This is a genomic window from Streptomyces spiralis (assembly GCF_014654675.1).
Taxonomy (GTDB): domain Bacteria; phylum Actinomycetota; class Actinomycetes; order Streptomycetales; family Streptomycetaceae; genus Streptomyces; species Streptomyces spiralis.
Map to the genome: position 1 here is coordinate 1 of NZ_BNBC01000041.1, position 57,671 is coordinate 57,671.

51 protein-coding genes and 1 riboswitch (1 of these 52 running past the window's edge) are annotated in these 57,671 nt (G+C 72.2%); of the genes, 17 read left to right on the top strand and 34 right to left on the bottom strand.

The window, feature by feature from the left end:
• Positions 1 to 79 precede the first annotated feature (79 nt).
• The 4 genes from IE318_RS32635 to IE318_RS32650 form a co-directional block, all read right to left on the bottom strand.
• Entirely contained in the window at positions 80 to 550 is a 471-nt protein-coding gene (locus IE318_RS32635; RefSeq protein ID WP_189906256.1) for a GNAT family N-acetyltransferase, read from the bottom strand.
• Between the two features lie 8 nt (positions 551 to 558).
• The gene (locus IE318_RS32640) at positions 559 to 1,503 is read right to left on the bottom strand and encodes an RluA family pseudouridine synthase (protein ID WP_030167727.1); all 945 of its coding nucleotides are present in this window, start codon (positions 1,501 to 1,503) and stop codon (positions 559 to 561) included.
• A 61-nt stretch (positions 1,504 to 1,564) separates the two neighbouring features.
• Positions 1,565 to 2,287 (bottom strand): signal peptidase II, encoded by a 723-nt coding sequence (lspA, locus tag IE318_RS32645; protein WP_189906159.1) that lies wholly within the window; start codon positions 2,285 to 2,287, stop codon positions 1,565 to 1,567.
• 61 nt (positions 2,288 to 2,348) lie between these two features.
• Positions 2,349 to 3,350 carry a TraR/DksA family transcriptional regulator gene (locus IE318_RS32650; RefSeq protein WP_189906161.1) on the bottom strand — a complete coding sequence of 334 codons (1,002 nt, stop codon included), beginning with the start codon at positions 3,348 to 3,350 and terminating at the stop codon, positions 2,349 to 2,351.
• A gap of 618 nt (positions 3,351 to 3,968) precedes the next feature.
• On the opposite strand from IE318_RS32650, the gene ileS reads away from it, so the two are divergent.
• The gene (ileS, locus tag IE318_RS32655; RefSeq protein WP_189906163.1) at positions 3,969 to 7,106 is read left to right on the top strand and encodes an isoleucine--tRNA ligase; all 3,138 of its coding nucleotides are present in this window, start codon (positions 3,969 to 3,971) and stop codon (positions 7,104 to 7,106) included.
• Between the two features lie 228 nt (positions 7,107 to 7,334).
• Here the strand turns inward: ileS and IE318_RS32660 are convergent, their stop codons facing one another.
• The 16 genes from IE318_RS32660 to rsmH all read right to left on the bottom strand — a co-directional run bounded on the left by IE318_RS32660 (position 7,335) and on the right by rsmH (position 25,452).
• Positions 7,335 to 8,516, bottom strand: a complete 1,182-nt coding sequence (locus IE318_RS32660) for a DivIVA domain-containing protein (protein ID WP_189906165.1) — start codon at positions 8,514 to 8,516, stop codon at positions 7,335 to 7,337.
• A gap of 52 nt (positions 8,517 to 8,568) precedes the next feature.
• Complete coding sequence (locus IE318_RS32665; RefSeq protein WP_030167740.1) at positions 8,569 to 8,859, bottom strand: YggT family protein; 291 nt, start codon at positions 8,857 to 8,859, stop codon at positions 8,569 to 8,571.
• Positions 8,860 to 8,909: 50 nt separating this feature from the next.
• Entirely contained in the window at positions 8,910 to 9,551 is a 642-nt protein-coding gene (locus IE318_RS32670; protein ID WP_189906167.1) for a cell division protein SepF, read from the bottom strand.
• A 127-nt stretch (positions 9,552 to 9,678) separates the two neighbouring features.
• Positions 9,679 to 10,398: a YggS family pyridoxal phosphate-dependent enzyme gene (locus IE318_RS32675; protein ID WP_189906168.1), complete on the bottom strand. Its 720-nt coding sequence runs from the start codon at positions 10,396 to 10,398 to the stop codon at positions 9,679 to 9,681.
• A gap of 6 nt (positions 10,399 to 10,404) precedes the next feature.
• The gene (pgeF, locus tag IE318_RS32680) at positions 10,405 to 11,136 is read right to left on the bottom strand and encodes a peptidoglycan editing factor PgeF (RefSeq protein ID WP_189906171.1); all 732 of its coding nucleotides are present in this window, start codon (positions 11,134 to 11,136) and stop codon (positions 10,405 to 10,407) included.
• The gene (gene ftsZ, locus IE318_RS32685) at positions 11,133 to 12,335 is read right to left on the bottom strand and encodes a cell division protein FtsZ (RefSeq protein WP_030167749.1); all 1,203 of its coding nucleotides are present in this window, start codon (positions 12,333 to 12,335) and stop codon (positions 11,133 to 11,135) included. Before ftsZ ends, pgeF begins: the two co-directional genes overlap by 4 nt.
• A gap of 287 nt (positions 12,336 to 12,622) precedes the next feature.
• Positions 12,623 to 13,417 carry a cell division protein FtsQ/DivIB gene (locus IE318_RS32690; protein WP_189906173.1) on the bottom strand — a complete coding sequence of 265 codons (795 nt, stop codon included), beginning with the start codon at positions 13,415 to 13,417 and terminating at the stop codon, positions 12,623 to 12,625.
• Between the two features lie 28 nt (positions 13,418 to 13,445).
• Positions 13,446 to 14,534 (bottom strand): undecaprenyldiphospho-muramoylpentapeptide beta-N-acetylglucosaminyltransferase, encoded by a 1,089-nt coding sequence (murG, locus tag IE318_RS32695; RefSeq protein ID WP_030167755.1) that lies wholly within the window; start codon positions 14,532 to 14,534, stop codon positions 13,446 to 13,448.
• A 6-nt stretch (positions 14,535 to 14,540) separates the two neighbouring features.
• The gene (gene ftsW / locus IE318_RS32700; protein ID WP_189906175.1) at positions 14,541 to 16,019 is read right to left on the bottom strand and encodes a putative lipid II flippase FtsW; all 1,479 of its coding nucleotides are present in this window, start codon (positions 16,017 to 16,019) and stop codon (positions 14,541 to 14,543) included.
• A gap of 120 nt (positions 16,020 to 16,139) precedes the next feature.
• Positions 16,140 to 17,576: a UDP-N-acetylmuramoyl-L-alanine--D-glutamate ligase gene (gene murD / locus IE318_RS32705; RefSeq protein WP_189906176.1), complete on the bottom strand. Its 1,437-nt coding sequence runs from the start codon at positions 17,574 to 17,576 to the stop codon at positions 16,140 to 16,142.
• A complete protein-coding gene (gene mraY / locus IE318_RS32710) occupies positions 17,558 to 18,628 on the bottom strand; it encodes a phospho-N-acetylmuramoyl-pentapeptide-transferase (RefSeq protein WP_107473262.1) in 1,071 nt (356 codons plus the stop codon). The genes murD and mraY overlap by 19 nt, the downstream gene beginning before the upstream one ends.
• Entirely contained in the window at positions 18,628 to 20,043 is a 1,416-nt protein-coding gene (locus IE318_RS32715; protein WP_189906178.1) for a UDP-N-acetylmuramoyl-tripeptide--D-alanyl-D-alanine ligase, read from the bottom strand. The genes mraY and IE318_RS32715 overlap by 1 nt, the downstream gene beginning before the upstream one ends.
• A 28-nt stretch (positions 20,044 to 20,071) precedes the next feature.
• Positions 20,072 to 21,727: a UDP-N-acetylmuramoyl-L-alanyl-D-glutamate--2,6-diaminopimelate ligase gene (locus tag IE318_RS32720; protein WP_189906180.1), complete on the bottom strand. Its 1,656-nt coding sequence runs from the start codon at positions 21,725 to 21,727 to the stop codon at positions 20,072 to 20,074.
• A gap of 167 nt (positions 21,728 to 21,894) precedes the next feature.
• A complete protein-coding gene (locus IE318_RS32725) occupies positions 21,895 to 23,886 on the bottom strand; it encodes a peptidoglycan D,D-transpeptidase FtsI family protein (protein ID WP_189906182.1) in 1,992 nt (663 codons plus the stop codon).
• Complete coding sequence (ftsL, locus tag IE318_RS32730; protein ID WP_189906184.1) at positions 23,883 to 24,467, bottom strand: cell division protein FtsL; 585 nt, start codon at positions 24,465 to 24,467, stop codon at positions 23,883 to 23,885. Before ftsL ends, IE318_RS32725 begins: the two co-directional genes overlap by 4 nt.
• A gap of 28 nt (positions 24,468 to 24,495) precedes the next feature.
• Positions 24,496 to 25,452, bottom strand: coding sequence for a 16S rRNA (cytosine(1402)-N(4))-methyltransferase RsmH (gene rsmH / locus IE318_RS32735; RefSeq protein WP_189906186.1), 957 nt, complete (start codon positions 25,450 to 25,452; stop codon positions 24,496 to 24,498).
• A gap of 395 nt (positions 25,453 to 25,847) precedes the next feature.
• Here rsmH and IE318_RS32740 point away from each other — a divergent pair, with 395 nt between their 5' ends.
• The 4 genes from IE318_RS32740 (at position 25,848) to IE318_RS32755 (ending at position 31,585) form a co-directional block, all read left to right on the top strand.
• Positions 25,848 to 26,417, top strand: a complete 570-nt coding sequence (locus IE318_RS32740) for a beta-class carbonic anhydrase (RefSeq protein WP_229903904.1) — start codon at positions 25,848 to 25,850, stop codon at positions 26,415 to 26,417.
• A gap of 263 nt (positions 26,418 to 26,680) precedes the next feature.
• Complete coding sequence (locus tag IE318_RS32745) at positions 26,681 to 27,718, top strand: AAA family ATPase (RefSeq protein ID WP_189906190.1); 1,038 nt, start codon at positions 26,681 to 26,683, stop codon at positions 27,716 to 27,718.
• Positions 27,718 to 29,142, top strand: a complete 1,425-nt coding sequence (locus tag IE318_RS32750) for a DUF58 domain-containing protein (protein WP_189906192.1) — start codon at positions 27,718 to 27,720, stop codon at positions 29,140 to 29,142. The genes IE318_RS32745 and IE318_RS32750 overlap by 1 nt, the downstream gene beginning before the upstream one ends.
• 55 nt (positions 29,143 to 29,197) lie before the next feature.
• Complete coding sequence (locus IE318_RS32755) at positions 29,198 to 31,585, top strand: transglutaminase TgpA family protein (protein ID WP_189906194.1); 2,388 nt, start codon at positions 29,198 to 29,200, stop codon at positions 31,583 to 31,585.
• Positions 31,586 to 31,795: 210 nt separating this feature from the next.
• On the opposite strand, the gene IE318_RS32760 is transcribed toward IE318_RS32755, so the two are convergent.
• From IE318_RS32760 to IE318_RS32770, 3 genes are all read right to left on the bottom strand, one after another.
• Positions 31,796 to 32,188 (bottom strand): SCO2097 family morphological protein, encoded by a 393-nt coding sequence (locus tag IE318_RS32760; RefSeq protein WP_189906196.1) that lies wholly within the window; start codon positions 32,186 to 32,188, stop codon positions 31,796 to 31,798.
• Between the two features lie 314 nt (positions 32,189 to 32,502).
• Positions 32,503 to 33,330 (bottom strand): methyltransferase, encoded by an 828-nt coding sequence (locus tag IE318_RS32765; protein ID WP_189906198.1) that lies wholly within the window; start codon positions 33,328 to 33,330, stop codon positions 32,503 to 32,505.
• Positions 33,331 to 33,582: 252 nt separating this feature from the next.
• On the bottom strand, positions 33,583 to 34,194 hold the full coding sequence (locus IE318_RS32770; RefSeq protein WP_030182148.1) for an SAV_6107 family HEPN domain-containing protein: 612 nt from the start codon (positions 34,192 to 34,194) through the stop codon (positions 33,583 to 33,585).
• Positions 34,195 to 34,356: 162 nt separating this feature from the next.
• Here IE318_RS32770 and IE318_RS32775 point away from each other — a divergent pair, with 162 nt between their 5' ends.
• The 4 genes from IE318_RS32775 (at position 34,357) to IE318_RS32790 (ending at position 39,998) form a co-directional block, all read left to right on the top strand.
• A complete protein-coding gene (locus IE318_RS32775) occupies positions 34,357 to 35,106 on the top strand; it encodes an ATP-binding cassette domain-containing protein (RefSeq protein ID WP_030182145.1) in 750 nt (249 codons plus the stop codon).
• A complete protein-coding gene (locus tag IE318_RS32780; protein WP_189906201.1) occupies positions 35,078 to 37,165 on the top strand; it encodes a YhgE/Pip domain-containing protein in 2,088 nt (695 codons plus the stop codon). Before IE318_RS32775 ends, IE318_RS32780 begins: the two co-directional genes overlap by 29 nt.
• A gap of 137 nt (positions 37,166 to 37,302) precedes the next feature.
• On the top strand, positions 37,303 to 37,932 hold the full coding sequence (locus tag IE318_RS32785; protein WP_189906203.1) for a TetR/AcrR family transcriptional regulator: 630 nt from the start codon (positions 37,303 to 37,305) through the stop codon (positions 37,930 to 37,932).
• A 548-nt stretch (positions 37,933 to 38,480) separates the two neighbouring features.
• Entirely contained in the window at positions 38,481 to 39,998 is a 1,518-nt protein-coding gene (locus IE318_RS32790) for a phytoene desaturase family protein (RefSeq protein WP_189906204.1), read from the top strand.
• 45 nt (positions 39,999 to 40,043) lie between these two features.
• Here IE318_RS32790 and IE318_RS32795 read toward each other — a convergent pair whose 3' ends face one another.
• The 6 genes from IE318_RS32795 to IE318_RS32820 all read right to left on the bottom strand — a co-directional run bounded on the left by IE318_RS32795 (position 40,044) and on the right by IE318_RS32820 (position 45,202).
• Entirely contained in the window at positions 40,044 to 41,054 is a 1,011-nt protein-coding gene (locus IE318_RS32795) for an SCO2102 family sporulation regulator (RefSeq protein ID WP_189906206.1), read from the bottom strand.
• 56 nt (positions 41,055 to 41,110) lie between these two features.
• A complete protein-coding gene (metF, locus tag IE318_RS32800; RefSeq protein WP_030182129.1) occupies positions 41,111 to 42,034 on the bottom strand; it encodes a methylenetetrahydrofolate reductase [NAD(P)H] in 924 nt (307 codons plus the stop codon).
• A 164-nt stretch (positions 42,035 to 42,198) separates the two neighbouring features.
• Positions 42,199 to 42,861, bottom strand: coding sequence for a thiamine phosphate synthase (gene thiE / locus IE318_RS32805; protein WP_189906258.1), 663 nt, complete (start codon positions 42,859 to 42,861; stop codon positions 42,199 to 42,201).
• A 154-nt stretch (positions 42,862 to 43,015) separates the two neighbouring features.
• A complete protein-coding gene (locus IE318_RS32810) occupies positions 43,016 to 43,381 on the bottom strand; it encodes an Rv2175c family DNA-binding protein (protein WP_030182121.1) in 366 nt (121 codons plus the stop codon).
• A 132-nt stretch (positions 43,382 to 43,513) separates the two neighbouring features.
• On the bottom strand, positions 43,514 to 44,743 hold the full coding sequence (locus IE318_RS32815; RefSeq protein WP_189906208.1) for an NAD(P)/FAD-dependent oxidoreductase: 1,230 nt from the start codon (positions 44,741 to 44,743) through the stop codon (positions 43,514 to 43,516).
• A 117-nt stretch (positions 44,744 to 44,860) separates the two neighbouring features.
• On the bottom strand, positions 44,861 to 45,202 hold the full coding sequence (locus tag IE318_RS32820; protein ID WP_030182116.1) for an avidin-fold protein: 342 nt from the start codon (positions 45,200 to 45,202) through the stop codon (positions 44,861 to 44,863).
• Between the two features lie 52 nt (positions 45,203 to 45,254).
• Positions 45,255 to 45,366: riboswitch (TPP riboswitch) on the top strand.
• Between IE318_RS32820 and thiO the strand changes: the two genes are divergently transcribed.
• The 5 genes from thiO to IE318_RS32845 all read left to right on the top strand — a co-directional run bounded on the left by thiO (position 45,364) and on the right by IE318_RS32845 (position 50,688).
• Positions 45,364 to 46,527: a glycine oxidase ThiO gene (thiO, locus tag IE318_RS32825; protein WP_189906210.1), complete on the top strand. Its 1,164-nt coding sequence runs from the start codon at positions 45,364 to 45,366 to the stop codon at positions 46,525 to 46,527. Its footprint overlaps the riboswitch before it by 3 nt.
• Positions 46,524 to 46,724, top strand: a complete 201-nt coding sequence (gene thiS, locus IE318_RS32830; protein ID WP_189906212.1) for a sulfur carrier protein ThiS — start codon at positions 46,524 to 46,526, stop codon at positions 46,722 to 46,724. Before thiO ends, thiS begins: the two co-directional genes overlap by 4 nt.
• Before the next feature lie 3 nt (positions 46,725 to 46,727).
• Positions 46,728 to 47,522, top strand: coding sequence for a thiazole synthase (locus IE318_RS32835; protein WP_030182107.1), 795 nt, complete (start codon positions 46,728 to 46,730; stop codon positions 47,520 to 47,522).
• Between the two features lie 239 nt (positions 47,523 to 47,761).
• The gene (pknB, locus tag IE318_RS32840) at positions 47,762 to 49,696 is read left to right on the top strand and encodes a Stk1 family PASTA domain-containing Ser/Thr kinase (RefSeq protein ID WP_189906214.1); all 1,935 of its coding nucleotides are present in this window, start codon (positions 47,762 to 47,764) and stop codon (positions 49,694 to 49,696) included.
• An 83-nt stretch (positions 49,697 to 49,779) separates the two neighbouring features.
• Positions 49,780 to 50,688, top strand: a complete 909-nt coding sequence (locus IE318_RS32845) for a deoxyribonuclease IV (RefSeq protein WP_189906216.1) — start codon at positions 49,780 to 49,782, stop codon at positions 50,686 to 50,688.
• 52 nt (positions 50,689 to 50,740) lie between these two features.
• Here IE318_RS32845 and IE318_RS32850 read toward each other — a convergent pair whose 3' ends face one another.
• Positions 50,741 to 51,421 (bottom strand): sulfite oxidase-like oxidoreductase, encoded by a 681-nt coding sequence (locus IE318_RS32850; RefSeq protein WP_030182097.1) that lies wholly within the window; start codon positions 51,419 to 51,421, stop codon positions 50,741 to 50,743.
• 153 nt (positions 51,422 to 51,574) lie between these two features.
• Here IE318_RS32850 and bfr point away from each other — a divergent pair, with 153 nt between their 5' ends.
• Complete coding sequence (gene bfr / locus IE318_RS32855) at positions 51,575 to 52,093, top strand: bacterioferritin (protein WP_030182095.1); 519 nt, start codon at positions 51,575 to 51,577, stop codon at positions 52,091 to 52,093.
• Between the two features lie 14 nt (positions 52,094 to 52,107).
• Here the strand turns inward: bfr and IE318_RS32860 are convergent, their stop codons facing one another.
• Together IE318_RS32860 and IE318_RS32865 are read right to left on the bottom strand one after the other, a co-directional pair.
• Positions 52,108 to 52,359: a (2Fe-2S)-binding protein gene (locus IE318_RS32860; RefSeq protein ID WP_030182091.1), complete on the bottom strand. Its 252-nt coding sequence runs from the start codon at positions 52,357 to 52,359 to the stop codon at positions 52,108 to 52,110.
• A 160-nt stretch (positions 52,360 to 52,519) separates the two neighbouring features.
• A complete protein-coding gene (locus IE318_RS32865; protein ID WP_189906218.1) occupies positions 52,520 to 53,872 on the bottom strand; it encodes a class II 3-deoxy-7-phosphoheptulonate synthase in 1,353 nt (450 codons plus the stop codon).
• A 100-nt stretch (positions 53,873 to 53,972) separates the two neighbouring features.
• On the opposite strand from IE318_RS32865, the gene IE318_RS46690 reads away from it, so the two are divergent.
• Positions 53,973 to 54,035, top strand: coding sequence for a trp operon leader peptide (locus tag IE318_RS46690; protein WP_358864531.1), 63 nt, complete (start codon positions 53,973 to 53,975; stop codon positions 54,033 to 54,035).
• 100 nt (positions 54,036 to 54,135) lie between these two features.
• Entirely contained in the window at positions 54,136 to 56,061 is a 1,926-nt protein-coding gene (locus IE318_RS32875) for an anthranilate synthase family protein (protein ID WP_189906222.1), read from the top strand.
• A 16-nt stretch (positions 56,062 to 56,077) separates the two neighbouring features.
• Here the strand turns inward: IE318_RS32875 and IE318_RS32880 are convergent, their stop codons facing one another.
• A complete protein-coding gene (locus tag IE318_RS32880) occupies positions 56,078 to 57,106 on the bottom strand; it encodes a 6-phosphofructokinase (RefSeq protein ID WP_189906223.1) in 1,029 nt (342 codons plus the stop codon).
• A 218-nt stretch (positions 57,107 to 57,324) separates the two neighbouring features.
• Positions 57,325 to 57,671, bottom strand: the 3' portion of a protein-coding gene (locus tag IE318_RS32885) for a response regulator (RefSeq protein ID WP_189906225.1). 337 nt of this gene lie beyond the right edge of the window; 347 of the gene's 684 nt are visible here — the last part of the coding sequence; its start codon lies beyond the right edge, outside the window; its stop codon occupies positions 57,325 to 57,327.

Sequence of the window (57,671 nt, forward strand, 5' to 3'; positions counted from 1 at the left end):
CAGTCAGCTCATGACGACGCACCACGAACCGACCAACGAGCAACCGACTTTGCGGACACCCCCTAGGGGGTGTCTCGCCCTAGAGCGCGCGCCGCATCGCCCGGTGCGGTATGCCGGCGTCCGGGAACTCCGGGCCGTACGCCTCGTACCCGAGCCGTTCGTAGAAGCCCAGGGCGTGGGTCTGCGCGTGCAGGTCCACCGCCGCGAGGCCGCGCGCGCGTGCCGCGTCCTCGATGGCGCGCACCAGGGCGGCGCCGACGCCCAGCCCGCGGGCCTGCTGGGTGACGGCGAGCCGCCCGAGGGAGCCGACGGTGGGGTCACCGCCCGTCCTGCCGGCGGCCGCCTCGCCGTGCAGCAGCCGTCCGGTGCCGAGCGGGGTCCCGTCCTCGCGGACGGCGAGCACATGGAGGGCCACGGCGTCGAGGGCGTCGTACTCGATGTCCTCGGGGACGCCCTGCTCGACGACGAAGACCTCCTTGCGCACCGCGAAGCAGGCCTCGCGGTCGGCGGGGTCCTCGGCGACGCGGGTCGTGTACGCCGTGCTGCTCAGCGGGCCGTTCATGCGTAGGTCTCCTCGCGGACCTGGTCGAGGGCCTTCTGCAGGTCCTCGGGGTAGTCGCTGGTGAACTCGGCCCACCGGCCGTCGCCGGGGTGCTCGAAGCCGAGGCGTACGGCGTGCAGCCACTGCCTGGTCAGCTTCAGCCGCCTGGCGAGCGTGGGGTCGGCGCCGTAGGTGAGGTCGCCGACGCAGGGGTGGCGGTGGGCGGCCATGTGGACGCGGATCTGGTGGGTGCGTCCGGTCTCCAGCTTCACGTCCAGCAGGGACGCCGCGCGGAAGGCCTCGATCAGGTCGTAGTGGGTGACGGACGGCTTGCCCTCGGCCGTGACCGCCCACTTGTAGTCGTGGTTCGGGTGCCGGCCGATGGGCGCGTCGATGGTGCCGCTGGTCGGGTCGGGGTGGCCCTGGACGAGGGTGTGGTAGCGCTTGTCGACCGTGCGCTCCTTGAACTGGCGCTTGAGCGACGTGTACGCGTACTCGGACTTGGCGACCACCATCAGGCCCGAGGTGCCGACGTCGAGGCGGTGCACGATGCCCTGGCGCTCGGCGGCGCCGGAGGTCGAGATGCGGAACCCGGCGGCGGCCAGCCCGCCGATGACCGTCGGACCGGTCCAGCCGGGGCTGGGGTGTGCGGCGACGCCGACCGGCTTGACGATCACGACCACGTCCTCGTCGTCGTGCACGATCTCCATGCCCTCGACCGGTTCGGCGACGACCTGCACGGGCGCGGGTGCCTGCGGCATCTCGACCTCGAGCCAGGCCCCGCCGCGCACCCGCTCGGACTTGCCGACCGCCGTGCCGTCGACCAGCACCTTGCCCGCGGCGGCCAGCTCGGCCGCCTTCGTGCGGGAGAAGCCGAACATGCGGGAGATGGCGGCGTCGACGCGCTCGCCCTCCAGGCCGTCGGGCACGGGCAGGGTACGGATCTCGGGAAGCGTGCTCACCCGTCGAGTATGCCGGACGGGGCCGGCACCCCGGACGGGAGCCTGTGGACAACCGGGTCGGTCAGTCCCTGTGGACGGTGCCGTCCGGGTCCAGACCGCGGAAGGACAGCAGCACGATCAGGATGCCGCCGCAGACGATCGCCGAGTCGGCGAGGTTGAAGACGGCGAAGTGCTTGGGCGCGATGAAGTCGACGACCGCGCCCTCGAAGACACCGGGCGCCCGGAAGATCCGGTCGGTGAGGTTGCCGAGCGCTCCGCCGAGCAGCAGGCCGAGGGCGATCGCCCAGGGCAGGCTGTAGAGCTTGCGGGCGAGCCGGGTGATCACCACGATCACGGCGGCGGCGATCACCGTGAAGATCACCGTGTAGGCCTCGCCGAAGCTGAAGGCGGCACCGGCGTTGCGGATCGCCTCCAGCCGCAGCCAGTCCCCGAGGATCCGCACCGGCGCGTGGTTCTCCAGCTTGGCGACGACGATCAGCTTGCTGATCAGGTCGAGGGCGTACGCGAACGCCGCGACCGAGAACAACACCGCGATCCGGCGCCTGCCCCGGGGCCGCTCGGCCGGGGCGGGGCTCTGGCCGGCGGCGCCCGCGGGCTCCGCGGGGCCGTCCGCCGCAGGGCCGTCGATGCCGGGCCCGCCGGCCGGGGCGGCCGGGCCGTCGGTGCCCGCGCTCCCGGCCTCGGAGCGCCGGCCCGGCGCCGTGTTCCCGCCGGGGCCTTCCTGCCCGGGCCGTGCCGCATCCGGGGTGTCCGGCGTACCGATGATGCGCTCCGCCTCTGCCACGTGAGTCCCTCAACCTAGGTACCTGACTGAGGACGAGAGTACGGCACGTCCCGTACCCGGTTCAGTACCGGCGTTCCTGCTTCTGCTTGCACTCCACGCACAGGGTGGCCCGTGGAAAGGCCTGCATACGGGCCTTGCCGATGGGGTTGCCGCAGTTCTCGCACAGACCGTAGGTGCCCGCGTCCAGCCGGTCCAGGGCGCGCTCGGTCTGGACGAGCATCTCGCGCGCGTTGGCGGCGAGCGCCATCTCGTGCTCGCGCGTGATGTTCTTGGCCCCGGTGTCCGCCTGGTCGTCGCCCGCGCCGTCGCCGGAGTCCCGCATCAGCCCCGCGAGGGACGCCTCGGACGAGCTGATCTCGGTGCGCAGCCGCTCCATCTCGGACTGCAGCTCCGCGCGGGCCTCCGCCACCTCCTCCGGGGTCCAGGGGTCCTCGCCGGGGCGTACCGCGAGGTCGCCCGGTTCCACCGCCGCGGCGACGCGTGCCTTGGGGACGGCGGTCGTGGCCGCCGTGGCCGTGCCAGGAGTCTTCTTCGCAACCACCGTCGTGGCTCCCGTCTGCTTCGCGGCCCGAGCCGCGCCCGCCTTCTTGCCCGTGCTCTTCCTGCCCACACCGGCCCCCTCCCCACCCCGCTCGGGGGTGCCGGCGGCGCCCTTCGCGGCCGCTTCGGGTGCCGTCGCCCCGGAAGCCGTCGCCTTGGGCGCCGCAGCCCTGGGTGCCGTCGCCTTGGGTGCCCTCGCTCCGGAGGCCGGCTGCCGCGCGGAGGTCTTCGGGGTCTTCTTGCCGCCGGTGGCCTTCGCGCGCGTGCCAGCGTGCGGGGTGTCCTTCGCGGGCGTCTCCTCCGGCCCGGGCTTCTCCGCCGCCCTCTTCGAGGTGGGTTTCACGGCGGGCTTCGTGGTCTTCGGCTTCGTCTTCGTCGTCTTCGTCGTCTTCGCGGCCGTGGGCGCGGCGTGGGTGCTCGGCATCCCGTTCACGTCCTTCACGTCCTCGGCCATGCCGACGGAGGCGCCGGAGCCCCGGGACCTGCCGGACGCCGACTGCTGGGCGGTCTTCTTCGCCACCATGGCCGCGGCCCCTTCACATATTGTGATCTTGCTCGCGAATCGTGCTGGGACGATAAATCGACTCGAGTCCCGCGGCAACGGGGCACGCCGCCCGATTCGCCCGCCTCGCGCGTACCGCTCGGCCGGCATGCATGCGTTGTGCCCAGCTCTTCGCCGGGTAATCCGACCAGTAGCAGGTCCTACGATCCGAACCCGGCGCACCTCGCCGTTCGGGTCACCGAGCCCCTCCCCCGCCGGCCCCGCTCTCCATGCGCTCCGCACGCCCGGCGCGCGAAAACCGGTCGGCCGCTGTCCCCGGGGCGCCGTACACTGGGCGGAGCGAGAAGCGTGGATGGGGACGAGTAGCGGCGTACGCAGCCCAGAGCGACCCGGGGACGGTGTGAGCCCGGGGGCGAGCGCGACGTGAAGATCACCCCGGAGCCGCCGGAAGAACGCCCCAGCGAGGCCGCGGGGGCCAGTAGAACCGGCATCGCGACCCCAATGAGGGGGCTCGTCGGCGCGTACGGCGCACCGGGGAGCCAAGGAGGGTGGTACCGCGGGAGCGCGCCGCACACGGCGTAGAAGCACGACGCTCTCGTCCCTCCGACGGAAGGCAGTACGTCCGCCGGAGGAAGATCGATGACGCAGTACCGCCAGGTGCCCGCCCAGGTCGACCTGCCCGCGCTCGAGCACGCGGTGCTCGACTTCTGGCGCGAGCAGAAGATCTTTGCCAAGAGCCTGGAGCAGTCCGAGGGCCGCCCCGAGTGGGTGTTCTACGAGGGCCCGCCCACCGCCAACGGCATGCCGGGCGCCCACCACATCGAGGCGCGCGTCTTCAAGGACGTCTTCCCCCGCTTCCGCACCATGCGCGGCTACCACGTGGCCCGCAAGGCCGGCTGGGACTGCCACGGCCTGCCCGTGGAGCTCGCGGTGGAGAAGGAGCTGGGCTTCTCCGGCAAGCAGGACATCGAGGCGTACGGCATCGCCGAGTTCAACGCCAAGTGCCGCGAGTCCGTGACCCGGCACACCGACGCCTTCGCCGAGCTGACGACCCGCATGGGCTACTGGGTCGACCTCGACGACGCCTACCGCACCATGGACCCCGACTACGTGGAGTCCGTCTGGTGGTCGCTGAAGGAGATCTTCGACAAGGGGCTGCTGGTCCAGGACCACCGCGTCGCCCCCTGGTGCCCGCGCTGCGGCACCGGCCTGTCCGACCACGAGCTGGCGCAGGGCTACGAGACGGTCGTCGACCCGTCCGTCTACGTCCGCTTCCCGCTCACCTCGGGCCCGCTGGCCGACGAGGCCGCGCTGCTGGTGTGGACGACCACCCCCTGGACGCTGGTGTCCAACACGGCGGTCGCCGCGCACCCGGAGGTGACCTACGTCGTCGCCACGAACGGCGAGGAGAAGCTCGTCGTCGCCGAGCCGCTCGTCGGCAAGGCGCTCGGCGAGGGCTGGCAGACCACCGGCCAGACCTTCACCGGCGCCGAGATGGAGCGCTGGACCTACCGGCGGCCGTTCGAGCTGGTGGAGTTCCCGGAGCCGGCGCACTACGTGGTGAACGCCGAGTACGTGACCACCGAGGACGGTACGGGTCTGGTCCACCAGTCCCCCGCCTTCGGTGAGGACGACCTCAAGGTCTGCCGCTCCTACGGCCTGCCGGTGGTCAACCCGGTCCGCCCGGACGGCACCTTCGAGGAGGACGTCCCGCTGGTCGGCGGCGTCTTCTTCAAGAAGGCCGACGAGAAGCTCACCGAGGACCTCCAGCAGCGCGGCCTGCTCTTCAAGCACCTGCCGTACGAGCACAGCTACCCGCACTGCTGGCGCTGCCACACCGCGCTGCTGTACTACGCGCAGCCGTCCTGGTACATCCGCACCACGGCGATCAAGGACCGGCTGCTCCAGGAGAACGAGAAGACCAACTGGTTCCCGGAGACGGTCAAGCACGGCCGGTACGGGGACTGGCTGAACAACAACATCGACTGGGCGCTGTCCCGCAACCGCTACTGGGGCACCCCGCTGCCGATCTGGCGCTGCGAGGACAGCCACCTCACCTGCGTGGGCTCCCGCGCGGAGCTGACCCAGCTGACCGGCACCGACCAGTCGGGCCTGGACCCGCACCGGCCGTTCATCGACGAGGTCACCTTCGCCTGCCCGCACGAGGGCTGCGCCGGCACGGCCACGCGCGTACCGGAGGTCATCGACGCCTGGTACGACTCGGGTTCGATGCCGTTCGCGCAGTGGGGCTACCCGTACAAGAACAAGGAGCTGTTCGAGAGCCGCTACCCGGCGCAGTTCATCTCCGAGGCCATCGACCAGACCCGCGGCTGGTTCTACACGCTGATGGCGGTCGGCACGCTGGTGTTCGACAAGTCGTCCTACGAGAACGTCGTGTGCCTGGGCCACATCCTCGCCGAGGACGGCCGCAAGATGTCCAAGCACCTGGGCAACATCCTGCAGCCGATCCCGCTCATGGACCAGCACGGCGCGGACGCGGTGCGCTGGTTCATGGCGGCCGGCGGCTCCCCGTGGGCGGCCCGCCGGGTCGGCCACGGCACCATCCAGGAGGTCGTCCGCAAGACGCTCCTGACGTACTGGAACACGGTCGCCTTCCAGGCGCTGTACGCCCGTACGTCGAACTGGGCGCCGTCCGAGGCCGACCCGGCCCCGGCCGACCGCCCGCTGCTCGACCGCTGGCTGCTCAGCGAGCTGCACGCGCTGACCGACCAGGTCACGCAGGCGCTGGAGGCGTACGACACCCAGCGCGCCGGCAAGCTGCTGTCCGCGTTCGTCGACGACCTGTCCAACTGGTACGTGCGCCGCTCGCGCCGCCGCTTCTGGCAGGGCGACAAGGCGGCGCTGCGCACGCTGCACGAGGTCGTCGAGACGGTGACGAAGCTGATGGCGCCGATCACGCCATTCATCACCGAGCGGGTCTGGCAGGACCTGATCGTGCCGGTCACCCCGGGCGCCCCGGAGTCCGTCCACCTGTCCTCCTGGCCGGAGGCGGACCTGACCGCCATCGACCCGGAGCTGTCGCGGCAGATGGTGCTGGTGCGCCGGCTCGTGGAGCTGGGCCGGGCCACGCGCGCGGAGTCGGGCGTCAAGACCCGTCAGCCGCTGCGGCGGGCGCTGGTGGCCGCCGCCGGCTTCGAGTCCCTGGACCGGGAGCTGCACGCGCAGATCACGGAGGAGCTGAACGTCTCCTCGCTGGCGTCGCTCAGCGAGGTCGGCGGGTCGCTGGTGGACACCACCGCGAAGGCCAACTTCCGGGCGCTGGGCAAGCGGTTCGGCAAGCGCGTCCAGGACGTGGCCAAGGCGATCGCCGGAGCCGACGCGGCGGCGCTGTCGCTGGCGCTGCGGGAGGGTACGGCGTCGGTCGAGGTCGACGGTGAGACGATCACGCTGGCGCCGGACGAGGTGATCATCACCGAGACTCCGCGTGAGGGCTGGTCGGTGGCGTCCGACGCGGGTGCGACGGTGGCGCTGGATCTGGAGATCACGGAGGAGCTGCGGCGCGCGGGCCTGGCGCGGGACGCGATCCGGCTGATCCAGGAGGCGCGCAAGAACAGCGGGCTGGACGTGGCGGACCGCATCGCGCTGCGGTGGGTGTCCACGGACCCGGCCGTCATCTCGGCGCTGTCCGAGCACGCGGGTCTGATCGCCGAGGAGGTCCTCGCGACGGACTTCGCGCAGGGCGAGGCCGACGACACCTACGGTGCCGAGTTCACCGACGAGGGGCTGTCGCTGACGTTCCGTCTGCGCAAGGTGTGAGTCCCGGCGGGGGCGGGCGCCCCAGGGTGTTCGCCCCCGCCACCCCTGCCCTTCCCGTGCGGGCCGGTGGGCTTTGTCGCGTCCACGCGGCGGAGCCGCATATCGATGCGGCCCCGTATCGATGCGGCCCCGCGCCCCTGAAATGACCGAACGGCCCCGGAGGTGAAACCTCCGGGGCCGTTCTCGCAGGCTGCCGATGCCTTGTCTCAGGAACCCTTCAGGGGGTCCTCAGTTGTCGTCCTCGTCGATGAGGAAGCCGCGCATCGGGGACGGGGCCTGGCCCATGGGGGACGGGCCCTGCGGGCGTACCGGTGCCATCGGCTGGGTCATCGCCGGGGACATCTGCTGCTGGCCGCCGTAGGACGGGCCGGACGGGCTGGGCGCGCCGCCCATCGTCTGGTTGCCGCCGTAGGACGGGGCGCTCGCGCCGGCCGGGGCCATGGAGGGCGCCGGGGACGGCGGGAGCGAGGCCGTCGCGGGGGTGCGCGGCGGGGCCAGGGAGTCGTCGGCCTGGGTCTCCAGCTGGCGCAGCTGGGACTCGAGGTACGACTTCAGGCGCGTGCGGTACTCGCGTTCGAAGCCGCGCAGGTCCTCGACCTTGCGCTCCAGCGTGGCGCGGGCGGACTCCAGGGAGCCCATCGCGACGCGGTGCTTCTCCTGCGCGTCCCGCTCCAGCGCGTCGGCCTTGGCGCGGGCGTCGCGCTCGAGGCCCTCGGCACGCGAACGCGCCTCGCCGACGATCTTGTTGGCCTCGGAACGGGCCTCGGCGATCGCCTGGTCGGCGGTCTGCTGGGCCAGCGACAGGACGCGCGCGGCGCTGTCGCCACCGGGGCCCTGACCCATCGGGCCGGGACCGCCCATGGGACCGGGGCCGCCCATCGGGCCGGGACCCATCTGGCCCTGCATCGGGCCTTGACCCATCGGACCAGGACCCTGGCCCATCGGGCCGGGACCCTGCGGGCCCTGTCCGCCGGGGCCGGCGGGCAGCTGCGGGGCACCGCTCGGCAGCTGGGGCGGGCCACCCATGGGGCCACCCATCTGCTGCTGCGGCGGGCCCGATATCCCGGCGGGAACCGGAGCGCCCGGACCTCGCATGCCCTGCTGAGGCATGCCGCCCTGCTGAGGCATACCGCCCTGCTGAGGCATGCCGCCCTGCTGAGGCATGCCGCCCTGCGGATGCTGCGGCTGGTCCTGCTGCTCCGGGGGCTTGCGCATGTTCTGCTGGTTCTGGGCGGCGGCACGGGTGGCCGCGGCCAGCTTGGCGCGCAGGTCCTCGTTCTCGCGGAGCAGACGGGTCAGCTCGGCCTCGACCTCGTCGAGGAAGGCATCGACCTCGTCCTCGTCATAGCCTTCTCGGAGGCGGACGGTCGTGAACTGCTTGTTCCGCACGTCCTCGGGGGTCAACGGCATCTCTTCACCTCAACGTAGTCATCGGCAGTCGGCAAGACCGTATCGTCCACTGTCACGTCGCCAGGTTTCCCACGATGGCGATCAGGACGTAGACGATGATCATCAGTACGAAGAAGGACAGGTCGAGCGCCACGCCCCCGAGACGCAGCGGCGGGATGAACCGCCGCAGAAGCTTCAGCGGTGGATCGGTGACAGTGTAGGTGGCCTCAAGAACGACCACCATCGCCTTGCCGGGTTGCCACGAGCGGGCGAACTGGAACACATAGTCCATGACCAACCGGAAGATCAGCACGATGAGGAACACCATCAGCGCGATGTAGAGAACCTCCATGGCCACGCCCATGATCGGTGCTTCCCTCTCCCCTGTTCCGTGCCTGTCGTCCGGTCTGTGTCTCAGCTCTGGTTGAAGAACCCGCCCTCTGCGATGCGGGCCTTGTCCTCCGCCGTGACATCGACGTTAGCAGGCGACAACAGAAACACCTTCTGCGTCACCCGCTCGATGCTGCCGTGAAGACCAAACACCAAACCGGCCGCAAAGTCGACAAGTCGCTTCGCATCTGTGTCATCCATCTCAGTGAGATTCATGATCACCGGGGTACCCTCACGGAAGTGTTCCCCGATGGTACGGGCCTCGTTGTAGGTCCGGGGGTGCAGTGTGGTGATCCGGTACGGCTCACGTTCGGACACGACCTTGGGCATGATCACCGGTGCGTTCTTCTCCAGGCTTGCGCGTTCTTGTGTGATGGACGCCACGGGCGCGATGCGCGCCGGACGTCCCGTTTCCGCCGGAAGCGAAGCGGAATGGGACACGGGTTCGCGGGGTGCCGGAGGCTGCACCACGCGTACCGGTTCGTCCCTTTGTGACTGGTGTGTCCCAAGTGACTGATGCGACGGTTCGTGCCGTCGGCGGTCCCGCTCGGGCTCCGGGTCCAGTTCGGGCTCGAACTCGTCATCGGGGTCGAAGCCCCGGCCGTCGTACCCATCGTCCTCCACGAGGCCGAGGTAGACCGCCATCTTGCGCATCGCGCCGGCCATGCTCTGAGTCCTCCGCTCTGTGGTGGATCCGCTGACGACCGCCAAGTCCCCGCGATCCACGAGGTCGTTGCGCCTTCTTCGGCGGTATTGACCATATTTTCTGCTGTGGTCCGACTTCCTGGCGACGTTACCCGAGCCTGGGGCGGACTCCGAGTACCGCAGTGCCGACGCGTACGTGTGTCGCTCCGGCGGCCACGGCCTGTTCGAGGTCCGCGCTCATCCCTGCCGAGACCATGGTGGCAGTCGGATGGCTCGCGCGCAGGGAGGTCGACAAATCCATGAGCCGTTCGAACGCCGCCTGTTGACGCCCGGCGTACTCGCCGGTCAGCGGCGCGACGGTCATCAGCCCGTCGAGCCGGAGCCCCTCGGAACGGGCGACGAGGTCGGCCAACTCTTCGATTCCGCCGGGGCCCACGCCACCCCGCTCTCCCCGGCCGCTCTCTCCGGCGTCCAGAGCGACCTGGATCAGGCAGCCCACCTCGCGCCCGGCCCGTACGGCCTCCTTCGAGAGCGCGGTGACGAGCCGTGAACGGTCGACGGACTGCACGACGTCCGCGTAACCCACCACGGATCGCACCTTGTTGGTCTGAAGTTGACCGACAAAATGCCAACTGAGGGGCAGATCGGCACATTCGGCGGCCTTCGGCGCGGCCTCCTGGTCGCGGTTCTCGGCGACATGGCGCACACCGAGTTCCGACAGGACCCGCACATCCGCGGCCGGGTAGGTCTTGGTGACCACGATGAGGGTCACCTCCTGACGCGGACGCCCCGCGGCCGCGCACGCCGCGGCGATGCGCTCCTCAACCCTCGCCAGATTCCCGGCGATTTGTTCCCTACGGTCCGTCATGCCCCATCAGTCCAGCCAGACATAGCCTGCGAGCCGGCCGGTGGTGCGGTCGCGGCGGTACGAGAAGTGGTCCTTCGACTCCCGCGTGCACACCGGCGACTGCTCCCGGTCGTGCACCCCGAGGCGCTCGAGCTGGGCGTGCACCCCGGCGCTCACGTCCACGGCCGGCGTGCCCCAACTCGTCTCGGCGTACGCCGCCGGCTCGACGGCGGACACCTCGGTACGCATCGCCTCCGGCACCTCGTAGCACCGGCCGCACACCGCGGGTCCGGTGCGGGCGACGATCCGGCCCGGCTCGGCGCCGAGTTCGACCATGGCGCGCACGGCGGCGGGAACCACTCCGGCCACCATGCCGGGCCGTCCCGCGTGGGCCGCGGCGGCGATCCCGGCGACGGGGTCGGCGAGCAGCACGGGGGTGCAGTCGGCGGTGAGCACGGCGAGGGCGAGCCCGCGCCGGCGGGTGACGACCGCGTCGACGGAGGGGATGTCGGCCGCCGTTCCCCAGGGTTCGTCCACCACCGCAACGTCCGTCCCGTGCACCTGGTTCATCCAGACCACCCGGGCCGGGTCGAGTCCGAGGGAGGCGGCCGCCCGTTCCCGGTTGGTGCGTACGGCGCCGGGGTCGTCGCCGACCGCGCCGCCGAGGTTGAGCTCCTCGTACGGAACGGCGCTCACCCCGCCCCACCGGTCGGTGAAGGCGAAGTGCGCGCCGTTCACGGTGTCGCGCTGTCCTATCACTTGAGGAAGTCCGGTACGTCCAGTTCCTCGGCCGCGCTGTCCGAGTAGCTCCGCGGTGCCGGGGGGACCGGCGTCGAGGCCGGGAGGTCGCTGACCGGCTCCGGGGTCGCGGGCTCCGGCTCCTCCTTCGGGGTCACGCTGCCCAGCGAGCCGAAGGTCGGGCGGCTCTCGGGCTGCCGTACCGGGTTGGGCTCCTCGCGGCGCTGCGCGGGCGTGGTCGCACCGAGGACGTTGTCCCGGCGGGCCGGGGGCTGGCCGCCGTCGAAGCCGGCCGCGATCACGGTGACCCGGACCTCGTCGCCGAGTGCGTCGTCGATGACCGCGCCGAAGATGATGTTGGCCTCGGGGTGGGCGGCCTCGCTGACCAGCTGGGCGGCCTCGTTGATCTCGAACAGGCCCAGGTCGGAGCCGCCGGAGATGGACAGCAGCACACCGCGGGCGCCGTCGATGGAGGCCTCGAGCAGCGGCGAGGAGATCGCCATCTCGGCGGCGGCCACCGCGCGGTCGTCGCCGCGGGCCGAGCCGATGCCCATGAGCGCCGAACCGGCCTCGGACATGACCGACTTGACGTCGGCGAAGTCGAGGTTGATCAGGCCGGGCGTGGTGATGAGGTCGGTGATGCCCTGGACACCGGAGAGCAGGACCTGGTCGGCCGACTTGAAGGCGTCCAGGACCGAGACCTGGCGGTCCGAGATGGACAGCAGCCGGTCGTTCGGGATGACGATGAGGGTGTCGACCTCTTCGCGCAGTTCCGCGATGCCGTCCTCGGCCTGGTTGGCGCGGCGCCGCCCCTCGAAGGTGAACGGGCGGGTGACCACGCCGATGGTGAGGGCGCCCAGCGAACGTGCGATGTTGGCCACGACCGGCGCGCCGCCGGTGCCGGTGCCGCCGCCTTCACCGGCCGTCACGAAGACCATGTCGGCCCCCTTGAGGACCTCCTCGATCTCCTCGCGGTGGTCCTCGGCGGCCTTGCGGCCGACGGCCGGGTTGGCTCCGGCGCCGAGTCCGCGGGTGAGTTCGCGGCCGACGTCGAGCTTGACGTCGGCGTCGCTCATCAACAGCGCCTGTGCGTCGGTGTTGATGGCGATGAACTCGACGCCCTTGAGACCGACCTCGATCATCCGGTTGATGGCATTGACACCACCGCCGCCGACACCGATGACTTTGATGACTGCGAGGTAGTTCTGCGGTGCTGCCACGTCGAAGGCCTCTCGCCTCGAGTTACGTGTCGCCGAATCGTCGAAGCACTGCTGCCTCGCGGTCCGACGACTGATGCCGAATGGGACGGTCCGTAGTGCCGACCCGAACCCTAACCCTGAAGTTTAGGGTTACCAGTGTGTCTGTTCCCTGAAGTCTTCTGAACAGGACACTAAGTCGACAAGTGGCGCCCGTTCAACGAACACGCCGAACCTCCCGTTTTTCTTTTCACCCTATGTGATCAGGCATAGCGCTGCCCAACCAGGGTGCTGGCCTGCGCGGACGGCCGTCAACTCCCCGACGAGGCAGGGGCGGTGGGAACACTGACGTCGAAGTGCCGCGCGCCGGGGGCCGCTTTCATCAGTGCGGTGAGCGCGCGGGCCTTCTCGGCGCCGTTCTCGGCGCTGCCCCAGGCGACGGTGCGGCCATCGCCCAACTCCAGCGAGATGTCGTCGTAGGTACGGACCTTGACGACCCGGGTCCGGCCGGCGACGGCCGCCGGGATCCGCGCCGCGACGGCGACCGCCTCACGCACGAGCCGGCTCTCGTCGAAGCGCCGCAGGCTCGCCGCCGCCGATCCGTCACGCGAAAGCGACAATTCCAGGACGGGCACGCCTTTCGGCGCCTGCGAAACCGTGGCGAACCGGACGCCGCCGCGATCCACTTCGACGAACTTTCCGCCCTTTTCCTCCACCATGACCGCGGTGCGTTCGCCGACTTTCAGGTCGATTCCATGAGGCCATGAACGAACCACGTCAACCGTGTCAATTCGGGGCAATTGACGACGCAGTCGGGCGGCGATCGCGTCGGTGTCGACGGAAATGAGCGGGTCCCCCACCGGGACCGCGGCGGCGGCGCGCACCTGGGCGGGCGTCAACACCCGTGTGCCGGAAACGGACACCCGCTCCACCCGCGTCCACGCGGAGCCGTACAGAAGCCAGAGTGAGCCGCCGGCGAGGAGCAGCAGAGCCAGCGCCAGGATGACGATCGTACGAAGACGCGGCGGCCTCAGCCTGCGGACCAGGGGCGGGCCGGACGACTCCTGCTGGCGTTCACCGCGCTCGGCGGTCGTCGGTCCGGCCACGCTTTCAAGCCCCTTCGGTCATATGGTCCTAACGGCGCGAGGCGATCGCCTCGTACACCATGCCGACGAGCAGGTCGTCGGCGTCCCGGCGGCCGAACTCCGCGGCGGCGCGGGACATCTGGTACAGCCGGTGCGGATCGGCCAGCACGGGCAGGACGTTGTGCTGCACCCACTCCGGGGTGAGTTCCGCGTCGTCGACCAGGAGTCCGCCGCCGGCCTTCACCACCGGCTGGGCGTTCAGCCGCTGTTCGCCGTTGCCGATGGGCAGCGGGACGTAGGCGGCCGGGAGCCCGACGGCGGAGAGTTCGGCGACGGTCATCGCGCCGGCGCGGCAGAGCATCATGTCGGCCGCGGCGTACGCGAGGTCCATCCGGTCCAGGTAACTTACCGGGATGTAGGGGGGCATCCCCGGCATCTGGTGCACCTGCGGCAGTTCGTTCTTCGGGCCGACCGCGTGCAGGATCTGGATGCCGGCCTGCTGGAGCCAGGGCGCGACCTGCTGGACCACCTCGTTGAGCCGGCGGGCGCCCTGGGAGCCGCCGGAGACCAGCAGCGTCGGCAGGTTGGGGTCCAGTCCGAACGCGGCGCGCGCCTGGGGGCGTACGGCGGCCCGGTCGAGGGTGGCGATGGCGCGGCGCAGCGGGATGCCGATGTAGCGGGCGCCTCGCAGCTTGCTGTCCGGCGTGGAGACGGCGACCTGGGCGGCGTAGCGCGAACCGATCTTGTTGGCCAGGCCCGGGCGGGCGTTCGCCTCGTGGATCACGATGGGCACGCCGAGCCGCTTGGCGGCGAGATAGCCGGGCAGAGCGACATATCCGCCGAAGCCGACCACGGCGTCGGCCTTGGTGCGCTCCAGGATCTGCTCGGCGGCCTTGATCGTGCCGCGCAGCCGGCCCGGGACGGTGATCAGTTCGGGGGTGGGCTTGCGCGGCAGCGGCACCGCCGGGATCAGCGCGAGCTCGTAGCCGCGCTCGGGAACGAGCCGGGTCTCCAGGCCCCGCTCCGTGCCCAGGGCCGTGATTCCCACGGTCGGGTCCTGCCTGCGCAGGGCGTCCGCGAGGGCGAGCGCGGGCTCGATGTGGCCCGCGGTACCTCCGCCGGCGAGTACGACATGCACCGAAATTCACCGCTCTCCGGACGGACGCGCCGCCGAGGCACGCCGTCGCATCGTGTTCCATCTCCGAGGCCCCTGGCCGGACCCCTGGCCCGATCCTGCACCGGATACCCGGCCCGAGCCACGGCCCGATCCCCCGCCGGGCTCCCGGCCGGGTTTCCGGCCGGCACTCCGGTCGGGCCTCCGTCCGGACTTCCGGCCGGCCGCGGAGCCTCCCGCCCGCTTTCTACCAAAGCGAGGTTGCCGCATGGCAAGCGCCGCCCGCGCAGCGGGTTCGTCCCGCGCGAAGGCGATCAGCAGCCCGATGGCGAACATGGTCGGCAGCAGGGCGGATCCCCCGTAGGAGAACAGCGGGAGGGGGACACCGGCGATCGGCAGCAGACCGAGCACCGCACCGATGTTGATCACCGCCTGAGCGGTGATCCAGGTGGTCACGCCTCCCGCGGCGTACCTCACGAAGGGGTCCTCCGTGCGTCCGGCCACGCGGATGCCCGCATAGCCTAGAGCCGCGAACAGGGCGAGCACCGACAGTGTCCCCGCCAGGCCCAGTTCCTCGCCGGTGACGGCGAAGATGAAGTCGGTGTGGGCTTCGGGAAGTTGCCCCCATTTTTCCACACTCGCACCGAGGCCGGAACCGAAGAGTCCGCCGGAGGCGAGGGCGTAGATGCCGTGCACCGCCTGCCAGCACTTGGTGACGTCGCCGGACCCCACACAGGCGAACCGGTCCAGGCGGTTGGGGCTGGTCTTGATGAGGACCAGGCCGATCAGGGCGGCGACCGACAGGACGCCGACGAAGAGGCGGGTGGGCGCGCCCGCGAGCCAGAGCAGGCCGAACAGGATGGCGGTGAGGATGATCGCGGTGCCCATGTCGCCGCCGAGCATGATCAGGCCGAGCAGCATGAAGGCGACCGGGACGAGCGGCACCAGCATGTGCTTCCACTGGGTCAGCAGCCGCTTCTCCTGCTTGCGCGCGATCAGGTCGGCGCCCCACAGCACCAGCGCCAGCTTGCCGATCTCGCTGGGCTGGATCTGGAAGGAGCCGCCCAGCGCGATCCAGTTCTGGTTGCCGTTGACCGACATCCCTATCCCGGGCACCTGCACCAGCGCCATCAGGAACACCGCGCCCGCCAGGATCGGATAGGCCAGGGCCCGGTGCAGCTTCACCGGCATCCTGGCGGCGGCCAGCAGCAGCCCGCCGCCGATCACGGCCGCCAGCAGCTGCTTGCGGAAGAAGTACGACCCCGGCAGCGCCATCTGCAGCGCGGTGATCTGGGAGGCCGAGTAGACCATCACCAGACCCAGCACGGTGATCAGCGAGCTGCCGCCGAGGATCACGTAGTACGCGGTGAGCGGACGGTCCCAGGCCTTGCGGGCGCGGGTGACGAGCCGGCGTACGGGGTTGTCGGGCGAGTTCCGGCCGGCGGCGGGCCGTGCACCGGCCCCCCGCACGGGCGGCCGCCCGGTGCGGCTGCCGGGGCTACCGGCCATCTCCACCTCCGCGGTACGTCGGCCGCACAGGTCGAGGGCCCGGACAGGCACAGGCACTGACTCGGCTCGCGGGTCCCACGTGTCCCTCCCGAGGTCGCCCGGCGGCGGGGGCGGCCGGGGTCAGCGGGCGCCGAGTTCGCGAACGGCCTCCGCGAACGCGTCACCACGCTTGTTGTAGTTGGTGAACATGTCCATGGAGGCGCAGGCCGGGGCCAGCAGCACCGTGTCGCCGGGCCGTGCGAGCCGCCGCGCTTCCTGGACAGCCTGGAGCATCGCCCCAGTGTCGGTCCGGTCGAGGTCGACGACGGGGACTTCGGGGGCGTGTCGCACGAGGGCGTCACGGATCAGGGCGCGATCGGCGCCGATGAGCACGGCACCGCGCAGCCGCGGCGCCGACTTCGCGACCAGTTCGTCGAAGGTCGCACCCTTCGCCAGACCACCCGCAATCCATACGATCGACTCATATGCCGCCAACGACGCCTCGGCCGCGTGGGTGTTGGTGGCCTTGGAGTCGTCGATGTAGGCGACGCCGTCCACGTCCGCCACGTGCGCGATGCGGTGGGCGTCCGGGGTGAAGGACCGCAGACCGTCCCGGACGGCCTTGGCGGGCACGCCGTAGGCGCGTGCGAGGGCCGCCGCGGCAAGGGCGTTGGCGATGTTGTGCGGGGCGGGCGGGGTGATGTCGGAGACCTCGGCGAGCTCCTGGGCGTTGCGCTGCCGGTCCTCGACGAAGGCGCGGTCGACCAGGATGCCGTCCACGACGCCGAGTTGGGACGGTCCCGGCGCGCCCAGCGTGAACCCGATCGCCCGGCAGCCCTCTTCGACGTCCGCCTCGCGCACCAGGTCCTCGGTGGCCTTGTCGGCGACGTTGTAGACGCAGGCGACGCGGTTGCCCTCGTAGACGCGGCCCTTGTCGGCGGCGTAGGCCTCCATGGAGCCGTGCCAGTCGAGGTGGTCCGGGGCGAGGTTGAGCACCGCGGCGGAGTGGGCGCGCAGGGACGGCGCCCAGTGCAGCTGGTAGCTGGAGAGCTCGACGGCCAGGACGTCGTACGTCTCCTCGCCGAGCACGGCGTCCAGCAGCGAGACGCCGATGTTGCCGACGGCGGCGGTGCGCAGCCCGGCCGCCTTCAGGATCGACGCCAGCATCTGGACGGTCGTGGTCTTGCCGTTGGTGCCCGTCACGCACAGCCAGGGCGCGGCGTCGGGGCCACGCAGCCGCCAGGCGAGCTCCACGTCGCCCCAGACCGGCACGCCCGCCTTCTCGGCGGCCTGGAACAGCGGCTTGCCGGGCTGCCAGCCGGGCGCGGTGACGATCAGCTCGGTGCCCTCGGGCAGGGTGTCGCCGTCCCCGAGGCGCACGGTGACGCCGAGCGCCCGGAGTTCGGCGGCCTGCGCCCGGGCCCGGTCGTCGTCGCCGTCGTTGACGACGGTGACGTGCGCGCCGAGGCCGTGCAGCACCTTGGCCGCCGGGACGCCGGACACACCGAGTCCGGCGACGGTGACGTGCTTGCCCCGGAACTCCGAAGGCACCGATGAGGTCACTTGTCCGCTGCCCATCCCGCGTAGAAGAGGCCGAGTCCGACGATGACACAGATGCCCTGAATGATCCAGAAACGGACCACGACGAGCACTTCGGACCAGCCCTTGAGTTCGAAGTGGTGCTGGAGCGGCGCCATCCGGAAGACCCGCTTGCCGGTGAGCCGGAAGGAGCCGACCTGGATGACCACCGACATGGTGATCAGCACGAACAGGCCGCCCAGCAGCGCGATCAGCAGCTCGGTGCGCGAGCAGATCGCGAGGCCGGCGAGGACGCCGCCGAGCGCGAGCGAACCGGTGTCGCCCATGAAGATCTTGGCCGGCGAGGTGTTCCACCACAGGAAGCCGAGGCAGGCGCCCATCAACGCGGAGGCCACGACCGCGAGGTCGAGTGGATCGCGCACCTCGTAGCAGGCGCCCGGGTTGGTCAGCGTCATGGCGTTGGCGCAGGACTCCTGGTACTGCCATACGCCGATGAAGGTGTAGGCGCCGAAGACCAGGACGGAGGCGCCGGTGGCCAGACCGTCCAGACCGTCGGTGAGGTTCACGCCGTTCGACATCGCCAGGATCATGAACAGCGCCCAGACCACGAACAGCACCGGGCCGATCGTCCAGCCGAAGTCGGTGATGAACGACAGCTTGGTGGAGGCCGGGGTGTTGCCGCGGTTGTCGGAGAACTGCAGCGACAGCACCGCGAAGGCGATGCCGACGATCAGCTGGCCGGCCATCTTCGCCTTGGCGCGCAGGCCCAGCGAACGACGCTTGACGATCTTGATGTAGTCGTCGAGGAAGCCGACCATGCCCATGCCCACCATCAGGCCGAGCACCAGCAGACCCGAGTACGTCGGGGGCTTGCCGGTGATCACCTTTGACAGGAAGTAGGCGGCGACCGTGGCCAGGATGAACGCGATGCCGCCCATGGTCGGCGTACCGCGCTTGCTGGCGTGCTCGCGCGGTCCGTCGTCGCGGATGTACTGACCGTAGCCCTTGCGGGCCAGGAGCTTGATCAGCAGGGGGGTGCCGATCAGGGTCAGGAAGAGGCCGATGACGCCCGCGAAGAGGATCTGGTTCATCATCGGGCGGCGACCTCACCCTCGGTCCCGGCCTGGAGGAGCGCCTCGGCGATGCCCTCCAGACCGACCGAACGGGACGCCTTCACGAGCACCACGTCCCCCGGGCGCAACTCGCTGCGCAACAGGTCGATCGCCGCCTGTGCGTCGGACACGTGCACCGACTCCTCACCCCACGAACCCTCGTTGTATGCGCCCAGTTGCAGCCAGGACGCTTCCCTGCCCCCGACCGCGACGAGCTTGCTGACGTTGAGCCGGACGGCGAGCCGTCCGACCGCGTCGTGCTCGGCGAGCGCCTCGTCCCCGAGCTCGGCCATCTTGCCGAGCACCGCCCAGGTCCGCCGTCCGCGGCCCATGGCCACCAGCGCACGCAGCGCGGCCCGCATGGACTCGGGGTTGGCGTTGTAGGCGTCGTTGACGATGGTCACGCCGTCCGGGCGCTCGGTGACCTCCATGCGCCAGCGGGAGAGGGAGCCCGCCTCGGAGAGCGCGATGGCGATCTCTTCCGCGGACATGCCCAGCTCATGGGCGACGGCGGCCGCGGCGAGCGCGTTCGACACGTGGTGCTCACCGTACAGGCGCATGGTCACATCGGCTGCACCGGAGGGTGTGTGAAGCCTGAAAGCGGGCTGTCCGCTGTCCGTGAGTCTCACGTTCTCGGCGCGTACGTCCGCTTCGCCGGACTCTCCGAAAAGGACCACCTTCGCCTTCGTACGGGAGGCCATGGCCTTCACCAGCGGGTCGTCGGCGTTGAGGATCGCGGCGCCGCCCTCCTCTGCCGGGGGCAGGCTCTCCACCAGTTCGCCCTTCGCCTGGGCGATCTGCTCCCGGCCGCCGAACTCGCCGATGTGGGCGGTGCCGACGTTGAGCACGAGGCCGACCTTGGGCGGGGTCAGCTCGGTGAGGTAGCGGATGTGGCCGATGCCGCGGGCGCCCATCTCCAGCACGAGGAACCTGGTCTCCTCGGTGGCGCTCAGGGCGGTCAGCGGCAGCCCGATCTCGTTGTTGAGCGAGCCGGGTGTGAACACGGTCGGCGCCTGGCGCTGGAGCACCTGGGCGATCAGGTCCTTGGTGCTGGTCTTGCCGGCGGAGCCGGTCAGCGCCACGAGGGTCGCGCCGAGCCGGGTCACGACATGGCGGGCGAGGGCGCCGAGGGCGTTCTGGACGTCCTCGACGACGATCGCGGGCACGCCGACGGGGCGGGAGGCCAGTACGGCGACCGCGCCCGCCCCGACGACGTCCTGCGCGAAGTCGTGGCCGTCCACCCGCTCGCCGACGAAGGCGACGAAGAGGCTGCCGGGGACCACCTCGCGGGAGTCCCGGACGACGGGTCCGGTGACCTGGACGGACGGATCCGGTATGTCGTGCGTCTGCCCGCCGACGACTGCTGCGATCTCGGCGAGGGAGAGGGCGATCACAAGTTCATCCCCTGGGTCTTCTGGATTTTCATCCCTGGGTCTTCCGGATTGCTTCGTGCAGCACCTGGCGGTCGTCGAAGGGACGGACCACCCCGGCGATGTCCTGGCCCTGCTCGTGACCCTTGCCCGCGACCAGCACGGTGTCCCCGGCCTGCGCGCGGCCCACGGCGGCGGCGATCGCGGCGCCCCGGTCCTCGAACAGGAGCACCTCGCCGCGCTCGTGCGCGGGCACCGAGGCGGCGCCCTGGAGCATGGTGGCGAGGATCGCGAGCGGGTCCTCGGAGCGGGGGTTGTCGGAGGTCAGCACGGCGGTGTCGGCGAGCCGGGCCGCGGCGGCGCCCATCGGGGCGCGTTTGGTGCGGTCGCGGTCGCCGCCGCAGCCGAGCACCACGTGCAGCCGGCCCTTGGTGACCTTGCGCAGCGCCTTGAGGACCGACTCGACGGCGTCCGTCTTGTGCGCGTAGTCGACGACCGCGAGGTACGGCTGCCCGGCGTCGACGCGCTCCAGCCGGCCGGGCACGCCCGGTACGGCGGCCACGCCGTCGGCGGCGGCCTGCGCGTCGAGGCCGGCGGCGGCCAGGGCGACGACGGCGGCGAGGGTGTTGGCCACGTTGAACGGGCCGGGCAGCGGCGACCTGGCGGTGATCCGCTGTCCCTCGGGGCCGATCACGGTGAACGTGGAGTCCATCGGGCCCACCTGGACGTCCTCGGCGCGCCAGTCGGCGTCGGGGTCGCCCTCGGCGGAGAAGGTGACCACCGGGACGGTGGCCTCCTTGGCGAGCCGGCGGCCGTACTCGTCGTCGTGGTTGATCACCCCGAGCCTGCTGCGCCGCGGCGTGAACAGCTGCGCCTTGGCCCGGAAGTAGTCCTCCATGTCGGAGTGGAACTCCATGTGCTCCGGGCTGAGGTTGGTGAAGACGGCGATGTCGAAGACGCAGCCGTCCACCCGGCCGAGCACCAGGGCGTGGCTGGAGACCTCCATGGCGACCGCCTCGACACCGCGCTCGCGCATGACCGCGAAGAGTGCCTGGAGGTCGGTCGCCTCGGGGGTGGTGCGCTCGGACTTGATGCGCTCCTCGCCGATGCGCATCTCGACCGTGCCGATCAACCCGGTGGACCTCGCGGTCTTCAGGCCGCCCTCGACCAGGTAGGCCGTGGTGGTCTTGCCGGAGGTGCCGGTGATGCCGATCTGGAGCAGGTCGCTGCCGGGGCGGCCGTAGATCGTGGCGGCCAGCTCGCCCATCCGCCCGCGCGGGTCGTCGACCACGAGGACCGGCAGCCCGGTCGCGGCGGCGCGCTCGGCGCCGGACGGGTCGGTGAGCACGGCGACGGCGCCGAGGCTCGCCGCCTGGGCGACGAAGTCGGCGCCGTGGGCCCGGGCTCCGGGCAGCGCGGCGTACAGGTCGCCGGGGCGCACGGCACGCGAGTCATGGGTGATGCCCGTGACCTCGGCGGCGCCGTCCGGCTGCGCGGCACCCAGCTGATCGGCGAGCTCCGCGAGGGGTGCGGCGGAGACCTGAACCGGTCGCGGCGGCCCCGGGTATGTCACGGAAGCGCCCTTCTGGCTGGTTTGGGACTGATCAGGGTGTGGCACGGCCGTGAGCGTACCGGGCGCAGCGGCCTGCGGGCGAAGTGAGGGCCGGGGCGGGTGGTGGTTCCCGGGATCCGGGGTGATCGTTGTCACGCGCTGTGTCCTGGTGGTTCTGTTCCGGTGGTACGGGTCGTGCGGGGCTTTGGGTCCTATGGGTCTTGTGGGGCGCAAGGATCGCACGGGCGGTCGTACGGGGGCGGTCGTACGGGTCCCGTACGACCGCGGAGCTGCCGGGTGGGGCGCTCAGGCTCGGGCGGATGTCACGGCTTGAAGTCGACGGGCAGGTTCGCGGGCCGTGCCCCGGTCGGCGGGACCTGGAGCGTCTTCAGCGCGAACTCCATGACCTGCTTGTAGATCGGGCCGCAGATCTGGCCGCCGAAGTAGCTGCCCTTCGTGGCGTTCTGGATCGCGCAGTAGACGGTGACGCGGGGGTTGTCGGCGGGCGCGAACCCGGCGAAGGAGGAGGTGTAGCCGCGGTATCTGCCGGTGGCCGGATCCACGCGGTTGGCGGTGCCCGTCTTGCCCGCCACGCGGTAGCCGGGGATGCGCGCCTTCAGGCCGGTGCCCTGTTCGTCGTCCACGACGGACTCCAGCATCTGGGCCACTTGCCTGGCCGTCTTCGCGCTCACGACCCGGCTCTTCGCGGGCTTGGGGGCGGGCGTGAAGCGGCCCTCGGCGTCCTTGGTGCCGCGCACCAGGGACGGCTCGATCCGGACCCCTCCGTTGGCGATCGTCGAGTAGATGGACGCGGCCTGCAGGGCGTTGATGGAGAAGCCCTGGCCGAACGGGATCGTGTACTGCTGCGAGGTGGACCACTTGTCGGCGGGGGCGAGGATGCCCTTGGTCTCGCCGGGGAAGCCGATGCCGGTGTAGCTGCCGATGCCGAACTTGCGCAGGTACGAGTAGAGCACCTTGTTGGCCTCGGGCTGTGTCTTGCCGAGCTGGCCGGTGGCCAGGATGGTGCCGATGTTGCTGGACTTGGCGAGCACGCCGTTGAGCGTGAGGTACCAGGTGTCGTGGTCGACGTCGTCCTGGAAGAGCCGGTCGCCGCGGTGCAGCCGGTTGGGCACGACGACGTGGGTGAGCGGCGTGGCCGCGTGCTCCTCCAGTACGGCGGCCATCGACATGACCTTGGCGGTGGAGCCGGGCTCGTAGGCGTCCTGGACCGCGGCGTTGCCCAGCGCGGCCGGGTCGGCGTGGGCCAGGTCGTTGGGGTCGAAGCCCGGGGAGTCGGCCATGGCGAGGATCTCGCCGGTCCGGGTGTCCTGCACGATCACGTAACCGCGGTCCGCCTGGGACTTGCGCACCTGCTCGGTGATGGCGTTCTGGGCGGCCCACTGGATGTCCCGGTCGATGGTGAGCTCGACGTCGGCGCCGGGTACCGCGGGTGTCTCGTCGGAACCCGCGGTGGGCACCTCCCGGCCGCCCGACTGGGCGTAGCGGACCTTGCCGGGCTTGCCGGACAGCTGCTGCTCCAGCTGCTGCTCGATGCCGCCGCCGCCCTTGCCGTCGGCGTTGACCCAGCCCAGTATCCCGGCCGCCAGGTCGCCGCCCGGGTACACGCGCTTGCTGCTGGGCGAGGAGAAGACCCCGGCGAGGACGTTGACGGTGGTCCTGTCGGCCTGGCCCTTCTTGGTGAGGGCGGCCTTCAGGTCCTTGATCTGCTTCCAGACCTGCGGGGTCTGCCGGCGCGCGAGCAGCACGTACCGGGTGTTCTGCGTCCTGAGTTTCCTGGCGAGCTGCGCCTGGTCCTGGCCGAGGATCGGGGCGAGCAGCGCGGCGGCCCGTTCGGGGCCGTCGCCGATCTTCAGCTGCTCGCGCGTGAACATGGTGGGGTCGGCCGTGATGTCCTCGGCGTCCACGCTGGCCGCCAGGGCCACGCCGTTGCGGTCGGTGATGCCGCCCCGCTCGGCGGCGATGGTGTGGACGACGTAGCGGTTCTCGTCGGCCTTGGCGGCGTAGGCGCTGGCGTCGACGGCCTGCACCTGGAGCAGCCGGAGGACGAAGACGAGCATCACCAGGGTCAGCGTGAGGGCGACCATGCGCAGCCGTGGCCGGGGACTGCCCAGGCGCAGGACGCGCACGGGCGGGGGCCGCCAGGTGGAGTTCGGGCGGCGGGCCGGGCGGCTGCCGGGGCCGGTGCGCGGGCGGCCGCTGCCGCTGCCGCTGCCGGGGCGGGCGGGCCGGGCGGGGCCGGGCACACGGCGGCGCGGCGGTTGCCTTTCTCCAGAAGTGTCTGGCACTTCCGTCACCTGCCGGGGGTCGGGGTCGTGGCGGGCTGGGGGGCGGTCGAGTCGGACGGGCCGGCGACCGGGGCGCTCTGCGGCAGCGTGGGCGACGGCACGGTCTGCCCGGCGGCCGGGAGGAGGCCGTCCGTGGGGGACGGCACGAACGGTGTGGTGGGGAGGGCCTCGGGCGGCAGGACGGAGACCGGCTCGTCCTGGAGGGAGGACCGCTCGGCCGGGGCGGCGGGGGCGGCGGAGGGGACGCCCTTCACGGTGCCGCCGGGCTCGAGGAAGGCGGGATCACCGCCGGGCACCATGCCGAGTTCACGGGCGCGGCGCTGGAGGGCGTCGGGGGCGGAGTAGGAGTCGATGTCCCGCTGCAGGGCCTGTTCCTCGTCGGTGAGGTTCTTGGTGTCCTTCTGCAGGTCGTCCAGCTGGAACGCGCCCTCGCTGAGCGCGGAGTTCAGCACCAGGAGCCCGATGAGGCCGCCGCCCAGGAGCAGCACGACGAGGAGGACGAAGGGCGTGCGGGCGGCCTGCCGGCCACCCTCCGGGAGAAGCCTCGCCAGCCGGGCGGCGCGGCCCCTCAGTTCGGGTTTCCTGCTCAACTGTCCCCCTTCGCATGCCTCACGCCCGTCATTCGACGGACTCCCTGATGCGCTCGGCCCCGCGCAGCCGGGCCGGTGCCGCCCGCCGGTTCTCGGCGATCTCTTCCTCGGTGGGAAGTTCGGCACCGCGCGTGAGCAGCTTGAGCCGGGGCTGGTAGCGCTCGGGGACGACGGGCAGGCCGGGGGGCGCGGTGGAGGCGGCGCCGGCCGCGAACACCTGCTTGACCAGACGGTCTTCGAGCGAGTGGTACGACAGTACGGCGATCCGGCCGCCCAGGCCGAGCGCCTGCACCGCGGCCGGGATCGCCCGCTCCAGCACGGCGAGTTCGCCGTTGACCTCGATGCGCAGCGCCTGGAAGGTGCGCTTGGCCGGGTTGCCGCCGGTGCGCTTGGCGGCCTGCGGCAGCGCATCGCGGATCAGCTCCACCAGCCGGGCGCTGGTGGTGAACGGCTCCTTCTCGCGTTCGCGCACGATCGCGGCCACGATCCGCTTGGCCTGCTTCTCCTCGCCGTACGCCCGCAGGATGCGCACCAGTTCGCCGGGCGCGTAGGTGTTGAGGACCTCGGCGGCGCTGATACCGGTGGACTGGTCCATGCGCATGTCCAGGGGCGCGTCCTGGGCGTAGGCGAAGCCGCGGTCGGCCTCGTCGAGCTGCATGGAGGAGACGCCGAGGTCGAACAGGACGCCCTGGACGCGCGGGATGCCCAGTCGCTGCAGCACCTCGGGCAGCTCGTCGTAGACGGCGTGCACCAGGGTGGCCCGGTCGCCGAACGGGGCGAGGCGCTCGCCGGCGTGGCGCAGTGCCTCCTTGTCGCGGTCCAGGGCGACGAGCCGGGCCTCGGGGAACCGGGTGAGCAGCGCCTCGCTGTGCCCGCCGAGGCCGAGGGTGCAGTCGACGGCCACCGCTCCCGGCCGCTCCAGGGCGGGTGCCAGCAGATCCAGGCACCGCTGGAGCATCACGGGGACGTGTCGGCTGTTGCTCAAGGGGCCCTCTCAGGTCCGGCGCGCCCCGCACGCACCGCCGGGTCCCCGACCGCTCGCGGACGGGAAGTCCTGCCGGCGCCAAAAGCGTCAGCCGACCGGGAGCGGGTGGAGGCCGAGCCGTACGTACGCGCCGCGCACGCGGGGAGACCGTTCGGGTGTGTGCCCCGGTCTCCGGGAATGCAGTTCGGGAGGCCACGCCTCCCGCTTCGCGTCACTTTAGTCCACCCTGTCTCCCGGTCAATCAACCGGCCTGCGCGTCGCCCGGCGGAGTGTCCGTGACACGGCATTGCGGAGTGATTCACCCGTAAGGAGGTGTGCTGCGGTGCGTGTGGAGTCGCTCACAACTGGCCACCATGGCGTTCTTTGTCCCTTCTCACAGCAGGACCGGAGCGGACATGACCAGTACCGTCATAGGTATGACGACTTCCGCATCAGTCCCCGCCGGATCCGAGGCCGCCATAGCGCAGGGCGCCGTCACCGACCGCCTCGTAGCGGCCAACGAGGCCTACGCCGACGCGTTCAGCGACCCGGGTATGGACGCCCGTCCCGTCCTCCAGGTGGCGGTCGTGGCCTGCATGGACGCCCGTCTCGACCTGCACGCCGCGCTCGGCCTGAAGCTCGGCGACTGCCACACCATCCGCAACGCCGGCGGCGTCGTCACCGACGACGTGATCCGCTCGCTGGCCATCAGCCAGCGGGCGCTCGGCACCCGCCGGGTCGTGCTCATCCACCACACCAACTGCGGCATGGAGACCATCACCGAGGACTTCCGGCACGAGCTGGAGATGGAGGTCGGCCAGCGACCGGCGTGGGCGGTCGAGGCGTTCCGCGACGTCGACCAGGACGTACGGCAGTCGATGCAGCGCGTGCGCACCTCGCCGTTCCTGCCGCACACCGACGATGTGCGCGGCTTCGTGTTCGACGTCAAGACCGGGCGGCTGCGCGAGATCGACCCCGCCGCCTGACCGACCCCGCCCGTTCCGAGGACCGCCGCGCCCGTTCTGCACCGCGAAAGGGCGTAAGCCCCGACATATCGCGGCCAGTTGTCCACAGGCGAGTGACACGAATCGGTAACGGCGGCAAGAATGCGGGTGTGACGTCGCGCGGAACCTTTCCGGCGCGGTGTCCGTGTTCGGGGTGGGCCGGTCCGCTCAGCGGCGCGTCGGTCCGGAAAGTTGGGGAATCCCCTGCTCCGCCAAGGGCATGGGGACGGGCCGAGGAGGGCCGGGTGACGACCTATGACGATCGAGCGAGCCTCACTGATCTGACCGCCACTGTGGAGCGCGTCCGCAGTTCGGTGGAGGGAGTGATCGAGGGCAAGCCCGAGGTCGTACGGCTCTCGCTGACCGTACTGCTCGCCGAGGGGCATCTTCTGATCGAGGACGTCCCCGGGGTGGGCAAGACCATGCTGGCGAAGGCACTGGCGCGGTCCATCGACTGCTCGGTGCGGCGCATCCAGTTCACGCCCGACCTGCTGCCGTCGGACATCACCGGCGTGTCCATCTGGGACCAGCAGCGCCGCGACTTCGAGTTCAAGCCGGGCGCCGTCTTCGCGCAGATCGTGATCGGCGACGAGATCAACCGCGCCTCGCCCAAGACCCAGTCGGCGCTGCTGGAGTCCATGGAGGAGCGCCAGGTCACCATCGACGGGCAGACCTACGAACTGCCCAGCCCGTTCATGGTGGTGGCCACCCAGAACCCGGTCGAGATGGAGGGCACCTACCCGCTGCCCGAGGCCCAGCGCGACCGCTTCATGGCGCGCGTCTCCATCGGCTATCCGAGCCCGGAGGCCGAGTTGCAGATGCTGGACGTGCACGGCGGGGTGAGCCCGCTGGACGACCTGCAGCCGGTGGCGCACGCGCACGATGTCGTCAAGCTGATCGAGGCCGTGCGCGGGGTGCACGTCGCCGACTCCGTACGGCGCTACGCGGTGGACCTGGTCGCCGCCACCCGCGCCCACCCCGACCTCAGACTCGGCGCCTCGCCGCGCGCGACGCTGCACCTGCTGCGCGCGGCGAAGGCGTCCGCCGCCCTGAGCGGCCGGGAGTACGCGCTGCCGGACGACGTCCAGGCACTGGCCGTGGCGGTGCTGGCCCACCGGCTGCTCCCCACCGCCCAGGCCCAGCTCAACCGGCGTACGGCCGAGCAGGTCGTCGGGGAGATCCTGCAGCACACCCCGGTGCCCGCCACCTCGCAGCAGGCCGGTGGCCTCGGTCTGGGCGGCACCGCGCCCGAGTTCGGCCGCCGGCAGCCGCGGAGGCTGTGATGAGCACCGCGGGGACACCGCGCGCGGAGGACGAGCGGGGCGACCGGGGCGGCCTCCGTACCGCGCTGGCCGGTCTGACCACCCGCGGACGCTCCTTCCTGGCCGCCGGTGTCGCGGCCGCGATCTGCGCCTACGTCCTCGGCCAGCCCGACCTGCTGCGGGTCGGGCTGCTGCTCGCCGTGCTGCCGCTGGCCTGCGCCACCGTGCTCTACCGCACGCGCTACCGGGTCTCCGGCAGCCGCAGGCTCTCCCCGGCGCGCGTGCCCGCGGGCGGCGAGGCGCGGGTGCACCTGCGGATGGACAACGTCTCCCGGCTGCCCACGGGCCTGCTGATGCTCCAGGACCGGGTGCCCTACGTACTCGGCCCGCGCCCCCGCTTCGTGCTCGACCGGGTGGAGCCCGGCGGGCGCCGCGAGGTGTCCTACCGGGTCCGCTCCGATCTGCGCGGCCGCTATCCGCTGGGCCCGCTCCAGCTGCGGCTGAGCGACCCGTTCGGGATGTGCGAGCTGACCCGGTCCTTCTCGACGTTCGACAACCTGACCGTGATCCCGCGTGTGGAGGCGCTGCCGCCGGTGCGGCTGATCGGCGAGGCCAAGGGATACGGGGACGGGCGGCAGCGCTCGCTGGCGCTGGCGGGCGAGGACGACGTGATCCCGCGCGGGTACCGCTACGGCGACGACCTGCGCCGCGTGCACTGGCGGTCCACCGCGCGCTACGGAGAGCTGATGGTGCGCCGCGAGGAACAGCCGCAGCGGGCCCGCTGCACGGTGCTGCTGGACACCCGGGCCATCGCCTTCCGGGGCGCGGGTCCCGACTCGGCCTTCGAGTGGGCGGTGTCCGGCGCCGCCTCCGTCCTGGTGCACATGCTGGAGCGGGGCTTCTCGGTACGGCTGCTGACGGACACCGGAAGCTCGGTGCCGGGCGAGGGCTCCGACGGGTTCGCGGGCAGCGGCCCGGAGTCGGCGGACGCGGCCGGGCTGATGATGGACACCCTCGCGGTGATCGACCACTCGGACGGGGCGGGTCTGTCCCGCGCCTACGACGTGCTGCGCGGCGGCAACGAGGGGCTGCTGGTGGCCTTCCTCGGCGACCTCGACGAGGCCCAGGCCGCGGTGGCCGCCAAGATGCGGCAGCGCAGCGGCGGCGCGGTGGCCTTCCTGCTGGACAGCGACGCCTGGCTGCGCGAGCCGACCGACGTGCCCGGCCCGGCGGCCCCGGGCGGGGAGCGGCTCCGGCTGCTCCGCGACGCCGGCTGGACGGCGGTGAGCGTCCCCCGGGGCGCCTCGCTGACCGAAGTGTGGCGCCAGGCGGACCGCGACCGCACCAGCGCCGGTCCGACCGGCACAACGGGGGTGGGCGCGGCAGGCGCGGCCGCCTTCGGCGCGGCGGCGCAGGGCGCGGCGCTCGGGGAGGGACGGTCATGAACGGCACGACCGTACGAGCCGTACCGGAGAAGTGGCGCGAGTGGGGGGTGCGGGCGTGAGCGGGCGGACGCGGCTGGCGATGTGTGCCGCGGTGGCCACGTTGATGGCGGCGTGTGCGCTGCTGCCGCTGGTCTCCTCCGCGGCGTGGCTGGTGCAGGCCGCGCTGCTGCTGGCGGTGCAGTCGGGGGTCGGCGCGGCGGCCCGGCGGGTGCCGTTGGCCCGGCCGCTGACCGTGGCGGCGCAGGCCCTGGTCACGCTGCTGCTGCTGACCCTGGTCTTCGCCCGGGCCCAGGCCGTGGCCGGACTGATCCCCGGGCCGGACGCCTTCCGGCACCTGGCCGCCCTGCTCCAGCAGGGCGCGGACGACGTCGGCCGGTACGCGATCCCGGCACCGCTGAGCGACGGCATCCGGCTGATGCTGGTCGGCGGTGTCCTGCTGATAGGGCTGATCGTGGACGCCGTCGCGGTGACCCTGCGCAGCGCGGCCCCCGCCGGCCTGCCGCTGCTGGCGCTGTACTCCGTGGCAGCGGGGCTGTCCACCGGCGGGACCGACTGGCTGTGGTTCCTGGTCGCGGCCGCCGGCTATCTGATGCTGCTGCTGGCCGAGGGCCGGGACCGGCTCTCGCAGTGGGGCCGGGTGTTCAGCGGGGCGTCCCGCGCGGCGGGCGGCGATCCGGCCGGTGCGACGGCACCGGTGCGCACGGGGCGCCGTATCGGCGCGGTCGCGCTGGGCGTCGCCCTGGTGGTGCCCCTCGCCCTGCCGGGCATGCGCGGCGGGCTGCTGGGCCCCGCGGGCACCGGCGTCGGCGGGGGTCTCGGGGGCGGCGGAACGATCTCGGCGGTGAACCCGCTGGTGTCGCTGCGGGACAGCCTGAACGTGGACGAGGACCGCACGGTCCTGAGCCTGCGCACGACCTCCGAGGACTCCTCCGACCTGTATCTGCGGATCGTGTCCCTGGACGACTTCGACGGCACCACCTGGAAGCCGTCCCAGCGGCACATCATCGGCGTGCCCGACCCCCTCCCCACCCCGGCCGGGCTCGCCGGCGACGTCAGGCGGTCGGAGATCACCACGTCCATCTCGACGGCGGACTGGTACGCCCAGGACTGGCTGCCGATGCCGTATCCGCCCAGCGGTGTGCGGGTCAAGGGAAGCTGGCGTTACGAACCCGTGGGCATGACCCTGGTCGGTGACCACGGGCAGAACACGCGCGGGCTGTCGTACCAGGTCAGAAGCCTGGACCTGCAGCCGACGGCCGCGCAGCTGGCCGCGGCGCCGGAGCCGTCCGAGGCGATCAGGCGCGAGTACACCAAGGTGCCCGACACCCTGCCGGGGCTCGTCGCCAACACCGCGCGGGCGGTGACCGACGGAGCCACGAACCACTATGAGCAGGCGGTCAAGCTCCAGAACTGGTTCGCCGTGAACGGCGGCTTCCAGTACGACACGCAGGTGGAGGTGGGCAGCGGCTCCGAGGCGATCTCCCGGTTCCTGAGGTCCAAGCGGGGCTTCTGCGTGCACTTCTCCTTCGCGATGGCCGCGATGGCCCGCACGCTCGGCATTCCCGCCCGGGTCGCGGTCGGCTTCGCGCCCGGCTCGGCGCAGGGCGACGGCACGATCGCGGTGGGGCTGAAGGACGCCCATGCCTGGCCCGAGCTCTACTTCGAGGGCGTCGGCTGGACCCGTTTCGAGCCGACGCCGACCCGCGGCACGGTGCCCTCCTACACCCAGCCGGAGACCTCGGGGACGACCCTGCCGAACCCGGCGGAGCCGTCCCAGCAGGCGAGCACGGCACCGTCGGCCGCCCCCTCGGCGAGCGCGGGCTGCCCGCCGCAGCTGAAGCGGCTGGGAGAGTGCCCGAGCCCGTCGGCGCAGGCCGCGCTGCCCGTCGACCGCGGGGGCCCCGGGTGGGGCGCGGTCGCGGCCTGGGCGCTGGCCGGGCTGATCCTCGTCGTGCTGCCGTTGTCGCCGATGCTGTGGCGCAGACGGACGCGGTCCGTCCGGCTCGGCGCGCACGGGCGGGGCGAGGCGGACACGGCTCCGCACACCCTGGCCGTCTGGCAGGAACTCACCGACACCGCCTGGGACTTCGGGATCCTTCCGGACGAGTCGCAGACGCCGCGCAGGGCGGCCGCGCGGATCGTCCGTCTCGGGCACCTCGACCCGGTGACGGCCGAGTCCGTGCACCGGCTGGCCGATGCCGTGGAACAGGTCCTCTACGCGCCGCGTCCGCGTCCGGTCCCGGGTCTCGCCGAGGACGTACGCCGCGTCACCGCGGGCCTGGGCGCCACGGCCTCCCGCGGCGCCAGGCTCCGTGCCGTCCTCGCTCCCCGCTCGGCCGCCCGCCTGGCCTGGACGCTCTCGGCCCGCTGGGCCGCCGTGAAGTCCCGCACCGCGGCCCTGCGCCCGGCCCCACGCAGGCGACCGTCGGGCCAGCAGGGCTGACAGCAGGGCTGAGCGCGCCAAGGCCGAGCGCGTCCGGGGGGCACCGGTCGGTGCCCCCCGGATGGTGTGACGGAAAAGCCGTGGGAGGGGCCTCAGCGGGACAAGAGGACCGCGGAGGACCGCAGCGGGACACGAGTGACGGGGTACGAGCAAGGGGCCGGCCACCCTCGGTGACCGGCCCCTCGGCACGGCTGGAGTTCTGCTGCGGGGTCAGTGCCCCTGCTGCTCGTCGCGGCGGCGCTGCCAGCGCTCCTCGATACGGTCCATCATGGAGCGCTTCGCACGGGCCTGACCGCGGCCCTGCGGGCCGCCGACGGGCCGCTCGCCCGGCTTGGGTGCCTTGCGCCAGCCGGTCACGGCCAGCAGGGCGCAGCCCAGCATCACCAGGAAGCCCACGACGCTCACCCAGTAGTACGGGACGATCACACCTGCCATGAGGAGCGCGATACCCACGAGGAAGCCCGCCACCGCCTGGTAGACCCGCCGCCGGGTGTACGTACGCAGCCCGCTTCCCTCGAGCGCCGACGCGAACTTGGGATCTTCGGCGTACAGCGCTCGCTCCATCTGCTCGAGCATGCGCTGCTCGTGCTCCGAGAGCGGCACGGAGTCCTCCTCATCGTGCAGTCGCCGGGGCGACCCGGGGGGTCCCTTCAGGATAGGCAGGGAATCGCCCCCGTGAAACCCGCCCCTCTGCGCCAATTGGCCAACCGCACCCGCCACGACGGACCCGGCTCGCTGAGGCTTCCATTCCCCGGCGGCCGACCCGTCATGCCGGGCGGTCTCCCTCGATCATACGGCGCACGGGCCCGGATCGGGGGGCCTGTGGCGGACTCCATGCCCGCCCCCACCGCGGCCCGATCGACGCCCGGACCACGGCGGTGACCACCGCTGAAGCCGTTTCGGGACGCCCGGGGCGCTCAGGCCCCGGTGGCGCCCCGGGTCTCACCGAGGACGTGGAGCTGTGTGGCCACGGAGTGGAAGGCGGGGAGCTCGGCCGCCGCCGCCTCCAGCTTCAGCAGCGCGTCCAGCGCCGCGGGCTCGGTGTCCACCAGCACGCCGGGCACCAGGTCGGCGAAGACCCGCACGCCGTGCACCGCGCCGATCCGCAGCCCCGCGCCCTCGACGAGGGCGGTGAGCTGCTCGGCGGTGAAGCGGCGCGGCATCGGGTCGCCCTGCCCCCAGCGCCCGTCGGGGTCGGCGAGGGCCCGCCGCGCGTCCGTGAAGTGGCCGGCCAGCGCGCGGGCGAGCACGGCGCCGCCGAGACCCGACGCGAGCAGGCTGAGCACCCCCTCCTCGCGCAGCGCGGCGACCGCGTTGCGCACGCCCTCGGCGGGGTCGTCGACGTACTCCAGGACCCCGTGGCAGAGCACGGCGTCGTACCCGCCGCGCTCGACCACGTCGAACAGGCCGTGGGCGTCGCCCTGCACGCCCCGCACCCGGTCGGCCACGTCCGCCTCGGCGGCGCGGCGCTCCAGCGCGAACAGCGCGTTGGGGCTGGGGTCGACGACGGTGACGCGGTGGCCGAGGCGGGCGACGGGCACGGCGAAGTTGCCGCTGCCGCCGCCGGTGTCGAGGACGTCCAGCGACTCCCGGCCCGTGGCCTTGACCAGCCGGTCCAGGGCCTCTCGCAGGACCTCCCAGACCACGGCGGTACGGAGCGAGGCGCGGGTCCCCGAGGGGCCGGAGCGCAGCGGCGCCGATTGAGGGTGGTGGTGGGAGACGGGAGGGCGCATCGGGTCCGACACGGCAGTTGACTCCTCGAGGCGGCACCGCCTCTTGCACGGCGGGGCGATCGGGCTGCCCCCTCCGCCCGGGGCACGGGAGGCGGGAGGCTTCAGGCGTCTTCCACCCTATTGCCTCCGACGCCCTGTACGCCCATTGCCTCCGGCGCCCTGTCCATTGCCTTCCGCGCCCTGTCCGCCCGCCGCGTCCGCCCTGCCGGCTCCTGTGACGCCGCGGCCCCGGGACCCCGCGGACCCCGCGCCCCCTGGGACGGCTCAGCCCGCGTCCGGCATGTCGTGCCGGACCTCGCGCCGCGCGTCGTACCCGGTGTCGTGCCGGGCGTCGTGTGCGGGGCGGGCGGTGCCGGGCTCGGCGGCGTCCTGGCGCGGCTGGGGCAGCACCGGCTGGAGGACCAGCATCCGCTCGACGATGCGGATGAACATCGCCACGTCCCGTATCAGGTCGTCGGCGTCCCGCCGGCCCGCCGCGCCCTGGACCCCGGCCTCGGCCAGGGCGCGGCGGCGCGCGCCCGCGGCGAACAGCGCGCTCCACTCGGTGAGTTCGGGCGCGATCTCGGGGAGCACCTCCCAGGCGCTGCGGATGCGCGCCCGGCGCCGGGATGTGGGCTCGGGGCGCGCCCGCGCGGCGAGCACGGCGGCGGCGGTACGCAGGGCGGCCAGGTGGGCGGTCGCGTAGCGCTCGTTGGGCGTTTCCAGGACGGCGGCCTCTTCCAGCCCCGCGCGGGCCTTGGCGAGCAGGTCGAGAGCGGCGGGCGGGGCCGTCGCCCGGCGGAGCACGGGGTGCACGTCGCTCGCCGGGCCGGTCAGTGAGGGGGCAGGGCCGGTGGCGCGGCGCCGGCGGGCGGCGGCTGCGGACGGGTTGGCCATGACGAACCTCCTGTCGTCTGGGTGACGGCACAGGTGCCGTATGTGCCCATCGTGAGGTATGCCACTGACAATCCGTTCTGACCTGGGCCTTTGCTTCGATCGCACATTCGGTATAGCTTTTGCACTGACCAGTCAGTTCAAAAACTCGGGGAGGGGGGAGCCGTGGACGACACGGCGCACGGCCTCGGGGTCAGGGCCCGCGGCTTCGGACTGCGCGGGCCCCGCGGCTGGGCGTTCCGCGACGTGGACCTCGACGCGGAGCCCGGTTCGCTGATCGCGGTCGAGGGCCCGTCCGGCTCCGGCCGTACCTGCCTGCTGCTCGCGCTCACGGGGCGGATGCGGCCCACGGACGGGATGGCCGAGGTGGGCGGCTTCAGGCCGCCCCGGCAGATGTCCGCCCTGCGCCGGGTCAGCGCGCTCGCCAACGTCTCCGGTGTCACCGACCTGGAACCGGCCCTGACCGTCGGGGAGCACCTGCGTGAACGGGCGCTGCTGCGGCGGGCGTTCGGCTCCGCTCCGCGCGCGCTGCTGCGCTCGCCCGGACGACGGCGGGCCGAGGGGAAGCGCCTGATCGACACCGCGCTGGAGGCCGCCCGTCTCGACGTCGGGACGCTGCCCAAGGGCGCCCGCACCGCCGTACGCGACCTGGAGCGCGCGGAGGCGCTGCGCCTGTCCGTCGCCCTCGCGCTGATGTCCGGGCCGCGGCTGCTCGCCGTCGACGACACCGACTACAAGCTCCGGCCGTCCGAACGGTCCGAGACCTGGGCGCTGTTGAGGTCCGTCGCCGAGTCCGGGACGACCGTGCTCGCGGTCTGCGGAGAGGCGCCGGAAGGGGCACGGACCGTCTCCACCAGGCCGTCCCGGAAGAAGAAGGAGGCGGCCGATGCGCCCGCCGAGACTGGCCGCTCTTGAGCTGAGGCGGTTCGGGCGCGGCAGGCTGCCGCGCGCCGCACTGGTCGCGCTCCTGGTGCTGCCGCTGCTGTACGGCGCCCTGTACCTGTGGTCCTTCTGGGACCCGTACGGCCACCTTGACCGCATCCCCGTGGCCCTCGTCGACGACGACCAGGGGGCCACCGCCGGCGGCCGGAGGATCACGGCAGGCGACGACCTGACCGAGGGGCTGCTGGAGAGCGAGGTCTTCGACTGGCACCGGGTGAGCGCCGACGAGGCCCGCCGGGGCGTGGAGGACGGCACCTACTACCTGTCGCTGACCGTGCCCGCCGACTTCAGCAGGCGCATCGCCTCCAGCGCGGGCGACTCCCCGGAGACCGGCGCGCTCCGGGTCCGTACGAACGACGCCAACAACTACATCGTCGGGCAGATCTCCAAGACGGTGTTCAACGAGGTGCGCACGGCCGCCTCCACCAAGGCCTCGCGGTCCTTCCTGGACCGGATCTTCGTCTCGTTCTCCGACATCCACGGCCGGACGGTGAAGGCCGCGAAGGGCGCCGATCGGCTCAGCGGCGGCATCGGCAAGGCGGAGAAGGGCTCCAAGGACCTCGCCGACGGGCTGGCCGACGCCAAGAAGGGCAGCGGCAAGCTGTCCAAGGGCCTGAAGAAGCTCGACACCGGGGCGGGCGACCTGGAGGACGGCTCCCGGCAGGTGGCCGACGGCACGCGGACCCTGGCCGACCGGGTCAACACCGTGCACGGCAAGGTGGGCCCCTTCCTGAAGGACAACGAGAAGACGATCGGCGACTCCGCCCGGCTGGTCGCCGACTCGGCCAAGGCGATCCGCCACAACCTCGACACGCTGGTGAAGAGCGCACCGGGCGCCGCAAAGGGAGCCCACGCGGCCTCCACCGTCCTGGACGACGTCTACACGCGGCGCTGCGCGCGGCCCGCCGTCCTGCCCGACCCCGCCTGCCCCGACCTGAAGAAGGCCGAGGAGGCCGCCGCGGACGTGGCCGGCATCGCCGACGACGTCAACACACTGATCGCGGACAACGACGGCGACCTGAAGAAGCTCGACACGAACCTCGCCGGCCTCCAGAAGCAGGCCCAGGCCCTCGCCGACCGCGCACCCCACCTCTCCGAGGACGTCGACGACGCCGTGAAGAGGATCAACAAGCTGAACGAGGGCGCCGGCAAGGTCGCCGCGGGCGCGAAGAAGCTGCACACCGGGCTCGGTACGGCCAAGTCCGGAGCGGCGGGTCTCGACAAGGGCGTCGGCACGCTGCGGACGGGCGCCGAGGACCTCAACGGGGGCATCTACAAGCTGGCCGACGGCTCCGGCAGGCTCGCCGGCGGGCTGCACGACGGAGCGGAACGGATCCCGGACTACGACAAGAAGGGCCGCGACCGGCGCACCGGCGTCATGGCCGACCCGGTGCGGCTGGCCGCGCAGGACCTGCACCACGCGCCGAACTACGGCACCGGCTTCGCCCCCTACTTCATCCCGTTGTCCCTGTGGGTGGGCGCCATGGTGGCGTACATGCTGATCCCGCCGATGAACCGGCGCGCGCTCGCGGTCGGCGCCTCCTCGTGGCGGATCGCGCTGGCGGGCTGGCTGCCGGTGGCCGCGGTCGGGGTGCTGCAGACGGCGGCCCTGATGGCGGTGCTGCACTGGGCGATCGGCCTGGAGATGACCCGCGCGGGAGGGACTATCGCCTTCCTGTTCCTGGTGGCGGCGTGCTTCGCGGCGATCGTGCAGTGGCTGAACGCGCGCTTCGGTCCCGCGGGCCGGATCCTGGTCCTCGCCCTGCTGATGCTCCAACTGACGTCCGCGGGCGGCACCTATCCCGTGCAGACGAGTCCGGGCTTCTTCAACGCGCTCCACCCGTTCCTGCCGATGAGTTACGTCGTCGACGCCCTCAGGCGGCTGATCACGGGCGGCGGCCTCGCCCCGGTCTGGACGGCCTGCGCGGTGCTGGCGGGCTTCACCGCCGCCGCGCTCGCGCTGACCGCCGTGGCGGCCCGGCGCCGGCAGGTGTGGACCCTGGACCGGCTGCACCCGGAGCTGAGCCTGTGAGCCCGCCACCGCCCGCACCGTCCGCGCCGCCACCCGCGCCGCCACCGGCACCACCTGTACCACCAGCGGCGCCGTCACCCGCCCCACCGGCCGTACCGGCCGAGGACCCGGCCGGCGTTCCTGTGAGAATCAGGGCCATGGAAAGCAGCAGCGCCACGCCGGGCGGCCGGACCCGCCGCGAGGTCACCCGGCAGAAGCTCTACGAGGCCGCCGTCACGCTCATCGCCGAGCAGGGCTTCTCCGCCACCACCGTGGACGAGATCGCCGAGCGGGCCGGGGTCGCCAAGGGCACCGTCTACTACAACTTCGCCAGCAAGTCGGACCTCTTCGAGGAGCTGCTGCGGCACGGCGTGGGCCTCCTCACCGCCTCCCTCCGTGAGGCGGCCGAGCGGACGGATCGGGAGGGCGGCAGCCGGGTCGACGCCCTGGACGCGATGATCCGGGCCGGACTGGTCTTCATCGACCGCTACCCCGCCTTCACCCAGCTGTACGTGGCCGAGCTGTGGCGCACCAACCGCACCTGGCAGTCCACGCTGATGGTGGTCCGGCAGCAGGCGGTCGCGGTCGTCGAGGGCGTACTGCGCGAGGGCGTGGCGGGCGGCGAGTTCAGCGAGGAGATCGATGTGCCGCTGACCGCGTCCGCGCTGGTGGGCATGGTGCTGGTGGCCGCCCTCGACTGGAAGTCGTTCCAGCCGGAGCGCTCCCTGGACGACGTCCACGCGGCGCTGTCGCGGCTCCTCCAGGGCCGGGTGAGCGGCACCCACTGAGGCCGCTCGCGGGTCACGCGCCGCCGAGGACGTCCCGAAGGCGCGTCAGGGCGGCATGGCAGGGCATGGCAGGGCACGGCAGGCTCGTACGAGAAAGCGCCGGTCCGCCGTGGCCACGTCCCCCACGGGCCACCACGCACCGGCGCTTCCTCCGCTCCCCCATATCCGCTTGCCCCGCCGCTCCGATTCCCCGTCCCCGTCTCCCCGTCTCCCCCGCTCCCCGTCCCCCCGTTGGGCCCCCGTGCGGTCGTCCCCGGGTTCCCCCGGTGGCTCGCTCCCGCCGACGTGGGCCGGCGGAAGGAGCGGTCCAGGGCGACGCCGTTCCGCCGCCCCGTGTCGGCGGTTCCGGCGCCGTGCCCCGTCCCGTGCCTCCACTCTCTCGTTCACGCAGGTCGGACCCCATCCGCGCACGTACTCATCTCCTCGCCTGAGTACCTGTACTCAGCCCTGCGCGCCCGCACCCGGGGACGGCGCGCCACCGACCGGAGAAGCCGCTGGTCAACGCCCCGGAGCGGGCGTTGTCAGCGGTGGTCGATAAAGTCGCGGGCATGGCACGGATTGCGGTGATCGGCGCCGGGATGGGCGCGATGGCGGCCGCCGCCCGGCTGGCCGTCGCGGGCCACCGGGTGACGGTGTACGAGCGTACGGAGACGTACGGCGGAGCGGTGCGCCGCCTCGAGCGGGACGGTTTCGCCTTCGACACCGGCCCCGGGCTGCTGCCGCTGCCCGCGGTCTACCGCGACCTGTTCGTCAAGACCGGCAAGGAGCCGCTGGAGGACCGCGTCCAACTGGTCCAGGTCGACCCGGCGGCGCGGCACGTGTTCGCGGACGGCACCGAGGTGTCGCTGCCGAACGCCTCCCGCGCGGGCGTCGTCACGGCCCTGGACACGGCGCTCGGGCAGGGCACCGGCCGGCGCTGGGGCGACTTCCTGGTGCGGGCGCGCGAGGCCTGGGACCGCACCCGCCGGCCCCTTCTGGAGGAGCCGCTGTGGCCCGACTGGCCCGTGCTGGCCGAGCGCGAGCCCTATCCGGCGGTTCCGCACAAGCGCCTGCTGCGCACCCGGCGGGCCGGCACGCTCGCCGAGGTCGGCGCCTGGGAGCTGCGCGATCAGCGCCTCGCCGCACTCCTGGAGAGCCATGCGCTCGCCCACGGCCTCGATCCGCGCACCGCCCCGGCGAGCGCGGCCGTGCTGCCGTACATGGAGCACGCCTTCGGCATCTGGTACGTCCGAGGGGGCCTGCGCGAACTGGCGCGCGCGGTGTACGAGCGCTGTGTGGCCCGCAGGGTCGAGTTCGTCTTCGGCACCGAGGTGGCGCGGATCGTCGAGAAGGACGGCCGGGCGACGGGTGTGGAGTTCGCCGAAGGCGGCGCGGCGGAGGCGGAGTTCGTGGTCGCCGGTGTGGCGCCGGAGGCGCTGAGCGGCTTCGTGGGGAGCGCGGCCCTGCGGGGCGAGGGGCAGGTGCCGGCTCAGCACGGGCTGCCGAGCCGCCTGACCGTGCTGCTCGCGCTGCGCGGCGGCCGCCCCGAGGGGACGGCCCATCGCACCGTGGTGCACGCCGAGGACCGCGAGTCGGAGCTGGACGCCCTGTTCGGTACGTCCCCGGGCATGCCCGCGCGGCCCACGGTCACGGTGTTGCGCCCCGACGATCCGGCCCTGGTCCCGGACGGGGAGCACGAGGCGATCACGCTGACGGCCACGGTCCCCGCACTGCCCGGAGCGGACGAACAGGCCGGCAGAAAGGCCCTGGAGGCGCAGGCCGACCGTATGATCACCGCCGCCGAGCGGGCCGTGCCGGGGCTGCGCGACCGCATCCTGTGGCGCGAGACCCGCACGCCGGCCGACATCGCCCGGGAAACAGGCGCGGCGGGCGGGGCCGTTCCCGCGCCGGCGCTGGCCGCGGCCGGGGGGCGGCTGTTGCATCCGGCGAACTCCACGGGAATCGACGGCCTGTTCGCCGTGGGAGGCTGGTCGCACCCGGGGGGCGGGCTGCCGCACGCCGGGATGTCGGGCGCGATGGTGGCCGGACTCGTCGTGGAGGGGCCGGAGTTCCGCGGCTCGCAGTGAGCCGGGCGCGGACGTGCCCGCGCTCCGGGACCGGTTCGGACCGGTTCAGAAACGGTACTGCTCGTCGAACCCCGCGCCCTGCTGCGCCTGGCCGTAACCCTGACCGCCCTGGCCGTCGCCCTGGTACGGGTAGGACTGCTCGGGCGGGAGTTCACCGCCGTAGGAGTCGTCGGTGCGCTGCTGCGGGACCCACACCCCGCCGGCCGGGGTCTCGCCGCCGTAACCGCCCGTGGCGTACGGGTCCTGGGCGCCGTAGCCCTGCTGCCCGTAGCCCTGCTGGCCACCGTAGGTGGTGTCGTAGGAGGCGCCGCCGTAGGTCTGGGTGCCGACGTACGGGTCCGAGTAGGCGGCGTAGCCCTGCTGGCCGGAGCCGTCGTAGCCGTAGGCCTGCTGCCCGTAGCCGGAGTAGTCGTACCCGTAGCCCTGGTCGGTGGCCTGGGCCGCGGTGGCGTACTGGTCTTGGGGCAGGCCGGCCGGCTGCGGGGAGTCGCCGTAGACGCCGTAGGAACCGGTGTCGTCGGGCAGGGGCTGCGGCTGGTACACGGCGGTGCTCTCGGCGGCCGTGGGGTCGCCGGCGCGGGCGGAGGCGAAGACGTCGTCCTGGTCGTAGTCCTCGGCCCCGTACGACAGGCCGTCACGGCCGGCCGGACTGCCCATGCCGTCCGCGCCGTCCGTGTCTTCCTGACCGTGGTGGCCGTCGTGACCACCGTGGCCGCCGTCGGCGGCATCGAGGCCGGAGTCCTCCAGGGCCGGGTCCCGGCGCTCAGCCTTGCCGCGGCGGCGCTTGGTCGTTTCGCCACTCGGGTGCCTGACCGCCCAGCCGGCGGCGAAGCCGCGGCGGAACGACAGCGTGACGTAGGTCTGCCCGACCGCGAACGCGGCCGCGCCCAGGCCGATCACCACCACGGACGGCATCAGCACACCGAGCACGACACACAGGAAGCCGCCGAAGGCGAGCAACCGCCAGCGCAGGCGCGCCTTGTACTGCAGCAGCACCTCGCCGAGCAGCCACAGCGCGACGATGCCGAACGCGATGTAGAGGACCGTCCAGCCCATGTACGCCCCTCTCCCAGTGGCCGCTTCGCAGTCTGTCGTACGCGGGTACGGCCGGTCTAGGCCTGCGGCGGGTGGTGCAGACCCAGGTTCTCGTAGATTTCCAGCGTCGCCGTGGAGTTGTTGAGCGTGATGAAGTGCAGTCCGGGCACCCCTTCGGCCAGCAGCCGCGCGCAGAACTCCGTGGCGAACTCGATGCCAATGGAGCGTACCGCCGTCGGATCGTCTTGTGCTGTGAGGATCCGCTCTTTCAGGGCGTCCGGGAAGGCGGCGTTGGTGAGGGACGGGATCCGCGCCAGCGTCTTCGCACTGGCGATCGGCATGACCTCGGGGATGATCGGGGTGTCGCAGCCGGCGGCCGCGACCCGGTCGCGCAGGCGCAGATAGTCCTCCGGCTGGAAGAACATCTGCGTGATGGCGTAGTCGGCGCCCGCACGGCACTTGTCGACGAAGTGGCGTACGTCGGTCTCCCAGTCGTCGGAGCGCGGGTGCATCGCGGGGAAGGCCGCGACACCGACGCAGAAGTCTCCGGACGTCTTGATCAGTTCGACGAGTTCGGCGGCGTAGGTCAGACCCCGGGGGTGCGGCACCCAGTCGCCCATCGGGTCGCCGGGCGGGTCGCCGCGCAGCGCCAGCATGTTGCGGATCCCGGCGTCGGCGTACTGCCCGATGATGTTGCGCAGGTCGGCCACCGAGTGGTCGACGGCGGTGAGGTGGGCGATCGGGGTGAGGGTGGTGTCGGAGGCGATGGCCTCGGTCGCCTTGACCGTGCCCGCGCGGGTGGAGCCGCCCGCGCCGTAGGTCACGGAGACGAAGTCGGGCGCCACGGCCTCGACCCGGCGCAGCGCGTTCCACAGGTTCCGCTCGCCCTTCGGGGTCTTGGGGGCGTAGAACTCGAACGAATACGTCGTCTTGCCCGTCGCGAGCATGTCGCGCACGGTACGGGCATGGTCCGACCTGGTGGATGCGGTGCCGAGGGCCATACTCGCAGGTTAGCCAGGGTGAGGCGGTCCCCCAACCGGACGGTGGGGATTTGCCTGAATTGTCGCCTTCTTGTCCACCCATCGGACATCCCCGCCCGATATGGGGCGGTCGGCGCCTCCCGGCAGTCCGGAAGGCGAGACGCCTGCCGCCGTTCCGCCTGCGGCTATTCCGCCTGCCGCAGCCGCTTGGCGAACTCCGCCGCCGCCGCGCCGGGGTCCTCGGCCTCGGTGATCGCCCGGACCACGACGACACGGCGGGCGCCGGCGTCGAGGACCGCGTCCAGGTTGCCGAGGTCGATGCCGCCGATGGCGAACCAGGGACGGTCGGTGCCGAGGGAGGCGGTGTACCGCACCAGGCCGAGGCCGGGTGCGTGACGGCCGGGCTTGGTGGGGGTCGGCCAGCAGGGGCCCGTGCAGAAGTAGTCCACGCCGTCCTGGACGGCGGCCGCGGCGGCCTCGGACTCGGCGTGCGTGGACCGGCCGATCAGGACGCCGTCGCCGAGTATCGCGCGGGCCGCGGGCACCGGCAGGTCGCCCTGGCCGAGGTGCAGCACGTCCGCGCGGGCGGCGTGGGCGACGTCGGCGCGGTCGTTGACGGCGAGCAGCTTGCCGTGGCGGGTGCAGGCGTCGGCGAACACCTGAAGGTGCTCCAGCTCCTCCCCCGCCTCCATGCCCTTGTCGCGCAGCTGCACGATGTCGACCCCGCCGGCCAGCACCGCGTCGAGGAACTCGGGCAGGTCGCCCTGGCGGGTGCGGGCGTCCGTGCACAGGTACAGGCGGGCGTCGGCGAGCCGGTCACGGGCGGCGGCTGCGGCGGTGTCGGGCACGGGCATGGGTGGATCCCCCCGGTTCGGTGCGGTGGTGCGTTGTCGGCGCGGTGTGTCGAGGGCGTACGGGCCGCGGCGGAGCGGCGGTGGCGAAGCGGCCGTGGCCGCCCCGGCCGTGGCCCGTACGCCGGACGGGTTGTTCAGGCGGTACCGGTCAGACGGCGAGCGCCTGGGCGCGGCGCTTCACCTCCGTCCCGCGATTCTCGCTCAGGGCCTGCGCGGGGGTGCCGGGCAGGCTCGGGTCGGGGGTGAAGAGCCACTCGATCATCTCTTCGACCGTGAAGCCGTCGTCCCGCAGGAGCGTCAGGGTCCCGGACAGGCCCTTGACGACCTTGTCGCCGTCGATGAAGGCGGCGGGGACGTGCAGCGCGCGGTTCTCACCACGGCGTACGGCGATGAGCTGGCCCTCCTTCACCAGCTGCCGCACCCTCGTCACCTCGACGCCGAGCATCTCGGCGATCTCGGGGAGGGTGAGCCAGGCGGGGACGAGAGCATCGATCTTCGCGTCAATCTCGGTCACGGATCCAAGCCTGCCATCCGCCACCGACAGTCGGAAGTCAGGCCCGTCCACCTGGGAGAACCCGCAGGAGAACATCGCACGTACGGCGCCCTGCTGCGCCGCTCGAAATCCCGCGGCACACCCCGTGGCGCCCTACGCCGTGGCCGCCTTCAGCGGCCTGCCCGGGTCCGCCAGCAGCCGCGGGTCCATCGGCGTGCCGGCCTCGATCAGCCGTCTGCCCTGCGCCAGGTCCCGCGGCCGGCCGACCGCCAGCAGGGCGACCAGCCGGTCTCCGCGCAGCCAGCAGACCGTCCACGCCGGGCCGGACGGCTCGCCGCGCCAGACGGTGGCGTCGGCGGACGTGTGGTGACCGGCGTACTGCACGAACCGGCCGAACTGCTCGGACCAGAAGTACGGCACCGGGTCGTAGGCGGCGGGGGTCAGGTCGATGATGTTGGCGGCGACCGTGCGCGGGCCCTGGAGCGCGTTGTCCCAGTGGTGGACCAGCAGCCGCTCGTCGTACCGCCTGGAGGGGAAGGAGGCGCAGTCCCCGACCGCGTACACGTCCGGCACGGACGTGCGCAGATGGTCGTCGGCGAGCACTTCCCCCTGCTCCCCCAGCGCGATGCCGGAACCGGCGAGCCAGGCGGTCGCGGGGCGCGCGCCGATGCCGACGACGACGGCGCCCGCGGGCAGCCGCGAGCCGTCGTCGAGCACCACCGCGCCGGGCTCGACGCGCTCCACGCGCGCGTGCGTCCGCAGCTCGGCGCCGCTGTCGGCGTACCAGGTGGTCATCGGCGCGGCCACCTCGGCGGGCAGGGCCCCGGCGAGCGGCCGGTCCGCGGCCTCCACCACGGTCACCGCGCAGCCCGCCTCGCGGGCGGCGGTGGCGAACTCGGCGCCGATCCAGCCCGCGCCGACGACCACGATGTCGTGCTGCTCGGCGAGGACGGGCCGCAGCCGTTCTGCGTCGTCCAGGGTGCGCAGCAGATGGACGCCGGGGACGCCCTCGGCGCCGGGGAGCCGGATCGGCTCGGCGCCGGTGGCCACGACGAGGACGTCGTAGGGCACCGGTCCCTCGGAGGTGTCGAGCACATGGGCGTCGGGGCGGACGGCGAGCGCCTCGCAGCCGAGCCGCAGCTCGAGGGCGAGCGACTCGAAGTCGACGTCGAAGGCCGAGCCCTCGGCCTTGCCGAGCAGGACGGCCTTGGACAGCGGCGGCCGGTCGTAGGGCTGGTGGGGTTCGGCGCCGATCAGTGTGACGGTGCCGGTGAAGCCCTGCTCGCGCAGGGCGACCGCGGTCTGCACACCGGCCATGCCCGCGCCCACGACGACCACCCGCCGCGGCTGTGACATGCCCTGTTCCTGCGTCTGCTCGCTCACCTGATCACCATAGTCAACTGACGTTCCGTCAGTCAGAGGCGTGCGGGGTGACCTGCTCCACAGGCGCTGCGGTCGCTGCGACCGCACCGGCCGCCGCGGCCGCGGCGACCACGCGTGTCACCCGGTCACCTGCTCCACCACACTGGTTCCGCTGCCCGGCCGCGACTCCCATTCCCAGGTCTCCTCCAACCGCAGCCGCCCGTCGGGCAGTTCGACCACCGTGGACACACAGTGTCCGGAGGACGTCGTCCCGTCGTGCCGCAGCTGGACGTACCGGAAGTCGAGCCGGTCTCCCTCTCTGGTACCCACCAGATGGCCTCGTACGACGTCACCGCCCTCGTAAGCGGCCCAGATCACACCGTCCCGCTCGTGGTAGCGGAACCGGGTGCGCGTGCCCACCTGGCCCGGTGCCTGATCGGCGACGGGGGCGAGCACGAGACCGTCCAACGAGCGCGGCATACGAGAGGCTCCCTTACAAGTGCGCTGTTCCAGGGGCTAGGGTGGCCACCGTACAAGCACTCGCGGGAGCCCGGACGCACCGGGCTGAGAGGGAGGCTGGCGGCCTCCGACCGTACGAACCTGATCCGGGTCATGCCGGCGAAGGGAGGGGCTGGACGCCCATGTCGTTGCCACGTACGTCAGACGTCCTCGTCATCGGGGGCGGGATCATCGGACTCGTGACGGCCTGGCGGGCCGTGCAGCGCGGGTTCGCCACGGCCGTGGTGGACCCCGACCCGGGCGGCGGGGCCGCGCAGGTGGCGGCCGGGATGCTGGCCGCCGTCACGGAGCTGCACTACGGCGAGCAGACCCTGCTCGGGCTGAACCTCGCCTCGGCGCGCCGCTACCCGGACTTCGCGGCCGAGCTGACCGAGCTGACCGGCCACGACCTCGGCTACCGCCGCTGCGGCACGCTCGCCGTGGCGCTGGACGCCGACGACCGTGCCCACCTGCGGGAACTGCACGACCTCCAGCGCGCCTCGGGCCTGGAGTCGGAGTGGCTGTCCGGGCGGGAGTGCCGGCGCCTGGAGCCGATGCTCGCGCCGGGCGTGCGCGGCGGGCTCCGGGTGGACGGCGACCACCAGATCGACCCACGGCGGCTCGCCGCCGCCCTGGTGGCCGCGTGCGAGCGGGCCGGGGTGGTCCTCCACCGCGCGTGGGCCGAGCGGCTCACCGTGCGCGGGGGCCGGGCCGCGGGCTGTGTGCTGCGCGACGGCACGGAGCTCGGCGCGGGACAGGTGGTGCTCGCCGCGGGCAGCCGCAGCGGGCAGCTGGCCGGGGTGCCGGACGAGGTGCTGCCACCGGTGCGGCCGGTCAAGGGGCAGGTGCTGCGGCTGACCGTGCCGAAGCGGTACGCGCCGTTCCTGAGCCGCACGGTGCGGGCCATGGTGCGCGGCAGCCACGTCTACCTGGTGCCGCGGGTCAGCGGCGAGCTGGTCGTCGGCGCCACCAGCGAGGAGCTGGGCTGGGACACGACGGTGACGGCGGGCGGGGTGTACGAGCTGCTGCGCGACGCCCACGAACTGGTCCCCGGGATCACCGAGCTGCCGCTGACCGAGACCCGGGCCGGGCTGCGCCCCGGCTCACCCGACAACGCGCCGCTGCTCGGCCCGACCGAGCTGGACGGGCTGCTGCTGGCCACCGGCCACTACCGCAACGGCGTGCTGCTCACGCCGGTCACCGGTGACGCCATGGCGCACGTCCTGACCACCGGCGAACTCCCGGACGAGGCCCGTCCCTTCACTCCGCGGCGGTTCGCCGCCGCCCTCATGGAGCAGCCCGCATGAACATCTCCGTCAACGGCGAGCCCCGCCGGTTCTCGCCCGGCACCGCTCTGGACACCGTCGTGCGAAGCCTGACCGCGGCGCCCTCCGGGGTGGCCGCCGCCCTCAACGAGACCGTCGTCCCGCGCGCGCAGTGGCCGTCCACCACCCTGAACGAGGGCGACCGCGTCGAAGTGCTGACCGCCGTACAGGGAGGCTGACCCATGGCCGACGATCCCCTTGTCCTCGGTGACACGTCCTTCACGTCCCGGCTGATCATGGGCACGGGTGGCGCCCCCAGCCTGGACGTGCTGGAGCGGGCCCTGGTGGCGTCCGGCACGGAACTGACCACCGTCGCCATGCGCCGGGTGGACCCCTCGGTGCACGGCTCCGTGCTGTCGGTGCTGGAGAAGCTGGGCATCCGGGTGCTGCCCAACACGGCGGGCTGCTTCACGGCGGGCGAGGCGGTGCTCACGGCCCGTCTCGCGCGCGAGGCGCTGGGCACCGACCTGATCAAGCTGGAGGTCATCGCCGACGAGCGGACGCTGCTGCCGGACCCGATCGAACTGCTGGACGCGGCGGAGACGCTGGTCGACGACGGCTTCACGGTGCTGCCGTACACCAACGACGACCCGGTGCTGGCGCGCAAGCTCGAGGACGTGGGCTGTGCGGCGATCATGCCGCTGGGCTCGCCGATCGGGTCCGGGCTGGGCATCCGCAACCCGCACAACTTCCAGCTGATCGTCGAGCACGCGCGCGTGCCGGTGATCCTGGACGCGGGCGCCGGCACGGCCTCGGACGTGGCGCTGGCCATGGAGCTGGGGTGTGCGGGAGTGATGCTCGCCTCGGCGGTGACGCGGGCGCAGGAGCCGGCGGTGATGGCCGAGGCGATGCGGCATGCGGTGGCGGCGGGGCGGATGGCGCGGCTGGCGGGGCGGATCCCCAAGCGGCACTTCGCCGAGGCGTCGTCTCCTGCGGAGGGCTTGGCCGTGCTGGATCCGGAGCGTCCGGCCTTCTAGTTCCGTGGTGCCCGGGTTGCGGTGCGGGGTTCGCTCGCCGCGCGTGCGGGGTGCCTCCCCAGAGGGGGTGCCCCCAGCGCCCACCCGTGCCGCCCGGGGGCACCTCCCAGGCGTCAAGCACTGGGGGAGGCACGACTGCCCGCAGGCTTGTGTGTAGCGCGTCACAGGTCGGCTGCAGTCGGGCTGTGGAGTGCGACTGGAAGAGGTTCGTGTCCGTCGTGGCTCGTACACTCGCCTGCGTGGATACGACCCTTCAGGACCCATTGGTCGGGCAGGTGCTCGACGGCCGTTATCGCGTCGACGCGCGGATCGCCGTCGGCGGGATGGCCACGGTCTACCGGGGCCTGGACACCCGCCTGGACCGCGTCCTCGCGCTGAAGGTGATGCACCCCTCGCTCGCGGCCGACGGCTCCTTCGTCGAGCGGTTCATCCGGGAGGCCAAGTCGGTGGCCCGCCTGGACCACCCCAACGTCGTGCAGGTCTTCGACCAGGGCACCGACGGGTCGTACGTCTACCTCGCCATGGAGTACGTCTCCGGCTGCACCCTGCGCGACGTGCTGCGCGAGCGCGGGGCGCTGCAGCCGCGCGCCGCCCTGGACATCCTGGAGCCGGTGCTCGCCGCCCTCGGCGCCGCGCACCGCGCCGGGTTCGTGCACCGCGACATGAAGCCGGAGAACGTCCTGATAGGGGACGACGGCCGGGTCAAGGTCGCCGACTTCGGTCTGGTGCGGGCCGTGGACACGGTGACGAACACCACCGGCGCGGTCCTCGGCACCGTCTCCTACCTCGCCCCCGAGCAGATCGAGCAGGGCACCGCCGACCCCCGGGTCGATGTGTACGCGTGCGGGGTCGTGCTCTACGAGATGCTGACCGGTGGCAAGCCCCATCAGGGGGAGAGCCCCGCCCAGGTGCTCTACCAGCACCTCCACGAGGACGTGCCCGCCCCGTCGGCCGCCGTGCCGGGGCTGGCGTACGAGCTGGACGAGCTCGTCGCGACGGCCACCGCCCGCAACCCGGAGGTACGGCCGCACGACGCGGTGGCGCTGCTGGCGCGGGCCCGCGAGACCCGCGCGGCGCTCGGCGCGGAGCAGCTGGACGCGGTGCCGCCGCAGGCGCTCTCCGAGGACCACGACAACGCCGACGATCGTACGAGCGTCATACCCCGGGCGCTGACAGTGCCGCGCCCCCTGCCCGTGAACGAGGACGACGAGTCCTCCGCGGCCGAGGCGGCGTTCCACCGCACCAGCCGCCTGGAGACTCCCCCCGCGCCGCGGCGTCCGGCCCGCCGGCCCCGGCGCGTCCTGCTGACCGTGGTCGCCGCCGTCCTGCTGGTCCTCGGGGTCGGCGGCGGCGTGTGGTACATCAACTCGGGCCAGTTCACCAAGGTCCCGCCGCTGCTGGCGAAGACGGAGGCGCAGGCGCGGCAGCGGCTCGACGAGGCCGGTCTCGAGGTCAAGGACGTCAAGCACGCCTACAGCGACACGGTCGCACGGGGCACGGTCATCAGTACGGACCCCGAGGCGGGCGCCCGGATCCGCAGCCACGACTCGGTGACGCTCACCGTCTCCGACGGCCCGGAGACGGTGAAGGTGCCCGCCCTGAAGGGGCGCCCGCTGGGTGAGGCGCAGGGCCTGCTGAGGAAGGCCGGGCTGGAGCCGGGCATGGTGAGCCGGGCGTTCAGCGAGGGCATTCCCAAGGGCTCGGTGATCAGCACGGACCCCGGGGCGGGCACGGAGCGGCACGCCGGTTCGGCGATCGCGCTCGTGGTCAGCAAGGGCCGCCCGGTGGACGTGCCGGACGTCACCGGCGAGGACCTGGACCAGGCGAGGTCCGACCTTCAGGACGCGGGTCTGAAGGTGACGGTCGCGCCGCAGCAGATCAACTCCGAGTACGACAAGGGGCAGGTCGCCGCGCAGACCCCGGCGGGCGGCGGCAAGGCCGCCGAGGGCGACACGGTCACGCTGACGCTGTCCAAGGGCCCGGAGATGGTCGAGGTCCCGGACGTGACCGGCGACAGCGTCGACGACGCGAAGAGGACGCTGCAGGAGGCCGGCTTCAAGGTCGACGAGGACCGCGGGATCCTCGGGCTGTTCGGCGACACCGTCAAGAAGCAGTCGGTGGAGGGCGGCGAGCAGGCACCGAAGGGCTCGAAGATAACGATCACCATCAGGTGACGGCCGTCACCGCCGGCGGTGAGGAGACCGGGATCACGGCGGCCCGTGGCCGGCGCCCGCCGGCCACGTGACACCCTGAACGGGTGAGCAGTGAGCACTCCCCCACTTCCCGCGCCCTTGCGGCCCTCCCGGGCCGCTCCCGCAACCCCGTGGGCAGCCATGTGCCCGTCGCGGGCGGCCTGAACTCCGTGGGCCTGTCCTACGCCCGTGAGCTGGGCGCCGAGACCGTGCAGGTCTTCGTCGCCAATCCGCGCGGCTGGGCCACGCCCGCGGGCAGTGCGCGGCAGGACGAGGAGTTCCGCGCGGCCTGCGCGGAGGAGTCGATACCGGCGTACGTCCACGCTCCGTACCTGATCAACTTCGGCTCGCACACCGAGGCGACCGTGGAGCGGTCGGTGGCGTCGCTGCGGCATTCGCTGCGGCGCGGCCGGGAGATCGGCGCGCTGGGCGTCGTCGTGCACACGGGGAGCGCGACCGGCGGCCGGGAACGTGCCGTGGCGCTGAAGCAGGTGCGCGCGCACCTGCTGCCGCTGCTGGACGAGCTCACCCACGACGACGATCCGTACCTGCTCCTGGAGTCGACCGCGGGCCAGGGCGCCTCGCTCTGTTCCCGGACCTGGGACTTCGGGCCGTACTTCGAGGCGCTGGACAACCATCCGAGGCTGGGCGTGTGCCTGGACACCTGCCACGTCTTCGCCGCCGGGCACGACCTGACCGGCCCGAGCGGCATGCACCAGACCCTGGACCTGCTGGTGGACACGGTCGGCGCCGGCCGGCTGAAGCTGATCCACGCCAACGACTCCAAGGACGTGGTGGGCGCCCACAAGGACCGTCACGAGAACATCGGCTCCGGCCACATCGGCGAGGACCCCTTCCGCGCCCTGCTGACCCACCCCGCCACCGAGGGCGTCCCCCTGATCATCGAAACCCCCGGTGGCAAGGAGGGCCACGCGGCGGACGTGGAACGGCTGAAGAAGCTCAGGGACGGCTGAAGAAGCTCAGGGACGGTTGGGCGGTCGTTCGAGCGGCAGCCGGGCGGAGGACCTACAGCTCGGGTCCGTCGCCCGGTTCCTCCTGGTAGGAGTAGCGCTGTTCCTTCCAGGGGTCGCCGACGTTGTGGTAGCCGCGTTCCTCCCAGAAGCCGCGGCGGTCGGCGGTCATGTACTCCACGCCGCGCACCCACTTGGGGCCCTTCCAGGCGTACAGGTGGGGGACGATCAGGCGGAGCGGGAAGCCGTGCTCGGCGGTGAGGAGCTCGCCGTCCTTGTGGGTGGCGAAGAGGGTGCGCTCGGAGCCGAAGTCGGCGAGGCGGAGGTTGGAGCTGAAGCCGTACTCGGCCCACACCATCACATGGGTGACGTTCGGCGCGGGCGGTGCGAGGTCCAGGATCGTCCGGGCCGGGATGCCGCCCCATTCCGCGCCGAGCATGCTGTACTTCGTGACGCAGTGCAGGTCGGCCACCACGGTGGTGTACGGCAGGGCCGTGAACTCCTCGTGGGTCCAGCAGTGCTTCTCCCCGTCGGCGGTGGCGCCGAAGACCCGGAACTCCCAGCGCTCGGGCCGGAACTTGGGCACGGGCCCGTAGTGCGTGACCGGCCAGCCGCGCTGCAGCCGCTGCCCCGGCGGGAGCTCCGCCTGTGCCGCTCCCCCGAACGCCGCTCCGGACGCTCCTCTCGCACTCGCTCCAGACGCGTCCCCAGATGCGCGTTCCACCGGCTGACCCATGACTCCATCCTGACAGACCGGACGGGGTGCACATGACCAGCCCGGGGATGATTCGGGCAGCTCGCACTAAGTGTGCACTTACTGGACGGCTCTGTATGCCGGTGCAATCATGCGGCGCTATCGGCCCAGACTCGTCCGGAAGGAGCCCGCAGCATGCAAGGCGACCCCGAGGTCATCGAACTGCTCAACGAGCAGCTGACCGCCGAGCTCACCGCCATCAACCAGTACTTCCTGCATTCGAAGCTGCAGGACCACAAGGGGTGGTCGACGCTCGCCAAGTACACCCGGGACGAGTCCTTCGACGAGATGCGGCACGCCGAGATCCTCACCGACCGCATCCTGCTGCTGGACGGTCTGCCCAACTACCAGCGGCTCTTCCATGTGCAGGTCGGGCAGACGGTGACGGAGATGTTCCGGGCCGACCGGCAGATCGAGGTCGAGGCCATCGACCGGCTGCGCCGGGGCGTCGACGTGATGCGCGACAAGGGCGACATCACGTCCGCGAACATCTTCGAGGCGATCCTCGCCGACGAGGAGCACCACATCGACTACCTGGACACCCAGCTGGAGCTGGTGGACAAGCTGGGCGAGGCCCTCTATCTGTCGACGGTGATCGAGCAGAGCCAGCCCGACCCCTCGGGCCCGGGCACGCACGGCTTCTCGGCGCACTAGAGCGCCGGGCGACTCTAGGCCGCGTCGCCGAGTTCCGCCGCCGGAGCCGGCTGGGGCAGGCGGGGGAACGGCGAGGCTCCGCGGTCGGCCAGTTCCCGGCGCGGGCAGCTGCCCCGGCCGAGCAGCGCCTGGATACGCCGGACGCAGCCACCGCAGTCCGTGCCCGCCTTGCAGGCGGAGGCGATCTGGCGGGGCGTGCACGCGCCGTTCTCCGCGTGCTGCTTGACCTGCTGCTCGGTGACGCCGAAGCAACTGCAGACGTACACGCGCGGCTCACCTCCCGCCGGGATCGATCAGTGGTGCCGTCCCGACTTTCTCGGTGAGGCAAACCTAACCTTACCCGCCACACCGGACGGGCAAAAGAGGACGGGGCGCGGACCGTCTGTGATCCGCGCCCCACTCATCGGTCGTCAGCGGGCGACCGCCTCACTGGTCGCGGTACATCTCCGCGACGAGGAAGGCCAGGTCCAGCGACTGGCTGCGGTTGAGCCGCGGGTCGCAGGCCGTCTCGTAGCGCTGGTGCAGGTCGTCGACGAAGATCTCGTCGCCGCCGCCCACGCACTCGGTGACATCGTCACCGGTCAGCTCCACGTGGATGCCGCCCGGGTGGGTGCCCAGCGCCTTGTGCACCTCGAAGAAGCCCTTGACCTCGTCGAGCACGTCGTCGAAGCGACGGGTCTTGTGCCCGGAGGCCGCCTCGAAGGTGTTGCCGTGCATCGGGTCGGTCACCCAGGCCACGGTCGCGCCGGAGGCGGTGACCTTCTCCACCAGCTCGGGCAGCCGGTCGCGCACCTTGTCCGCGCCCATCCGCACGACGAACGTCAGCCGGCCCGGCTCACGGTTCGGGTCGAGGCGCTCGATGTACTGCAGCGCCTCCTCGGCCGACGTGGTCGGGCCGAGTTTGATGCCGATCGGGTTGCGGATCTTCGAGGCGAACTCGATGTGCGCGTGGTCCAGCTGCCGGGTGCGCTCACCGATCCACACCATGTGCGCCGAGACGTCGTACAGCTGTCCGGTGCGCGAGTCGGTCCTGGTCAGCGCCGACTCGTAGTCGAGCAGCAGCGCCTCGTGCGAGGAGTAGAACTCGACGGTCTTGAACTCCTCCGGGTCGGTGCCGCAGGCCCGCATGAAGTTCAGCGCGTTGTCGATCTCCCGGGCGAGCTGCTCGTAGCGCTGGCCGGACGGGGAGGACTTCACGAAGTCCTGGTTCCAGGCGTGCACCTGGCGCAGGTCGGCGTAGCCGCCGGTGGTGAAGGCGCGCACCAGGTTCAGCGTGGAGGCGGAGGCGTGGTACATCCGCTTCAGCCGCTCGGGGTCCGGGACGCGGGCCTCCTCGGTGAACTCGAAGCCGTTGACGGAGTCGCCGCGGTAGGTCGGCAGCGTCACGCCGTCGCGGGTCTCGGTCGGCTTGGAGCGCGGCTTGGAGTACTGGCCGGCGATCCGGCCGACCTTCACCACCGGCACCGAGGCGGCGTACGTGAGCACGGCGCCCATCTGGAGCAGCGTCTTGAGCTTGTTGCGGATGTGGTCGGCGGACACCGCGTCGAAGGCTTCCGCGCAGTCGCCGCCCTGGAGCAGGAACGCCTCGCCCCTGGCGACGGCTCCCATCCGGGCGCGCAGCTGGTCGCACTCGCCCGCGAAGACGAGCGGCGGATACGACTCGAGGTCCGCGATCACTGCGCGCAGAGCCTCGGGGTCGGGGTACTCGGGCTGCTGCGCCGCGGGCAGGTTTCGCCAGGTGTTGCCAGCGCTTGCGCTGGTCTTAGCGTTCACGGTCACCTTCTCAACACTACGGGGTCGCTCCGCGGGTCCAATCATCTGCTCATCAAGTGAGACAGATGGTGCGCGGTCGTGGACGGTGTGCGATAGGGTGCCGGGCATGTTCGCGCACTCGACCCAGAACCAGAACTGGTGGTGGACCGCTTCTCCGGCGGCCCGCTGACTGCGCGTATCCCACACTTCGCGAAGGCCGCCCGAGGGGCGGCCTTCGGTGTGTGCGGCACCCGGGTCGTTCCTCACCCACACCGACGGAAGAGGAACCCATGGACCTGGCACAGCTGCTGCACGATCCCCGCCCGTTCGCGCTGCTCCGGCGCCGTGCCCCCGGGCACGACCACGACCTGGTCGAGCTGCTGCTCGGCCCCGTGAGCACCCGGGAGACCCTGGCCGAGCTGCCCGACGAGGGCCTGGCGCTGGTCCCGTTCCGTCAGATCCGCGAGCGCGGCTTCGACGTCCGCGACGACGGCACCCCGCTGATGGTGCTGACACCCGAGGAGTCGTACGCGATCCCGCTCGCCGAGGCGCTGGCGCAGTTGCCCGCGCACGAGGTCCGGGTCGAGGGCGGCGGCTTCGACGTGGGCGACGAGGAGTACGCGGAGATCGTCGGGCGGGTGCTGGCCGACGAGATCGGCGCGGGCGAGGGCGCGAACTTCGTGATCCGGCGGACGTACGAGGGCCGGATCCCCGGCTTCGGCAGGTCCGACGCGCTGGCGCTGTTCCGGCGGCTGCTGGAGGGCGAGCGGGGGGCGTACTGGACGTTCGTGGTGCACACCGGCGACCGGACGCTGGTCGGGGCGAGCCCCGAGGTGCATGTGCGGATGTCCGGTGGAAGGGGCGAGCGCGAAGCGCTCTCGGTCGAGGGCGGTGGCGGGAGAGGGGTGGGCACCGTCGTCATGAACCCGATCAGCGGGACGTACCGCTACCCGGCCGAGGGCCCGACCCCCGAGCACCTGCTGGGCTTCCTCGCCGACGGCAAGGAGATCGAGGAGCTGTCGATGGTGGTCGACGAGGAGCTCAAGATGATGTGCACCGTCGGCGACATGGGTGGTGTCGTGGTGGGGCCGCGGCTGAAGGAGATGGCGCACCTCGCGCACACCGAGTACGAGCTGCGCGGGCGGTCCTCGCTGGATGTGCGGGAGGTGCTGCGGGAGACGATGTTCGCGGCGACCGTCACCGGCTCGCCGGTGCAGAACGCCTGCCGGGTCATCGAGCGCCATGAGCCCGTCGGGCGGGACGGTGTCGGACGCGGGTACTACGCGGGTGCCCTCGCGCTGCTCGGCCGGGACTCCGGCGGCGCCCAGACCCTGGACTCCCCCATCCTGATCCGCACCGCCGACATCGACGCGGACGGACGGCTGCGCGTCCCGGTCGGCGCGACCCTGGTCCGCGGCTCGGACCCGGCGAGCGAGGTCGCCGAGACGCACGCCAAGGCGGCGGGCGTGCTGGCGGCACTGGGCGTACGTCCAGGCCGGCCGCGCACCGAGCGGGCGCTGCCCCGCCTCGCCGACGACCCGCGGGTGCGGGCGGCCCTGGACGGGCGCCGGGCCTCGCTGGCGCCGTTCTGGCTGCGGATGCAGGAGCGGTCCGACTCCCTCGAGGGGCACGCCCTGGTGGTCGACGGCGAGGACACCTTCACGGCGATGCTGGCGCACGTGCTGCGCTCGGCCGGCCTGGAGGTGACCGTACGGCGCTACGACGAGCCGGGACTGCGCGAGACCGTCCTCGCGCACGAGGGACCGGTCGTGCTCGGCCCCGGCCCGGGCGACCCCTCGGACCTCGCCGACCCGAAGATGCGGTTCCTGCGGGGGCTGGCGGCCCAGGTGATCCGGGAACACCGGCACGGCGTACTCGGGGTGTGCCTGGGGCACGAGCTGATCGCGGCGGAGCTGGGTCTCGAGATCGTACGGAAGGAAGTGCCGTACCAGGGTGCGCAGACGGAGATCGACCTGTTCGGGCGGGCGGAGACCGTCGGCTTCTACAACAGCTTCGTGGCCCGCTGCGACGAGGAGGCGGCACGGGAACTGGCCGCGCACGGGGTGGAGGTGAGCCGGGCGGAGAACGGTGAGGTGCACGCCGTGCGCGGGCCGGGCTTCGCCGGTCTTCAGTTCCACCCGGAGTCGGTGCTGAGCCTGAACGGGGCCGCGGTCGTGCGGGAACTGATCGGGCAGCTGCGCCGCACGACCGTGTAGCCGTCCGGGGCCACCGTCAGCCGAAGAAGACCCCGACCTCCTCGTACAGCTTCGGGTCGACCGTCTTCAGCTTGGCGGTGGCCTCGCCGATCGGGACGCGGACGATGTCGGTGCCGCGCAGGGCGACCATCTTGCCGAAGTCGCCGTCGTGGACGCAGTCGATGGCGTGCAGGCCGAAGCGGGTGGCGAGCCAGCGGTCGAAGGCGCTGGGGGTGCCGCCGCGCTGGATGTGCCCGAGGACGGTGGTCCGCGCCTCCTTGCCGGTGCGCCTCTCGATCTCCTTCGCCAGCCACTCGCCCACCCCGGACAGCCGGACGTGCCCGAAGGAGTCCAGCGACTCGTCCTTGAGGACCATCTGGCCGTCCTTGGGCATGGCGCCCTCCGCGACGACCACGATCGGGGCGTACGACGCCTTGAAGCGGGAGGTGATCCAGGCGCACACCTGGTCGAGGTCGAAGCGTTGTTCGGGGATGAGGATGACGTTGGCGCCGCCGGCGAGTCCGGAGTGCAGGGCGATCCAGCCGGCGTGCCGGCCCATCACCTCGCAGACCAGCACCCGCATGTGGGACTCGGCGGTGGTGTGGAGCCGGTCGATGGCCTCGGTGGCGATCCCGACCGCGGTGTCGAAGCCGAAGGTGTAGTCGGTGGCCGACAGGTCGTTGTCGATGGTCTTGGGGACGCCGACGCAGGGCACGCCGTACTCGTCGCTCAGCCGGGCGGCGACGCCCAGGGTGTCCTCGCCGCCGATCGCGATGAGCGCCTCGACCTCCTGCTTGGCGAGGTTTTCCTTGATGCGCCGGATCCCGTCCTCCTGCTTGAGGGGGTTGGTGCGCGAGGAGCCGAGGATGGTGCCGCCGCGGGGCAGGATGCCGCGCACCGCGGGGATGTCGAGGCGGACGGTGTCGTTCTCCAGGGGCCCTCGCCAGCCGTCCCGGAAGCCGACGAAGTCATAGCCGTACTCCTGCACGCCCTTGCGGACGACGCCCCGGATGACGGCGTTGAGCCCGGGGCAGTCGCCGCCTCCGGTCAGTACTCCGACCCGCATGGAAATGTCCCTTCGCCGCGGTTGCCTGGTGAAGGTCACGCTAATGGTGACGCAGGTCACTTCGGCATGGGCGGGAAAGTCAATTCCGGTGAAATGTCCGGTAGTTGATCACGGCAAATCCACCCGAAAGAGCGGATGAGCCGCGTACGCGGCTTGACGCGAGCGGTCGGCGGGACCGCTCGGCGAGATCGCTGGGCGAGGTCCTTCGGGCGGCGCCCTCAGTCGCCGTCGAGTCCCCGTTCGATGGCGTAGCGGACCAGCTCGACACGGTTGTGGAGCTGGAGCTTGCCGAGGGTGTTCTGGACGTGGTTCTGGACCGTGCGGTGGGAGATGACCAGGCGCTCGGCGATCTGCTTGTAGCTCAGACCCTTGGCGACCAGGCGCAGCACCTCGGTCTCGCGTTCCGTGAGCCGCGGCGCCTTCGGCTCGTCGGCACCGGCCCCGGAGGCGGGGGCGGGCTCGGCGGCCAGCCGGCGGTACTCGCCGAGGACCAGCCCGGCCAGGCCGGGGGTGAACACCGGGTCGCCCACGGCGGTGCGGCGCACCGCGTCGAGCAGCTCCTCCG

Bases quoted from the DNA above. Each gene is read 5' to 3' on its own strand.
- IE318_RS32650 (WP_189906161.1), bottom strand. From the start codon at position 3,350: ATGGTGGCGAAGAAGACCGCCCAGCAGTCGGCGTCCGGCAGGTCCCGG.
- ileS (WP_189906163.1), top strand. From the start codon at position 3,969: ATGACGCAGTACCGCCAGGTGCCCGCCCAGGTCGACCTGCCCGCGCTC.
- IE318_RS32660 (WP_189906165.1), bottom strand. From the start codon at position 8,516: ATGCCGTTGACCCCCGAGGACGTGCGGAACAAGCAGTTCACGACCGTC.
- IE318_RS32665 (WP_030167740.1), bottom strand. From the start codon at position 8,859: ATGGGCGTGGCCATGGAGGTTCTCTACATCGCGCTGATGGTGTTCCTC.
- IE318_RS32670 (WP_189906167.1), bottom strand. From the start codon at position 9,551: ATGGCCGGCGCGATGCGCAAGATGGCGGTCTACCTCGGCCTCGTGGAG.
- IE318_RS32675 (WP_189906168.1), bottom strand. From the start codon at position 10,398: ATGACGGACCGTAGGGAACAAATCGCCGGGAATCTGGCGAGGGTTGAG.
- ftsW (WP_189906175.1), bottom strand. From the start codon at position 16,019: ATGGCCGGTAGCCCCGGCAGCCGCACCGGGCGGCCGCCCGTGCGGGGG.
- murD (WP_189906176.1), bottom strand. From the start codon at position 17,576: ATGGGCAGCGGACAAGTGACCTCATCGGTGCCTTCGGAGTTCCGGGGC.
- mraY (WP_107473262.1), bottom strand. From the start codon at position 18,628: ATGAACCAGATCCTCTTCGCGGGCGTCATCGGCCTCTTCCTGACCCTG.
- IE318_RS32740 (WP_229903904.1), top strand. From the start codon at position 25,848: ATGACCAGTACCGTCATAGGTATGACGACTTCCGCATCAGTCCCCGCC.
- IE318_RS32750 (WP_189906192.1), top strand. From the start codon at position 27,718: ATGAGCACCGCGGGGACACCGCGCGCGGAGGACGAGCGGGGCGACCGG.
- IE318_RS32770 (WP_030182148.1), bottom strand. From the start codon at position 34,194: ATGGCCAACCCGTCCGCAGCCGCCGCCCGCCGGCGCCGCGCCACCGGC.
- IE318_RS32780 (WP_189906201.1), top strand. From the start codon at position 35,078: ATGCGCCCGCCGAGACTGGCCGCTCTTGAGCTGAGGCGGTTCGGGCGC.
- IE318_RS32785 (WP_189906203.1), top strand. From the start codon at position 37,303: ATGGAAAGCAGCAGCGCCACGCCGGGCGGCCGGACCCGCCGCGAGGTC.
- IE318_RS32790 (WP_189906204.1), top strand. From the start codon at position 38,481: ATGGCACGGATTGCGGTGATCGGCGCCGGGATGGGCGCGATGGCGGCC.
- IE318_RS32795 (WP_189906206.1), bottom strand. From the start codon at position 41,054: ATGGGCTGGACGGTCCTCTACATCGCGTTCGGCATCGTCGCGCTGTGG.
- metF (WP_030182129.1), bottom strand. From the start codon at position 42,034: ATGGCCCTCGGCACCGCATCCACCAGGTCGGACCATGCCCGTACCGTG.
- IE318_RS32820 (WP_030182116.1), bottom strand. From the start codon at position 45,202: ATGCCGCGCTCGTTGGACGGTCTCGTGCTCGCCCCCGTCGCCGATCAG.
- thiO (WP_189906210.1), top strand. From the start codon at position 45,364: ATGTCGTTGCCACGTACGTCAGACGTCCTCGTCATCGGGGGCGGGATC.
- thiS (WP_189906212.1), top strand. From the start codon at position 46,524: ATGAACATCTCCGTCAACGGCGAGCCCCGCCGGTTCTCGCCCGGCACC.
- IE318_RS32835 (WP_030182107.1), top strand. From the start codon at position 46,728: ATGGCCGACGATCCCCTTGTCCTCGGTGACACGTCCTTCACGTCCCGG.
- IE318_RS32850 (WP_030182097.1), bottom strand. From the start codon at position 51,421: ATGGGTCAGCCGGTGGAACGCGCATCTGGGGACGCGTCTGGAGCGAGT.
- bfr (WP_030182095.1), top strand. From the start codon at position 51,575: ATGCAAGGCGACCCCGAGGTCATCGAACTGCTCAACGAGCAGCTGACC.
- IE318_RS32875 (WP_189906222.1), top strand. From the start codon at position 54,136: ATGGACCTGGCACAGCTGCTGCACGATCCCCGCCCGTTCGCGCTGCTC.
- IE318_RS32880 (WP_189906223.1), bottom strand. From the start codon at position 57,106: ATGCGGGTCGGAGTACTGACCGGAGGCGGCGACTGCCCCGGGCTCAAC.